This window comes from Labrys sp. E2SS-1L (genome assembly GCF_057073705.1).
In genome coordinates this window covers 55,569-112,142 of record NZ_CP172712.1, presented here as the reverse complement: position 1 = coordinate 112,142, position 56,574 = coordinate 55,569, and the positions used below count along the sequence as shown (strand labels likewise).

Sequence of the window (56,574 nt, the reverse complement as noted above, 5' to 3'; positions counted from 1 at the left end):
GACCAGGCGATGGCGCTCGACGCGGCTGCGTCCGCTGAAATGCGGCGAGACGATCTTCACCCGGAAATGGCTTTCGCCGCCCTCGCGATGACCGGCGTGGCCGGCATGGGCAGCCGATTCGTCCAGTACCACCAGACGTTCGGGCGCAAGCGCCGCTTCCAGGCTGGTTTCGATCAGATCTTGCATGGATGACGTCACGTTCGCAGGTTTCCTATTGCCCTGACTTTGGCCCAATTCTCCGCGATAGAGGGCCCTCGTCTCGAATCACGTTATTCCTGCGCTAAAACAAGGCTGATTCAAGAGGCCGAAATATCTATCCGCGACCTGGCCAATCCTAGAGCAAAACGCGTTCGTGACCGAACGCTTATTTTCTCTAACTCCCTGTTTCAACGCGTCTTTGCGATTCGTGGTGATCCCGTCAAATCGCAAGACGCTCTAGCGAGACCCTTTCGTGCCGACTGACCTGATCAATCCCGCGCCGCGCCGTTCTTCCCGCCGCATCTATCTGCCGACCATCCTGTTCGCCCTGATCGCAATCGCCTGGTCGGGCTTCTGGTGGTACGCCTCCACTCGGCTCGAGGCCGAATGGGCGCGCTTCCTGGCCAAGCAGGCCGAGCTCGGACGCCAGATCAAATGCGGCGAGCAGACCATCGGCGGCTATCCCTTCCGCCTGGAAATGCATTGCGGCCAGGCGACGGTGGAGAGCGTCAGAGCCAATAGGCCCTTCAGTGCCGCACTCGCCGAGGTGAATGCGGTGGCCCAGGTCTACCAGCCCAACAAGGTGCTGCTCCAGGCCAAGGGACCGGTAACGCTGGTCGACAAGAGCGATGCCGGAGCGACGCTGACCGCCGATTGGAAGAGCGCCGAGGCCAGCATGTCGATCTGGACTTCCGGGCCGCAGAATGCCGCGGTGGTGATCAAGGGCCTCAGCGGTACCGTCAAGCGCGGTGACCAGGCCGTCAATCTGGTCGAGGAGGGCAATGTCGAGGTCCATATCCGCCTGGCCGAGGGCACCAATGCCGCGCCGGGCGCCTATGATCTTGCCGCCGATGTCGACGCCAAGGCGATCGCGCCGCTCGACGATTTCCTCGGCGCTCCTTCCCCGATGAAAGGGACTTTCCGCGGGGTGATCACCAAGATCGACCTCAGGCCCATGCCGATGCCCGAGCGCCTGCGCGATTGGGCCGCCGCCGGTGGCACGCTGACCATCACGCAGGCCCAGGTCGAGCGTGGCCCGAGCGTCGTCAAGGCAACCGGCACAGTCGGGCTGGAAACCAGCGGCTTTCCCTCCGGCGACCTGACGGTGGCCCTCGCCGGCGTGCCGGAACTCGCCCAGACGCTCAAGCAATCGGGCCGGGTGCCAGATATGGTGGCGACGACCCTCACCGTCGGCCTGCCCGTGCTGGGCAAGCCCACCAACATCGATGGCAAGGCAGCGGTCGAAGTGCCCCTGACCATCGCCGACGGCAAGATCCGCGCCGGTGCCTTCCTGCCTGGCCTCAAGCTGCCGCGCCTGTTCGTGCCCGAATAGGGGCGAGGGCGCGCGCTGACAACGGATCCTCCTCATGGGTTGAACGAGGGGCTCGCAGCTTTATGCTGCCCGCAACAAACCATTTGGGGGAATCACATGCTTCGTTTGCTTGTCGTCTGTCTCGGCCTGCTTTGCCTTGCGCCCGCCGCGATCGCACGGGAGGCGCCGTCGGCACCGGGGCTCGACGCCGTGCTGGCATCCGGCGTGCTCAAGGTAGGATCCACCGGCGACTACCGCCCCTTCAGCTACAAGGATCCGGCGAGCGGCGAGTTCTCCGGTTTCGACATCGATCAGGCCAAGAGCCTCGCCGAGACACTCGGCGTGAAGCTCGAGATCGTGCCGACGACCTGGTCCAATCTGTCGGCGGATTTCGAAGCCGGCAAATTCGACGTCGCCATGGGCGGCGTGTCGGTGACCTTCGATCGCCAGAAGAAGGGCCTGTTCTCCACCCCCTATATGCGCGAGGGCAAGACGCCGATCGCCCGCTGCGCCGACAAGGGCAAGTTCGAGACACTTCAGGATATCGACAAGCCAGGGGTGACGGTCGTTGCCAATCCGGGCGGCACCAACGAGAAATTCGCCCGCGCCAGCCTGAAGCAGGCCAAGATCGTGATCTTTCCCGACAACACCAAGATCTTCGACGAGGTGGCGGCGGGGCGGGCCGACCTGATGATGACAGACGCCTCCGAGACCCTCTATCAGGAAAAGCTGCATCCGGGCGTGCTGTGCGCCGTGCATCCCGACAAGCCTTTCAATTTTGCCGAGAAAGCCTATTGGCTGCAGCGCGACATCGGCCTGAAGGGGTTCGTCGATCAATGGCTGCACCAGTCGATCGAGACGGGCGCCTACCAGAAGATCTACGACAAGTGGTTCAAGTGAGTCGGTAGACCGGATCGGGTTACTGCGCCAGGATCGGCGCCAGGGCATCGAGAAGCGGGTCGGGGGAGAAGGCTTCCCCTCCCGGTTCCCAGGCATATTGAAACTCGGCGATCTCGATGCCCACGAAGGCCTGCTCGGCGATCACCTCGCAGCAAGCGCGGAGATCGGCGAGCGACAGGCCGCCTTCGCAAGCATAGTCGGTCGGAACGACGCCCGGATTCAGCACGTCGCAATCCAGGTGCACATAGACCGGACGGCCGGCAATCGCCTTGCGCAATTCGGCGGCCAGGTCGCCGCGTGGCTCGACCAGCGGAATGCCGTGCCTGTCGATCAAATCCTGCTCGAATGGGTCGAGATCGCGCTGGCCCACGAGAACGAGCCGGTCGAGGCTCAAGCCTGCTCCCAGACTCGAGTCCCAAAGTCCGGCGGGACCGGAAATGGCGAGACCGCCAAGAAAGCCCGAAGCCGAGGCCTCCGGCGTATTGAGATCGCCATGGGCGTCGAACCAGACGATGCAGGCATCGGGACGATGCCTGGCAACGGCCGGCAGTGTCGCGAGCGAGACCGCGCAGCGGCTGGTGGCTGCAATGGAGACGTCTCCCTTCGCCAGCACGTCGTCGAAGCGGGCCTGCAACTGTTTGAGCGCCGGCAGCGCGACGTCCAGTTCCTCGCGCCAGCCGGTATTCAGCGCAGGTTCCGGCGTGCCGACCACGAAAGGCGCGATGCCCGTCCGCCGTGCCAAGGCGTCGCCGATCGCCCGGGCTCCCGGCATGGCCAGATCGTTGTGATCGCCAGCCCGCCCCTGAAATACCGTATATGCAAACTGCCTGGTCAATGCTGTCGCCTCAGATTTGGCCACGGTCACCCCGGGGGCGACAGACGGCTCGATAGCACCCCCTGATGGTATCGGCAGTACTCGCCCGGTTTCAAGGTTGATCGTCCTGCCGGCCGCTTCTCGCCTTGCCCGGCTTCAAACCTCCACGACAAGGCTCGGATCGTGGTTCGGGTTCTCCACTTCGATGATGGATTGCTTGCCCCTTCGATAGGCATAGATGTTGCCGCGCGGATTGCTGACGATGCGGGTGTCATGCACGCGATAGTCGCGGCTGGCATGAATGTGACCATGTATCCAAAGGTGCGGCCGGTATTCGGCAATCAGGGAGGTCAGATCGCTGGCATAGGCCGCATCGATCGGCTCGCTGACGGCATTCTGCCAGAGCGAATGGGGGTGCGGGGCGTGATGGCTGATCACCACGCTGGGGCCGTTGAACGGCCGGGCAAGGGTGTTTGCGATTGCCGACCGGTGCCGGCCATGGCTGAGCAGAGCGTCCCTGGTTTGCCAGCGCCGATAGTTGGGCCCGGTCCGGATCAGCTTGTGGTCGTTCATCTGCATGCCTGCGGCGACCTGCCCCTGAAAGGGGCTGCCCGCCACGGCGTAGTCGGTCCACAGCGTGGCGCCGATGAAGCGCACCCCGCTGGCGGTGAGAGTCTCTCCCTCGGCAAGCAGGTGAATACCTTCCAGCCGCGCCCGATCGCGGGCTTTGCGCAGTTCCGTTTCCACGTTCTCCCGATAGAAGTCGTGGTTGCCGGGAACATAGATCAGCGGCAGGCCGCGGGGCAGGACATGCTGCGCGAGCCAAGGCAAAGCCCGGTCATGGAGGCGGTTGCAGACATCGCCGGCAATGACGACGGCATCGGCCCCGGCAGGTGTTGGAGCAAGCGTATAGGGGCTGTTATCGACGTGGAGATCCGACAAGACCCAAAGACGCATGATCGACCTAGGTCTTGCTTTGCTCGGTAGCGTCAGGGCTGTCCGGCTTCACCTCGTATTTCATCAGGATCGGCACCTGGGTGGCGGCGAAGATCAGGGTGATCGGCATGGTGCCGAAGACCTTGAAATTGGTCCAGAAATCATCCGAGAAGTTGCGCCAGACGATTTCGTTGAGCACCGCCAGGAACAGGAAGAACAGGCCCCAGTTCAGGGTGAGCTTGCGCCAGCCCTCGGGCTTGAGGTCGAAGGCAGCATCGAGGACGATGCGGATCAGGGGCTTGCCGAAGGCGAGGCCTCCCAGCAGGATCAGGCCGAACAGCGTGTTGACGATGGTCGGCTTGAGCTTGATGAAGGTCTTGTCCTGCAGCCAGAGCGTCAGCACACCGAAGACCAGCACGAAGATGCCCGAGACCAGCGGCATCACCGGAATGTGCCGGGTGAGCACGAGGCCGGCGATGAGCGCGATCACTGTGGCCGGGATGAACACGGCGGTGGCCGTGAAGATGTTGCCGCTCGGCCCCTCGAACAGGGCCGGCGCCATGAAGCGCTCGACCAGGGGCTTGAACAATTCCGGCTTGTAATTGGCGAGGAAGAACAGGACCAGCGGCCCCATTTCCAGCACGAGCTTGAGGACGGGATTGACCTTCTGGCGCGGAGCGCCTGCGGTTTCAGCGGTCATGGCTCACTCCATCCCGGCAATGGCGCGGGAGAAGTCCCGGGCAGAGAAGGGTTCGAGGTCATCGATGCCCTCGCCGACGCCGATGTAATGCACGGGCAGGCCGAATTTGGCGGCCAAGGCCACCAAGATGCCGCCGCGCGCCGTGCCATCGAGCTTGGTCATCACCAGGCCGGTGACGCCAGCGGTCTTGCCGAAGATCTCGGTCTGCGAGATGGCGTTCTGGCCGACGGTAGCGTCGAGCACCAGCAGCACCGCGTGGGGCGCGCTCGCGTCGATCTTCCTGATCACGCGCACCACCTTGGCGAGCTCGTCCATCAACTGGGCCTTGTTCTGCAGCCGCCCGGCGGTGTCGATCAGCAGCACGTCGGAACCGTTTTCCTGCGCGGCCTTGAGGGCGTCGAAGGCGAGACCCGCGGAATCGGCACCCTGCTCGCGAGCCACGATGGGCGAGCGGGTGCGCTCGGCCCAGACCTTGAGCTGCTCGATGGCGGCGGCGCGGAAGGTGTCGCCGGCCGCTAGCGTCACCTTGAGGCCGTCGGCGCTGAACTTGGCGGCGAGCTTGCCGATGGTGGTGGTCTTGCCCGAGCCGTTGACGCCGACCATCAGGAGAACGAAGGGCTTGTGGGACCGGTCGATCTCCAGGGGCTTGGCCACCGGGGTGAGGATGGCCTCGACCTCGCTGGCCAGGACCTGGTGAACCTCCTCTGGCGAGATCTGGCGATCGAAGCGCCCCTTGCCGATCGCGGCGGCGATACGGGTGGAGACGTCGACGCCGAGATCGGCCTGGATCAGGACGTCCTCCAACTCCTCGAGCGTGGTGGCATCGAGCTTGCGCTTGAGCACGATGTCGGTGATGCCGCGGCTGATGGCGTTGGACGAACGCGACAGGCCGTCGCGCAGGCGGCGCCACCAGGATTTCTTCTCGGCGGGCGCGGGCGGCGAGGCCGGCTCGCTGGTGCGCGGAGCTGGAGACGGCTCCGGTGCGGGAGGCGGTGCCGGCGCAGGAGCTGGCGGCGCAGGAGTTGGTGGTGCAGGCGACCCGGGTTCCAGGGGAACGATCAATTCGGCCGCGGCCAGGGGCACGGGTTCGATCAGGGCCTCGAGCGGCGCCTGTGCTGGTTCTGGCGCCGTGCCGGATTCCTCGACGGGAGCCGGCGTCGCCTGCTCGGCGGCTGGCTCGGGCCTGGTCTCGGTTTCCGGCGTCGTGGCGCCTCGCCCGAACAGCCGTGAAAAGAAGCCGGGCTTTTGCTTGTCGCTCTCAGTCATCGAAACGGTCTGAATCCCAAAAGCGTTTTGCGATCAGGCGGAATCGCCTAGAATCGCAAAGACGCGTCAAAACAAGAAGTTAGAGCAAAATGCGCTCGGTCGTCGACGCGTTTTGCTCTTGGGTGGCCAACCTGCCACCGAAAAATGGTCTCATGTTGAAGGAACCTCTAGCCGACAATGCCCGATCACGATAGCGCTAAGCGATGATATCGCTCGATTTGACCACGCGGCTCATTCACCGCGACGCCCTGATCCTGATCCTCGACAAGCCTGCCGGCCTGCCCGTGCATGCGGGGCCGAAAGGCGGGCCCAATCTCACGGCCATGCTGGAGCAGCTGCGCTTCGGCCTGCCTCGCAATCCGGAGCTGGCGCATCGGCTCGACAAGGATACGTCCGGCTGCCTGGTGCTCGGGCGGCATGCCAGGCCCCTGCGCACTCTCAACGATCTCTTCGCCAAGGGCGGCGTCGAGAAGACCTATTGGGCGGTGGTCGAGAGCGGCCCGACCGAGGACAGTGGCCTGATCGACATGCCGATCGCCCGGCGGTCGCCCGAGCGCGGCTGGTGGATGAAGCCGGCCGAGGACGGCTTGCCGGCACAGACCGATTTCCGTGTGCTGGGTCGGGCGGGGGAACATACCTGGCTGGAGCTGAAGCCGCGCACCGGCCGTACCCATCAGCTGCGCCTGCATTGCGCCGCCTCCGGCTTTCCGATCGTCGGCGATCCGATCTATGGCAGCGCGCCGCGCGAGGGCGGCCCGGTGCTGCATCTGCATGCCCGAGGCGTGAGCGTGCCGATCCTGCCCAAGAAGCCGGCTGTCACGGCGGAAGCAGCGCCACCTGACCATATGGGCGAGCACCTTGCGGCCCTCGGCTATCGGGGACCTCTCAGCCCGACGCCGCCGGAACTGGTGCAGCCGGTGCCCGAGCCGGTCCGTCGCCGCGGGCTCAGGCCGAAATAGGCATGAGAACCTTCCGCCTTGCGGGCTGCCGGATTCACACATCTCGACGTGGCAAGAAAAGGCGCGGGTAATCCTTCCCCGAAGCCGGGGAAGGATTACCCGCGCTCAATACTGCCAATATTGAGATGTGTGCAGCCGATAGCCTGCAAGGGGGAAGGCCTAGCGTTCTACCCCGCTGTATCAGCCAGCTCCGCCAGGATCCAGTCGCGGAAAGTGCGGATCTTGGGCTGGTTGCGGCGCATTTCGGGATAGACCAGGTAGAAGGCCCGATCGCTCGGCAGTACCAGCTCGAAAGGCTGGATCAGCCGGCCCTCGGCGAGGTCGTCGTCGTAAAGGGCGGTCGAGAGGATGGCAGCTCCCTGTCCAGCCTTGGCCGCCGCGTTGATCACCGCCTGGCTGCTGAGATTGTAGACGAGCTTGGGCATTTCATAGCTGACGCCGGCTGCTTCGAACCATTCGCGCCACCAGTAATCGCCGGGATCGAGAAGGGGGATGCGCAAAAGATCGGCCGGCGTGTAATGCGGGCCGAGACGAGCGACGAGGTTGCGGCTGAGCATGGGCGTGTAGTCCCCCGGGAGCAGGCGGTGGGCCTGCAGGCCGGGCCAGTCCCCGGTGCCGAAGAAGATGGCGACATCGGTTTCTTCACGGGTGAAGTCGATAGCACGGTCGGTCGCTTCGATACGGACTGCCAAAGTGGGGTGGGCGAGCTGGAAGGCGCCGATATGGCGGGCAAGCCAGCTGGTGGCGAAACTCACCTTGGCGCAGACGGTCAGCACACCCTCGACGCCGCCGCGGGCCGCTGCATAGGCCTCCGCCATCAGGGCGAAGGCGTCGGTGATCGCCGGCGCCAGGCGCTGGCCGGCTGCGCTGAGCTCGATCTGGCGCGGCTTGCGCAGGAAGAGCGGCCCGCCGAAACGTTCCTCCAGGAGCTTGATCTGGTAGGAGACGGCAGCCTGGGTCATGCCGAGCTCGGCGGCCGCACGGGTGAAGCTCAGATGCCGCGCCACGGCCTCGAAGACTCGGATAGCGGCCAGCGGCGGCAGCAAAGTGCTCACGATGCATCAGCTCTCTTTATGGGTACTGCTTGAGCTTCAATTCGTCAGAACCCGAAATTCATGGAAAATCTCCGGATGAAACGGCCAAAAGCAGGGCCGATCTGGAGATTTGGCCATGATAGTGGCGCGGATAGAACGTATAGGGCAAGCTTATTCATATAGGGCCGATACGGGGCATGGCGAGACGCAGCCGGCCCGTCGGCCAGCCTTATTGAGGGAGGCGCTGCGTGAGCTCTCCGATCACCTGTTGTGCGACATCGGTGTTATCGATGGCCATGCGAAGAACGATCGGCCTGAGCCTGACGCCAGCGCCCGCGCTCTGATCGATCGCTATCGATAGAGAGGGGGGCGGAAGGAAAGCGGCTTCTTGATCGTCTTAAGACGCCATGGCCTCTTCACCCCGGTTGCCGAGGCTGGCGGTCCTGCCGACCTCCTCCAGGATCCAGTCGCGGAAGACGCGGATCTTCGGCAGGTTGCGGCGGGCTTCGGGATAGACCAGGTAGAAGGAATGTTCGCCGGCGACTTGATGAAAGGGCTGGATCAGCCGCCCTTCCGCCAGATCCTGGGCCCAGAGGGCGCAGGAGAGGATGGCGACGCCCTGGCCGTCGAGTGCGGCGGTTCCGACGAAGGCCTGTGAGCCGATGCAGGGAATCTCCACGGGCCCGCGATGGACACCGCCGAAGCGATCCTGCCCGCGCGTGATTGGCGGTGCGGACTGCACTTCGCTGCGCGAAGGGCCCCTGGGGCGGCGGGCGACTTTGACGAGGTCGAACCAATCGTCCCACCACGTGTCGCCGGGATCGAGCAGTGGCAGGCGCCGGAGATCGGCTGGCTGCTTCACGCCGCCGATGGTGGCGGCGAGCTTCGGGCTGAGCATGGGGGAGTATTCACCCGATAGCAGGCGATGGCTGCACAGGCCCGGCCAGTTGCCGTCGCCATGGCGGATGGCGAGATCGATGTCGCTGCGTGCAAAGTCGACTGCTTGGTTGATGGCGTCGATCCGCACGGCCAGGGAAGGGTAGCGGATCTGGAAGGCGCCGACATGGCGGGCCAGCCAGGTCGTGGCGAAGGTGATCGAGGCCGTGACCGTGAGCACGCCCTCCGCATCACCGCGCGCCGAGGCATAGGCCTGGGCGAGCAGGGAGAAGGCTTCGCTCACCGCCGGCGCCAGGCGCTGGCCGGCCTCGGTGAGCTCGACCTGCTTGGGGCGGCGCAGGAAGAGCGGGCCTCCGAAACGTTCCTCGAGCAATTTGATCTGGTAGGACACGGCGGCCTGGGTCATGCCGAGTTCGTTGGCGGCGCGCGTGAAGCTCTGGTGCCGTGCCACGGCCTCGAACACCCGGATGGCGGTGAGGGGAGGAAGCGGAAGGGTCATTTGCGATAAGCCTGTTTTATGGCTCCAAATCGAGCTTCAATTAGCCACATCCCGCGCGGAATGGGAATATCCCTGTCAGATATTGCTAATTGCCGCACAGGAGATTTGGCCATGACGGCCGTTCAATTCAATCGCATAGGGCAGTCTTATTGCGGTCATGCGGATAGCGAACGCGTGGCCAAGCCGAATGAGACATTCATCAGGCCCCGCTTCATCGGTCCCTATGATCTCTCGGATCATTTGCTGCGGGATATCGGCGTGCTCGACGGCAATACCGGGCGAGGCAAAGGAAACAACGGCGCTTTCTCGGCGCGGGACCTGATCGACCGATATCGGTAAGCCCGGGAACAGCTTCAGGGTGCACGGGCATCTTGCCCGTTATTCCTTACCGCAAGCGCAGTATTTCCAAGAACGGGCAAGATGCCCGTGCACCCGGAAATCACCGTTCCCAGGGGTTACTCCGCCGCCGGCCTGACGCCATAGCGGTTCTCGATATAATCGATCACCATCTGCTTGAATTCGTCGGCGATGCCGGGGCCGCGCAGGGTTGCGGCCTTCTGGCCGTCGATGAACACCGGTGCGGTCGGCGTCTCGCCGGTGCCGGGCAGGGAAATGCCGATATCGGCATGCTTGCTCTCGCCGGGGCCGTTGACGATGCAGCCCATCACCGCGACCTTCAGCGTCTCGACGCCCGGATAGCGTGTCTTCCAGTCCGGCATGGACTCGACGATGAAGCCCTGGATGCTCTGGGCGAGTTCCTGGAACACGGTCGAGGTGGTGCGGCCGCAGCCGGGGCAGGCGGCCACCAGCGGCACGAAGGTGCGGATGCCCATCACCTGCAGGATCTCCTGGGAGACCTTGACTTCCTGGGTGCGATCGCCGCCGGGCTCGGGCGTGAGCGAGACGCGGATGGTGTCGCCGATGCCGGCCTGCAGCAGCGGCGAGAGAGCGGCGGCCGAGGCGACGATGCCTTTCGAGCCCATGCCGGCCTCGGTGAGGCCGAGATGCAGGGCATAGTCGGAACGGCTGGCCATCTCGCTGTAGACCGCGATGAGATCCTGCACCGCCGAGACCTTGGCCGAGATGATGATGCGGGACTTGGGCAGGCCCATCTCCACCGCACGATCGGCCGAGAGCAGGGCCGACTGCACCAGCGCCTCCCAGGTCACTGTGCGGGCGTCGACCGGCGCCTCGCTCCTGGCGTTCTCGTCCATCAGATGGGTGAGCAGCTCCTGGTCGAGCGAGCCCCAGTTCGCGCCGATGCGCACCGGCTTGTCGTGGCGCATCGCCATCTCGATGATGGCGCCGAACTGGCGGTCGCGCTTGTCCTTGAAGCCGACATTGCCGGGATTGATGCGGTATTTGTCGAGCGCCTGCGCACAGGCGGGATGGTCGGCCAGGAGCTTGTGGCCGATATAGTGGAAATCCCCGATGATCGGCGTGGTCACGCCGATGCGCATCAGCCTTTCCTTGATGCGCGGCACCGCAGCGGCGGCTTCGTCGCGATCGACCGTGATGCGCACCATTTCAGAGCCGGCGCGGGCCAATGCCGCGACCTGCCGTACCGTGCCGTCGATATCGGCCGTGTCGGTGTTGGTCATCGATTGCACCACGATGGGCGCGCCGCCGCCGACCAGGACGCCGCCGACATCGACGGGAACGGTAGGGCGACGGGACATCAGGCCAAAGCGCGCATAGGACGGGATCATCGGGCACCGCTGGTTTCGTTTGGGGATGACATGGACCTCACCGGCTGGCACGTCAAGGTCTTGGGGGGCCGGTCTTCGGACCGGCCTGGAACCACGCCGCCAGCAGAGCCGAGACGGCGGGTCTGAAGACCCGCCCCCCACGATCAGAGAGCCGGCCCTTGCGCTCCGCTCGAACCTTTCTACCATCGCATCTTGCAAAGGATGTGATGGGTTGATGATGATCGGCGCTGGTGCCACGGCTCGCCTGTTCAAATGGTTCGCGGCCAAGCGCATGGAACTGGCCCTGGCCGTGCGCGTCACGGTGGCGGCAGGCCTGACTTTCGTTGCGGTCAAGCTGGTGGACCTTTCCCAGTCGAGCTGGGCGGTGATCACCTCCATCATCGTCATGCAGGCAAGCCTTGGCGGCTCGGTCAAGGCGGCGATGGACCGGATGGCCGGTACGCTGCTCGGGGCCCTGTGGGGCGCGGTGGTGTCGGTGGTGCTGCCGCACCATGAGGGCAATGTCGCGCTGGGCCTTGCGGTACTGACCGCTGTGGCGCCGATGGCGGTGGCCTCGGCGCTGCGGCCGAGCTTCCGGGTGGCACCCATCACCGCGCTGATCGTGTTGATCCCGGCGGGCGGCACGCTGCTGCCGCCCTATGCCTATGCCGCCGAGCGCGTGGCGGAGATCGCGCTCGGCATCGTCGTCGGCGTCGGCGTCGCCCTGTTCGTTTTACCGGCGCGGGCGCAGGGCGCGCTTGCCGCCGCGGCCGCACGCGTGGCCGATCTCAATGCCGAGCTCCTGCTTGCCCTGACCGGCAGCCTCCTCGACGGCAAGGGCCGGCCGGAGCTTGCCGGCATCAACAAGCGCATCCGTGCGAGCCTGCGCCAGATCGATGCCGCCGTCGAGGAGACGGTGCGCGAGCGCAGCGCCCATCTCAGTCATGCCATCGATCCCGAGCCGATGGCGCGCACGCTCTACCGTGTCCGGCACGATCTCGTCATCATCGCCCGCGTCTGCGTGCGCGCTTTGCCGGAGCGGGTGGCGCCGACCCTCACGGAGCCTCTGGAGGCGATGCGGGACGCGACCGTCGGCCTGCTGCGCGGCATCGCCGAAGCCCTGCGGCGCGGCTTTCTCGGGCCGGATGCCGCGGGCTTCGATGCCAGCCTTTCCGCCTATGTCGCCGCCATGGACAAGCTGCGCGGTGCCGGCGTGCTGCGGGACCTGCAAAGCGAGGAGGTCGGCCGCCTCTACGCCCTGCGCTTCGGCTTCGAGCAGCTCGGCCAAGACATCAAGGACCTGGTCGAGCGCAGCTCCGACCTTGCTCGGGAGTAATCGGAGCGCGGACATCTCAGCGACATGAAGACATGTCGCTGAGATGTCCGCGCTCCGAAGCGTGATTTCCGACGGATCGGGAGGCGCCGTCAGCTCTGTTGCTCGATCGCCGAGCGGGCGATGGCCGCGTCTTGCTCCGGGCTGCCGCCCGAAACCCCCAGGCCGCCGATCAGGGCTCCCTCAACGTCGAACAAGGGCTCGCCGCCTCCCACCAGCAGCAGGCCGCCATGGTGGATATGGTCGAAATGCAGGAGCGGTTCCCCGATTTTCAACGGCGCGCTCAGGGCAGCGGTGGGGGCCTGGAACATCACCGAGGTTCGAGCCTTGGCGATGGCAAGCTCATTCGATGCCAGCCAGGCGCCGTCCATGCGGGAGAAGGTCACCAGGTTGGCGCCCTTGTCGAGCACGGCGAAGACCGCCTTCATGCCAGTCTTCTCCGCGGCGGTGCGCGCCTTGGCGACGACGCCATGCGCTTCTTCGAGCGTGATCTCAGGCATTCTGGCTCCACTCGGTTTCCTGCCATTGCCTGGCGGCCTTGATGGTGTCGAGGGGGCGCATGGTGCGATAGAGATGGTCCTCGGCCGGAATGATCTCGACCATGGCATCGATCATCTCCTGCGGATCGTTCTGGTCCGCCAGGGCGCCGGCGAAGTCCGGCATGGGCACGACCACGCTGCCGGCGTCATACCACTGGGTATGGCTCTCCGCACCGGTGTCGTTGAAGCCGGTGCCGAACACGCCCGGGTTCACGGTCGCGACCTTGACGCCATAGGGCGCCAGCTCGGCCCTCATCGAGCCGGCGATGGCCTCGATGGCATGCTTGGTGGCGCAATAGACGCCGACGAAGGGGATGACGAGGATGCCGCCCATCGAGGAGGTCCACACCACCTTGCCGGCCTTGCGCGCCACCATCTTCGGGACGATGCCCTGAACCAGCCTGATATGGCCAAAGACGTTGATTTCGAACGATTCACGCATGCGTTGCATCGGGATGTCGATGACGGAGCCGCTTTCCATCACGCCGGCATTGAGCACGAGGATGTCGGGATCATAACCCGCGGCATGCGCGATATCGATGTCGTCGAGGAGGTTGAGCTTGATGATCTCGAGCTTGACGCCCGCGGCCGCGGCGTCGGCGCGCAGGCTGCGCACCAGGGGCCAGGATTCGGCGGTCGCGACGACTTGGTGCCCCTGGCGGGCCAGCTCGATCGCCGCGCCGCGGCCGAAACCGGAACTGGCGCCGGTGATCAGGATTTTCTTCGACATGGTCTTCCTCCGTTCTCGATGATCGAGATCCGGGAACCACCCTAAGGAAGCTTGACTGCTGCAACAATCTCGCCAATTCTTGATGTTGAGATGAGAGATATTCATCAATTGAAGAGCGGCGATCTCTTCGCACTCACCGTGTTCCTCTCGGTTGCCGCCCATCGCAATTTCCGAGCGGCGGCGATCGAGCTCGACGTCACGCCCTCGGCAGTCAGCCATTCGGTCAAGAGTCTCGAACAGCGCCTCGACGTTCGCCTGTTCAACCGCACGACCCGCAGCGTCTCCCTCACCGATGCGGGGGAACGTCTCGCCGCCAAGCTCAGGCCGGCGGTGTCCTCGATCGCCGAGGCGCTGCAGGTGGTCGACGATTTCCGCGAGGCGCCCAGCGGGACGGTGCGGATCAATTCCAGCGAGGGCGCGATCCGCCTCGTGCTGCTGCCGGTGCTGGCACGCTTTGCCAGGGACTATCCGCAGGTCCATCTCGATATCGTCAGCGACGGCCGGCTAAGCGACGTCGTCGCCGATGGCTTCGATGCCGGTATCAGGCTGGCCGAGGCGGTGCCGCAGGACATGATCGCGGTCCGCCTCACCGAGACGGCACGCTTTGCCGCGGTAGCGTCGCCGGGCTATTTCGCGGCCCATGGCCGGCCGGCGGTGCCGCAGGACCTGCATCGCCACGCCTGCATCCGCTTTCGCTTCGACAGTGGCGCGATCTATCGCTGGGAATTCGAGCATCACGGCACGACGGAGACGATCAACGTCACGGGGCCGCTCACGCTGACCGACCAACCCCTGATGGTCGAGGCGGCGATCCAAGGCATCGGCATCGCCTTCGTGCCCGATCATCTGGTGGTGGGCGCCCTGGCGGACGGGCGCCTCGAACGCATTCTCGAGGACTGGTGCCCGGCTTTTCCGGGGCTATGCCTCTATTATCCCGGGCACCGCCACGTCTCGGCCGGGCTGCGCGCCCTGATCGCCGCCATCCGCGCGGGATGACGGCGTGTCTAATACCCACCCCTTTCAAGGTGTTTGGAACGAACCGCGAAAAGGCTGGGATAGGGCACTACGACCCCTCATCCGCCTGCCGGCACCTTCTCCCGCAAGGGGAGAAGGGATCATTTCGTCAGCCGCAACGCCAGCCGATCGCCTTCTCCCCCTGCGGGAGAAGGTGCCCCGAAGGGGCGGATGAGGGGTTTCGCCGCTCGTCCGAACTTCACACATCAACACCCTGAAAGGGGGGGTGTCTAATACCAGGCCTCATAAAGCTTGACCTGTCATCCCCGGCCGAGCTTCGCGAGGGTATCGTCACAAGCCTTGCTTGTGACTGGGATCCAGGGGCAGTAAATCGCGCTCGCTGGCCACTGGATCCCCTTCCCGGGGTCTTCGACCCCGCCGGGGATGACAGGTCACGAATTTTGCACGCTGGTATAATTCACAACCGGCTCGACAGGGCCTCGACGATCCAGCCCCATTCGCTGGCCGCCAACTGGCCGGGCGGATCGCCGCGCAGGATCGCCATCAGCTCCAGATAGCGCTGCGAGCGGGCATGGTGCTTGCGATATTGCTCGAGCTGCCAGTCGAGAAAGGCCGCATCCGGCTCTTTCTTCATGGCCCGGGCCGAACTCTCCAGCCACGCCTCAGCAATGGCATGACCGGTGTCCGAATCCGGCGCGATGCCCTTGTCCATGGCCGCCCGGACCCGCGCAAAGGTCTGGTCCGAGGCCTGGCGGTAGGCGGCGGGGTCGAAGCCGTCATGCCATAATTCGCGCATGCTGGCCTGCATTTCGTCCATATAGCTCTTATCGGTGAGCATGCCCATCAGTTCGGTCCAGGCATCGAGCTGGGCTGCCGTGGGGTCGTCGGGCAGGTCGGGCGTGGCGGCGGCGATCATCTTGTCACGCCAGGCCGGATCCATGCGGGCATCGGAGCCGGCTTCGGCATAGAAAGCTTCGATGGCGGTGCGGAACTGGGTCTGGGAAAGGGCGGTCACGGTCCAAAGTCTCCTCAGATCTTGCGGCGTGGGATCGGCGAGCCTCAGCGTGGCGCGCAAGGCCGCGGCGATGCGGCGCTTGGCGGAGATCTCGGCCTCGATGGCGTCGAGGCGCAGGGCCAGGACGTCGGCGAGGCCGAGGCGGCGGGCGATGAGGCGCGCGATGTCGCCGAGCTTCACGCCGGCATCGCGCAGGGCGAGGATGAGATCGAGCCGGGCCCGGTCCGCTTCCGAATAGACGCGGTAGCCGCTCCCGGCGCGTGCGGTCGGCGGCAGGAGGCCCTTGTCGGAATAGAAGCGGATGCGCCGGACGGCGATGCCGCTCAGCCTGGAGAGTTCGCCGATAGTGTAGGTTTTCTCGCTCATGCGGCGGGTTCTACGGGCTCCACCAAGTGGAGAGTCAAGCGGCTATCCCGGCTGCGTTTTCGCCCGCTTCGGCAAGGCGATATCTCAGCCGCCCGTATTCCGCAGGGCCTTGCGAATTTCGGCATCCGTTGGGAAGCCGGGGGGAGACCATTCATTGAAGCCACCCCGATAGATCTCGATGGAGGGGCCAGTGCCATCGAGCTTATCGGCAAATTTGTATACTGCCCAGAAGGCAGCACTGCGGTGCAATGGCTCGGGGGGCTGGCAGACCGCGCGCAGCTTTCCTTCTTGTTTTTGCCAGATTGTCACGTCGGAGACGTCATAGACAATCTGTTTTGGGCGGCAATCCGTGCCCCAGGGAGAATGTTGCCTCAGAAAGGCGCTGAATCGCGCCACCTCGTCGGAAGAGAGACGAAAACGATAGCGCACATAGAGTGGATCGTTCCCCTGGGAAGTACCCGTGGCGCTCCTATGGGTTCCCAGCCGGTACTTTTGAATATAGCTGTCGCCATCCGCCGACAGCCAGAGGCCTGAGCTACCCCAGGCACTACCGCCAGTAATACCGAAGCTGCCGAACGACAGGTTCTTGTCCTTGGCAAGGGCCGGCATGGCGGCGCTACCAAGGACGAGTGAAGCCAGCAGTACTCTCAATGCGGCGGAGCGGGCCATGGCTGGACGCCTTTCATTCGCGCCAATTCTTGGGGTCGCTGACGGGATCGAGCGGTTGGGACCGGCGGCGAGCCGAGTGGGAAGATGTCACCCGCACCGGTTGCCACGGGCCGGGCGTGCCGACTTCACGGTACCGGCGCCAGCGCAACAGGGCGAACACGCCATCCGACAGCATCTGGAAAAGCAGGGCGAGTGCGACGACCACGGCAGCGGTCATGGCCCCCTCCAGGGACGCATCGGCCTTGGCAATCGCCGGATGGGGTACGGTCATGACGATGGAGGCTGCCGACGGAGCAGGCTCGATGGGCGGTTCGATCTCGACCGTCGTTTCACGCCAATCCCGATAGCTGCTCCTAAAAGCCCTGAGGCCCTTGAAAGGCGAGCAGCGCGTGATCGCGCGCAGAATTCCGGCATCAGCCATGATGTCCGATGACGCGTCCTTGGAACGGACAAGGACAGGCTTGGCTGCGAGGCTGCCATCCGCCTTCAAAGACAGTTTGATCCGCAGGGGTTTGTCGACCGTCTTCGCCTCGGGCCAGCAGGTTCGGATAGCCTCGACGAGAACCTCTCGCGGTCCCGCCGAAGGGGCGATCTGTGCCGCCAGAGCGTCAGCCTCCTGAAAACCGAGGATGAACAGTAAAAGCAAAAGGAGAGAGAAGTTGCGCGGTGCCGGGGGGCGAGTGGACACCCCTCTGCCGCCCCCGATCGGTGTGGCCAGGGAACATACAAGCCCGAACCCAATGCGCACTGGAGTGACACCTTTGTGCCGTAACCCTCACCAAGATGGACTTGGCGGCGCGGGTTTTGCAAGAGGTAATCGGAACCGCCGCAGTGATTCAGGGAGCGTTCAACGGGCCGCCTTTTCACGGCAGTGGCGGCAGATGCCGGCGAGCTCGATGACCTGGCCGCGGGGGGTGAACCCGATGGCACCGGCAGCGGTGGCCAGGGCCTTGCCGACGGTGTCCGACTCCGCCTCGCCCACCGTGCCACAGCTCTCGCAGATCAGGAACATCACCACGCTGCCGTCCTTGTGGTCGTGCGCACAGGCGATGAAGGCGTTGCGGCTCTCGATGCGATGGGCAAAGCCCTGTTCGAGCAGGAAGTCGAGGGCGCGATAGATGGTGATCGGCGCCGGGCGCTTGCCCTCGCCATCCTCCAGCTTTTCGATCAGCTCATAGGCACCGATCGGCTGGTGGGTGGCGGCGAGAGCCTCCAGCACCTGGCGGCGGATCTGGGTCAGCCGGACGCCACGCTCGGCCGAAAGGCTTTCCGCCCGCGCCAGCACGGAGGAGCTGCAATGGCTGTGATCATGGCCTGGTTCGGCGAAGACCGGTGCTGGCTCGTGATCGTGGGCGTGGCGGTGGGCCATGGAAACCTCTCGCCCCCTATGTAGCAATGGCGCGGCGCCATTGCCAGTTCTCTGGGATCGCCGGCTTCCAGCCGGCTCTTGGATACACAACGCTGGCGGGAAGGGCCGGCTGAAAGCCGGCGGTCCCGGCAAGATTACGGCCTGACCGTACCCTGGCCCTTCACGCGATATTTGAACGAGCAGAGCTGCTCGGCGCCGACAGGCCCACGCGCATGCATGCGGCCGGTGGCGATGCCGATCTCGCCGCCGAAGCCGAATTCGCCACCGTCCGCGAACTGGGTGGAAGCATTGTGCAGCACGATGGCCGAATCGACCTCGGCCAGGAAACGCGCTGCCGCGGCCTCGTCGTCGGTGACGATGGCATCGGTGTGGTGCGAGCCGTAGCGTTCGATATGGGCGAGCGCCGCGTCGAGGCCCGAGACCACCTTCACCGAGATGATGGCGTCGAGATATTCGGTGGCCCAGTCGGTGTCGTCGGCCGGCTTCACATGCGGATCGACCGAAAGGGTGCGCGAATCGCCGCGGACCTCGCAACCGGCCTCCAGCAGGGCCTTGACCAGCGGCTTGAGGAAGACCGGCGCCACGGCCTGGTCGACCAGCAGCGTCTCGGTGGCGCCGCACACGCCGGTGCGGCGCATCTTGGCGTTGAGCACGACGGCGACGGCCATGTCGAGCGCGGCGCCGGCATGGACATAGGTGTGGTTGACGCCTTCCAGATGGGCGAAGACCGGCACGCGAGCCTCCGCCTGCACCCGGGAGACGAGATTCTTGCCGCCGCGCGGCACCAAGACGTCGAGATTGCCGTCGAGCCCGGCCAGCATGGCACCGACGGCGGAGCGGTCGGGCGTGGGCACCATCTGGATGGCGGCCTCCGGCAGGCCGGCGGCCTGCAGGCCGGCGCGCAAGGCCTTGGCGATCTCGCTGCAGGTGCGGAAGCTCTCCGAGCCGCCGCGCAGGATCGCGGCATTGCCGGCCTTGAGGCAGAGGGCACCCGCATCGGCCAGCACATTGGGGCGACTTTCGAAGATCACGCCGACGACGCCGAGCGGGGTGGAGACGCGCTCGAATTCCAGGCCGTTCGGCCGCGTCCAGCTCGCCAGCACCCGGCCGACCGGATCGGGCTGGGCGGCGACTTCGCGGATGGCCTGGGCGATGCCGGCGACGCGCTTCTCGTCGAGAGTGAGGCGATCGACATAGGAGGCGATCTGGCCGCGAGCCAGAGCATCGGCGACATCCTGCGCATTGGCGGCGAGGATGGCGGCTTCACTGGCGAGGATGGCCTTGGCCATCGCCTCGAGCGCGGCATTCTTGGCTGGGGCCGGGGCGAGCGCCAGGATCCGCGCGGCCGAACGGGCCGCCTGTCCTACTTTGCGCATGACGGCAATGACATTGCCGTCTTCCATTCCCCGGTTTTCGTCGGGCATGGTTCACCCTGTCGGTTTTTCAAAAGATCAGGCTGACGTGGTTAGGCCGGATCGACAGTGGTTGCAAGGCTGTTTGGAGCGCGGACATCCTGGCCGTTCTTTGTTTTTAAGAGCGGACAGGATTGTCCGCTCTCCGGGCTTCAATGCCCGCCGCCACCGCCGCCGCCTGCCATCTGCGGCTTCTTCAGCATGAAGATGGAGAAGCTGAGCAGGCCGAACAGCAGTGTCAGCAGCAGGAACACGTCGGAGAACGCCATCACAAGTGCCTCGCGCCGCATCAGCCCGACCAGCCTGGAGACGGTCATCTGGTCGGCTGCCGCCCCGAAAGCCACGAAACCGGCCTTCATGTTCTCATAGGTCTGCATGACATTGTCGCGGCTCCAGTTCACCGCCTCGCCCAGGCGCGACAGATGCAGGTCCTGGCGCTTGTTGAGGGCGGTGTTGATGATGGCAAGGCCGACCGCGCCGCCGAGATTGCGCATCAAATTGAACAGGCCGGAAGCGTTCTTGATGCGGGCAGGGGGCAGGGTGCCCAGCGCGATGTTGGAGATCGGCACCATGCAGATCATCAAGGAGACGCCGCGCAGGATCTGCGGCAGCAGAATCTCGTAGAAATCCCAGTCATGCGTGATGCCGGTCATGATCCAGGTGCCGGCCGCAAAGCCGATGAAACCGCCGGCGATCATCAGGCGCGGATCGACGAAGCGGGTGAGGTTGCCTGCGATCGGCGCGGTGAAGAACATGCACAGGCCGGTGACGAACATGGTCTCGCCGATCATGCGGGAATCATAGCCGCGCACGCCAGCAAGATAGACCGGGAAAAGATAGGTCAGGCCGTAGAGGCCGACGCCCAGCACGAAGGAGAGCAGCGAGCCGGTGGCGAAGTTCCCGTCCTTGAAGGCATAGAGATCGACGATGGGCTGTTTGGCCAGCAGCACACGGGCGAAGAACACTACGGCACCGACGGCCGCGAGCACGGACATCACCAGGACGGGCGTTTCGGCGAACCAGTCATGCCCCGGCCCTTCCTCCAGCGCATATTCGAGGCCGCCGAGGAAAACCGCCATCGAGATCAGGCCGGTCCAGTCGAAATTGCTGAGCAGAGACAGATCCGGCTCGTCGAAATCGACCATGGAGAAGGTCATCAGCGTGACGATGACACCGGGCACCACATTGATGAAGAACAGCCAGTGCCAGGAGATCGCATCGGTGAGGATGCCGCCGACCGTCGGGCCGATGGTGGGGGCGAGCGTCGCCACCAGGCCGATCATCGGCGAGACGATGGCCTGCTTGGAGCGCGGGAAGATGGTGAAGGCGGCCGCGAACACGGTGGGGATCATACCGCCGCCGATGAAGCCCTGCAGCGCGCGGTAGATGATCATCTCGTTGATGTTCGTCGCGGTGCCGCACATGAAGCTCATGACGGTGAAGCCCGCGCAGGAGACCGCGAAGGTCCAGCGCGTCGAAAAGGCGCGGGAGAGGAAGCCCGAGAGCGGGATCATCACCACTTCGGCCACCAGATAGGCCGTCTGCACCCAGGGGATCTCGTCGCCGGAGGCGCCGAGGCCGGCCTGGATCTGGGGCAGGGAGGCGGAGACGACCTGAATGTCCAGGATCGCCATGAACATGCCGAACACCATCGCCAGGAAGGCGATCAGCTTGCGCTTGTCGATGGTTTCTTCGGCGGGCACCGGTATGGCGGTTGCTGTTGCGGTGGCCATGGCGGCCTCCTTGGAAGCAGATAGCCTTCTCCCCATGCGGGAGAAGGTGGCACGAAGTGCCGGATGAGGGGTCTCGCATCCTTGCCGGAGAGAGCGCGGCGCGACCCCTCATCCGGCCCGGCTTCGCCGGTCCACCTTCTCCCGCAAGGGGAGAAGGCCCTTGTCTTGCCTTACCCCTTCGGGCCGGTGCGGCTGTCGACCGTCACCACCACCGACAGGCCGGGACGCAGCTTGCCGCTGAGAGCGATGTCGGCGGGAACCTCGATACGCACCGGTACGCGCTGGGTGATCTTGGTGAAGTTGCCGGTGGCGTTCTCGGGCGGCAGCAGGCTGAAGACAGAGCCGGAGGCCGGCGAGAACTTGCCGACGACGCCTTCGAAGGTGTCGCCGTCCATGGAGTCGACCGAGACTTCCACCTTCTGGCCGGGAACCAGCGGGGCGAGCTGGGTTTCCTTGAAGTTGGCGGCGACATAGATGCTCTTGAGCGGCACCAGAGCGATCAGGCGCGAGCCGGGCGAGACATACTGGCCTGGCTGGGCGGCGCGGTTGCCGACCACGCCATCGGTGGGGGCGCGCACCACGGTGGCGTCGAGGTCGTTCTGCGCCTTGGTAATGGCGACGTCGAGTTCCTTGGCGCCCTGCTCGGCCTCGTCCTTCTGGGCCTGCGTCACGGCGAGATTGGCCTTGGCCGCGATCACATTGGCCTCGGCGCTGTTCAGGCTCGCCTGGGCATTGGTGAGGGTGGCATTGGCGCTGGCAAGGCCGGCATTGGCCTTGTCACGGTCAGCGGTGGCTTGGTCGAGCGTGGCCTTGGAACCGAAATCCCGGGCAGCCAGCGCGTCGGCGCGATCGAAGGCGGCATTGGCGCGCACGATTTCGGCCTTGGCGGAGGCGACGCCGGCCTGGGCCGACTCGATGCCCGCCTTGGCCGAGGCGACGCCGGCATTGGCGGTTTCGATCGCCGCCTGCTGGGCCACGACCTGCTGGTCGATGCGGGCAATGGTGGCGTTCTGCGTGGCGCGCTTGGCCTTGGCGGATTCGAGCGCGGTGCGATAGTCGGTGTCGTCGAGCTTGACGATGACGTCGCCAGCCTTGACGCTGTCGCCATTCTGCACCGGCACGGCGTCGACATAGCCCGAGACCTTCACGCCCAGGGTCGAGACGTCGGCCTGCACATAGGCGTCGTCGGTCTCGACCATGAAGCGGCCATTGGTCCACCAGTCATAGCCGTACCAGCCGCCGGCCGCGAGGGCGACGACCAGCAGGATCGGCAGGACGGTGCGGGCCTTGGATTTCTTCTTGCCGGCCGTCGCAGCCGGCTTGGATTGCACCGGAGCCGCGGGAGCCTCGGCCTTCTGGGCCTCTGCCTTCCCCGTCTCGGGCGCTGCCGGCGCGTCGGTACGCTGGCGCTCCAAGGTCACGACATTGTCGGTGGCATCGGCCGGGCCGGTGGCGCCCTGGCCACCCGGCACGGCATTGTGGTCGCGAGCTGCGTCCATCGTGGTCTCCCAACCGGAAGGTGAGACGCCCCTGGACAACTCGAAAAAGTTGCCTGCAAAACCAGACCGTGTTGATCTTGCCCCGGAGCATTCTACGATTTGGGTGGCTATGCCGAGGATCGCAAATATGCATTAGAACAAAGACTTGGAGTAAAATGCGCTTCCGTGGAAACGCGCTTTGCTCCGGTCGACAAGATCAATACCGTCTGGCTGGGACTGTCAGGATCGAACCGAACGGTTCAGTCAGTTTCCGTTGACTATCATGTTGCGCTGCGATACGCAATAAAAATCGAACCGAACGGTTCAGTCAATTTTTGGAGGGATTTCAGTCATGCTCGCCGAAAGCCCGGCACCTGCGAAAGAGCCGGCTACCGACCCACCGGCCGCCGACAATGCCAAATGCCGCCAGATCGTCGATGGCGCTCGTCGTGTCTTCCTGGCCCATGGTTTCGAAGGCGCCAGCATGAACGATATCGCCAAGGAGGCAGGCGTCTCCAAGGGCACTCTCTATGTCTATTTCGAGAACAAGGAGCGGTTGTTCGCGGCGATCGTCGACGAGGAACGCTCTTCCCATGTCGAGCGCATCTTCGAATTCGACTATAATTCGCCCGACGTCGAAGGCACGCTGCTGGAGCTTTCCGCCGCCATCACCGCTTTCATCTGCCAGCCGCGCATCATCTCGGCGATGCGGGCCGTGATGGGTATCACCGAGCGCATGCCCGATATCGGGGCGCATTTCTACAATGCCGGCCCCGGCCATTCCCGCAAGCAACTGGCGAAATATCTCGATCTGCGCGTGGCCGCCGGCCAGCTCGACATCGACGATACGGAGCTGGCCGCTGCCCAGTTCCTGGAAATGTCGCACGGCCCCTTGCTGAAGCCGATGTTCTTCATGGCCAACAACACGCCGCCGACCAAGGCGCGCATCCGCGAGGTGGCGCAGTCGGCCGTGCGGGTGTTCATGGCCGCCTATGGCGTGAAGAAATAGAGGCGCAACGAGATCCCTGATGTCGGGGAGGGGGACCGCTAACGCCGGCTCCGCGTGGGGGCGCCATCTGACCACGTCCCCGCCCTCCATCGGTGCTCATCCTCCGCCGATGCGTATCCGCAGAAAATCACCCTTGATGGTGATGGCCGGCTTGATGCCCGGCCTGTTCGGCAGGGCGCTGTCGACCAGCGAGGCATGGCCGCTCACCGCGTAGTTCACTGCCTCCGCGCCGGCGAAGCGCAATTCGGCGTCGATGGCGTTGCCGCCGAGGTCGATGCTCTCGTCCTTGTCGATGCGGGCATAGGAGAGGCGGGCACGGATGGCATTGCCCTCGATCGAGACGTTGCGTGCATGCCCGTCCAGCGCGATGTCGCCGGCCCGGCTGTTGACGTCGAGCGAGGCGAAGCTGCCCGACAGGCGGCTCGAAGTGGCGTCCTGCACGATGGAGACGGCGACGTTTTCGGGCAGGGTGGCGGTGAGTTCGAGCCGGCAATCGGAGGCGCCGAACCAGGCACCATTGCCGGTGTCGACCTGCAATTGCGTACCGACCAGCCGAATCGAGCCGGCATTGGTGCAGCCGGCGCCACTCCAGCTCGAGCTCCAGAAGCCGAACCAGCCGTCCGGGCGGCCGCGGAGTTCGGCGCGATAGGGACCGGTGCGGCTGGCCGTCAGCCGGACCAGGCTGGAAGGGCCGCTGACCGTCACCGAGGTCACCGAGGCGACGTCAAGTTCGCCGAGGCTCGTGTGCGCCCTGCCTGGGGCCATCCCGGCGACGGCGAACAGGACGATGAGGATCAAAGGCCTTCGCATGGCTGTCTTCCCTTTTTGAACCTTGGGAAAACGACGCCGGAATCCGGTGCATTCGGCGACCTCGATCGCGATCGGGGACGAATCCGAGCGTGATCGAGGACATGAATGGTGTAGATTCGTCCCGTTCCGGAAGCATCCCCATGATCTTCGTACCCCTGCCCTTCGTCAGCGCGCTGCTCTTTGCCATCCTGCTGGTGCAGATGGTGCGGCAGGGCGATCGTCCCTGGCGGGACAATGCTTTTTTCCTGCTGCTGCTCGGCTTCACCGCGCTCTCGGTGCTGCTTGGCCTGCGCTGGGGGTACGGGGTCAGGATTTTCATCCCGCTTCAGGCCACGCTGGCTGCCTTGACGCCGGCTCTGGCGTGGCTCGCCTTTCGCGGTCTCACTGCCGAAGGCCCGGCACTGCGCTGGGCCACGGTGTGGCCTCATCTCGTGCCCGCCGGCCTTGTCGGGCCACTTTTCGTGACTTCGTCGGTGGCGGTCGATCTTCTCGTCATCCTGTCGTTCCTCGGCTACGGCCTTGCTTTGACACGCCTGGCGCTGGCCGGCCCCGACATGCTGATCACGCCCCGGCTGGACGGCGTGCTGCGATCCTACCGCGCGCTGCAGATCACGGCCGGGGCCTGCCTGATCGGCGGGGTGACGGACGTCATCATCGGTTTCGACATGCGCTGGATGGGAGGCGTCATTTCCGAAGCCATGGTGTCCGGCGGCAATGTCGTGCTGCTGCTGGTGCTGGGCGTGGCGGCCGCCTCGGCGGGATCGGCGGCACCGACCGAGGAGGCCGAGCCATCGGCGGTCGAACCGCCAGCCCGGCCTGGCAGCGACGAGGACAAGGCGGTGGCGCTGGCCCTCGACGCCCTGATGGCGGATCGTTCGCTCTACAAGGATGTCGATCTCAATCTCGGACGGCTCGCCCGGCGGCTGAACCTGCCGGCGCGGCGCGTTTCCTCGGCCGTCAACCGCATCCACGGCATGAGCGTGTCGCACTATGTCAACAAATACCGGATCGAGGAGGCCTGCCGCCTGCTGGCGACCACCGATACGTCTGTCATCCAGGTGATGATGGAGGCCGGCTTTCTCAGCAAATCCAATTTCAACCGCGAGTTTCTGCGCCTTACCAGCGTCAGCCCCATCGCCTGGCGGCGGGGGCAGCGTTCTGCGCCGGCCGGGAGTGCGGAGAATGGCAAGCAAAAGGCCCCGCCGTGGCGGGGCCCCAAAACGCAACTCGACATTACGCAACTCGACATTACGCAACGCGACTTGACGCAACTCGAACGCAACGCAACTCAGTAGCAGACCCGCACGCGGGCCCAGTGGCCGCCATAGTAGTCTTCGACCCAGCGCTTCTGGATGTAGCAGCGGCGGTACTGGCGGTAATAGACGGGGCGGTATTCGTCGTAATAGCCGCCACCGTAATAGCTGTTGTTGTAGGCGGAGCCGGCGAGGAGGCCGCCCAGCAGGCCGATGCCGGCGCCGGCGGCGAAGGCGCCACCACGGCCATAGCGGGCTTCGGCGGTGCCGGTGGTGGCGATCGCGGTACCGGCCAGCGTGGCGGCAACCAGGGCTCCGGTCAGGATCTTCTTGAACATCGTCTCGTTCCCATCTCTCGTCTTGCGCGGGCTGCGCTTGCTCTGATGGGGTGAGGATGTCACCGCGGCCCCGTTATTTCCGTGCGATTCGACACCGGGAAACACGGCATGCCAGCGCTCCTGAACCAGGGTCACGCTGCTGTTTCCTTTCGTCGCCAGGATGACGTAACGTCTGGCGGTTGCGGAGGAATGGCATGCGGTCGGGGTGGCGAGTTGGCGTCTGGTTGGTTCTGGGCTCTTTCGGTCTGGGCCTGGCCTTCGTGTCGCCGCCGCCGGCCGTCGCTGCGCCCTGTCCAGGTGAGCCGACGGCCTGTGCGACGACGGACAGGACTCCACTGGGCCTGTCCTATCAGACGGCACTCGCCATCCTCCAGGATATGGACAAAAAGGATCGGCAGGCTCGTATCGAGCCCCTGCGCAAGACGCTCGAGGCCAATCCCGCGGATGACCTTGCCAGGCTCGAGCTGATCATGCTGGGCGGGGACGACCGCAAGCAGGCCGCGATCGCCGCCTCTCTGGCCGATCTCCTCGCCAAGGCCGGCAAGGTAGCCGATCCCGTGGTCGCGGCCCTGGCGCGCCTGCTCAGCATTCCCACCATCGATGCCGAGGGGGAGGAGGCCGATGCCAGGATCGCGGCACTCGTCGAGGCGGCGCTCGCCGATATCAAAGCTGTGCGCAGCGGTGCCGCGCGCGGCGGACAGGCCGGGCCGACCAGGGATGATGCCGATCTGCTGGCCGGCCTGATCGCCAGGCGGGCGGTTTTCGATCTCGACGAGGCGATCGAGGACTATGACCGTGATGTCGGCAAGGCTCAGGCCGCTTTGCTGCAGGCGTCGATCGAGGCTTTCTCGGCCCGGCTCGAGCGGGCACCGCGCGACCCGGCCCGTTTCCCGCTTCTGGTCGAGGTGTTGCGCGACAATTACTACGACGCAGGCAGGTATGACCGCCTCGTCGAGATCTGCCGCCGCTGGACCGGTGTCGCGCCTGCCGATCCGAAGGCGCGCAGATCCCTGGTGAGTGCGTTGGCGGCGCGGGCCGACGAACGCAATCTCGCCGACAAGACGGCCTCGGCCCTCGCCGACGCCGAGGCCCTGGCTGTCCTGGCCAGGCCGGCGGCAGGTTCGGCCCGCCTCGATGCGATTGAGAGCGAGGCGCTCGTCGCCAGCCATCGCGTCAGGGCGGTGGCGCAGGGCAAGACCGAGCCGGTCCGTGCCGCCGCCACCCTCGCCGAAGGGCTGCAACAGTTGCATGCGGGGACGCAGGGCGATCCTGCCCAGGGCAGCGGCGACGACCTGATCCTGGCTGCCGCGATGCTGGCGGGCGAGCGCATCGACAAGCAGGACGCCGCCACGGCCGAAGCCATCGAGACGAAGCTGCTCTCCGTTCTGGCTGAACCAGAGCGCCGGGCGCAACTGCGCGACATGATTGCCGCCCGCTACCAGACGAAAGGCGAGGTGGAGGCGGCGATGCGGCGCTATCGCCAGTCCATGGCGGAACTCGCGGGGGTGCCGCTTGACGGAGAGAAGAGCTGGCGCTTCTTCGCGGCGGCGCGAAACCTGTTCGAACTCGGCCGGCGGGATGCTCGCCGCTTCGATACCGACGCCCATGCGCGCGCGCTGATCGACTATGTCGCCGAGCCTCGCTTGCGCACGCTCGAGGGGCTGGACGGCAAGGAGAGGGCACGCCTGCTCCTGCAGATCGCCGCTGCTCTGCATACCCTGGCCAAACGCCTGGAGGAGGCTGGCATCGAGGCGCCGCGCATCGGGTTGCTGGAGCGCGAGGTCGCCCTGCGCGAGCCGCTGGCGCGCGATCCCGCCGAGCGGGCCGATCGGCTGGATGGCCTCGCAAACGCCTATCGCGACCTCTCCGACGCCTTCGATGCGGCGAACCGGGAGAAGGAGGCGCTGGATCAGGCCCGCAAGCGCGTGGCGATCCGGCGCGAGCTGAAGGAGAAGAATCCCTTGGGCTTCGACGAACTCAGCGACACTGTCTGGGCCCTGCGCGATCTCGGCGACGAGCAGCGCCATGTCGGCGACGACAAGGGCGCGCAGGCCAGCTACCAGGAAGGAGCGCAGGTCGGCGCGACCTTACTCGAGCGCTTCCCGGACAGGGGTGGCTCCTATGAAGCGATGTCGGCGATCCAGGTCGCGATGGGCCACGCGGCCCGCTCCACCATGATGAAGCTCATCCACTACAAGCGGGCGCAGGCGACCAATCTCGCCCATCTCGACAAGCTCGGCGACAAGAAGTTCGACCAGGACTTCCTGGCGGTATCGAGCATCAATATCGGCGATACCTATCTGGAAGCCGGCAAATACCAGGCGGCGCTGACCCATCTCGGCCAGGCGCTCGAGGCGAGCGACAAGAGTCTGGCCGAGGATCCGGAGAACAACAGTCTCCTGCGCCGCCGGGCCCGCATTCTCGACAAGATCGCCAGGGCCGAGCAAGGGCTGGACCGTACCGAACCGGCCATCGCCACGCGCCGCCGCCAGATCGAGCTTCTGGAAAAGCTGGCGCGCCTGCGCGGCGCCGCGGTCGAAAACCAGGCCGACGCCTATGAGGCGTTGATCGGCCTGCTCTCCCGCAGCGGCGACCATGCCGACGAGATTGCCGAGATCCGGCGCAAGGTGGCGGCGCTATGAGGCGGCACGGCCGCGTCATTGCGCTTCGCTCGCAATGACGGTCAAGCAACAGAATTACGGCTGTACTGCTAGCCGCCGATGGTCCCGATCTTGGCGAGGAGCTCGGCCACCAGCGCGTTGTCGAGGCCTTCGTCCGTCTGCCAGACGACCTCGCAACGCCGGCTGATCAGGAAAGTCTGCGGGATCGAACGCAAGGACAGCATGGTGATGAGCTCTCGCTTGTTGTCGATGCCGACGAGGCCGTAGGGATTGCCCGCCTTTTCCAGATAATGCAGCACCGCTTCGTCCTGGTCTTGGACGGCGACGCCGGCTATGCGGACACCCTTGCGCTGGAGGGCAACGAGGTAGCGATGCTCTTCCCGGCACGCCTGGCACCATGAGGCCCAGAAATTCAGGACGGTGACCTGGTCCTGCAGCGCTTCGAGCGTGGGGGCGGGAATATCGGCAAGGCCCGCGAGGGGCTCGACCTGGAAGGGCCCGAGCACGGTGCCGTTCGAATCAGGCGGACCCGCCTCCTTGGCATGGACCGATGTCGTCAGACTGGCGGCGAGACTCGCCAGGAACGCCCTGCGGCCCATCATGGCGCTTCTCCCTTGCGACACCTTGCTTACCATAGGTTGCGAGATGGCTTTCGCAACTGGGCGCAGGCGATTGCGAACAGGCTTGAAATATCGGCGCATCGGGCAGAGCCCATGCTCGTCGAGCAGATATAGCCATACTCGCGCCCTGTGATATAATGCTCGTGACGTCCCCCAGAACCGCTGCGGTGCTTCTTGTCGGATGCCGGTGAAGCCAGAACGACCTTGAAGTCCCCTCAAGCCGAGGGGCAGGCGGCTTTCACCCGGCTTTGGGCCCGGCTCGAAGCCTATGAGTTCGACAAGCCCGACGATCTCATCCCCTTCACGGCAAAGCTAGCGGCCGAATGCGGTTGGAGCCGCGACAAGGCCCGCCGGGTCGCTTTCGAATATAAGCGCTTCGTCGCCATTGCCCTCTCGAGCGGGCATGGCGCCTGTCCCTCGCGAGCGGTGGACGAAGCCTGGCATCTGCATCTGCTCGACACCAGGCGCTATTGGGGCGAGTTCTGTAGTGAGGTGTTGCAGCGCAAGTTTCACCATGAGCCGAGCCGCGGCGGCATCGCGGAGGATTTGCGCTTCGACCGCCTCTACCGGCAGACGCTCGCCAACTATCGCCAGTTCTTCGGCGAGGAACTGCCGGCCGAGATCTGGCCGGACCCGGATGCGCCGGGTCTCGCCGTTTCGGCATCGTCGGGCAGGCAAGCCTTGCTGGCGCGCCTGCGAGCGCTCTTGAAGCGTGCCGTCAAGCCCCTGGCTTTCCTGGCCCTGCTGCCGGCGTTGCCGGGCTGCGCCGCCATCTACAACTCGTCGAGCCCCGGTGCCCTGCAAGGGCCGGGCTTCCTAGCGCTCTATGTCGTGCTTCTGGCTGGCGCCTTCGTGCTCAGCCGCGCTTTGCAGGACAGGGTGAACGGGCCAGCCATGCCTGGGGATGCTGGCGTTCTGCTCGGCCCGTATCATTTCGCCTATCTGGCCGGCGGTGCCAATCGGGTGCTCGAGACGGCGCTGACGCAGCTCTATCTCGGCGGGACTATCGCCATGCATTCGGACGAGGCAGTGCTGCTTCGCCCGGTCCCACAGCGAGCTCCTGCCGTGGAGCGCCTGATCGGTGACAAGCTGGCCGAGGGGCCGCTGCGAATCGGGCACACCAGCATCGACATAGCTGTCGAACCGATCCGGCGGGACCTGCTTGCCGCCGGCCTGGTGCCCGGGCCGGACGAATTGGCCCGGACACAGGAGATCCCTTTCCTGCTGTTCGGCCCGCTGCTTCTGCTCGCCCTCCTTCGCTTTTTCTTTGGCATCGCCAATGAGCGCCCGATCGCCCTGCTGGCCTTCTGCCTGGTGGCGACGCCATTCCTGATTGCAATCGCAGCGATGAGGCAGCCGCCGCGCACACCGGCCGGCGGAACGCTGCTTCGGCAGGCCGAGGAGCGGCTCCAGGCGCGCGGCAAGCCGGCAGCCAATAGTCCGAGATTGACCGAATGGGTTGCCCTGCACGGCCATGCCGGGCTGGCCGGCCTCGGCCTCACGGCATTTTCGCTCTTCCTCGCCAACCAGCCGGCCTCGGCCGCTAAGGCTGGCGGAGGCGGCTCCTGCGGGGCCGGTTGCGGTGGCGGTGGAGGGGGCGGTTGCGGTGGTGGTGGAGGCTGCGGCGGCTGAAGCGTCTTGCGAGTTGCTGGCATCACTTCGAATTGCGAAGACGCGTCGAAGCCTGGAAGTAAAGAAAAAGTGCGGTTTCGGAGAAACCGCACTTTGCCGTGGGGGAACGAAAGCCGGGTCGGTGCGCTCGCATCCCTCTCCCGGCCGGGAGAGGGATGGAGCAGGCACACTCTCAGTAGTTCGCGTCGGGAACGGCAGCCTTCTTGCGCTCGATGAACTCGCGCAGGGCCTCGTCCTTGCCGGGATCGATGGCGGGTGCCTCGTAATCGGCCAGCGTCTTCTTCCAGATCTTGTTGGCGCGCTGGGCGGCGTCCTGCTTGCCCTCGGCTTCCCACTGCTCCACCGAATTGTTGTCGGAAATGTTGGAGCGGTAGAAGGCGGTCTCGAAATTGGCCTGGGTGTGGGCGCAGCCGAGGAAGTGGCCGCCCGGCTCGACCTGGCGGAAGGCGTCCATGGCCTGGCCGTTCTCGGACATGTCGACGCCCTTGGCCAACACATGCATGGCGCCGAGCTGGTCGAAATCCATCACGAACTTCTCGTAGGAAGCCGAGAGGCCACCTTCGAGCCAGCCGGCCGAGTGCAGCATGAAGTTCACGCCGCCGAACATCGCCGGGATCAGCGTGTTGGCGCTCTCATAGGCGGCCTGGGCATCCGGGATCTTGGAGGCGCAGAGCGAGCCGCCGGAGCGGAAGGGCAGCTTCATGCGGCGGGCGAGCTGGCCGGCGCCATAGATGGCGAGCGCCGCTTCCGGCGTGCCGAAGGTCGGCGCGCCCGACTGCATCGAGAGGGTGGAGACGAAGGTGCCGAAGATGGCCGGCGCGCCGGGGCGGACCAGCTGCAGGAAGGAGACGCCGGCCAGTACCTCGGCCAGCACCTGGGTCAGCGTGCCGGCCACCGTCACCGGGCTCATGGCGCCGGAGAGGATGAAGGGCGTGATGATGCAGGCCTGGTTGTTCTGGGCGTAGACGTCGGCCGCGCCCAGCATGGTGTTGTCCCACACCATCGGCGAATTGGCGTTGATCAGGCTCGTGCACACCGTGTTCTGCTGGATGAATTCCTCGCCGAACAGGATCTTGGCCATATCGACCGTGTCCTGGGCGCGCTCGGGCGCGGTGACCGAGCCCATGAACGGCTTGTCGGAGAGGCGCATATGCGCATAGATCATCTCGAGATGGCGCTTGTTCACCGGCAGGTCGACCGGCTCGCACACCGTGCCGCCCGAATGGTGCACATAGGGATTGGCATAGGCCAGCTTCACGAAATTGCGGAAGTCCTCGATCGTGCCGTAGCGCCGGCCCTTGTCGAGGTCATGCACGAAGGGCGAGCCGTAATTGGGGGCGAACACCGTGTTGTTGCCGCCGATGACGACGTTGCGCTCGGAATTCCGGGCATGCTGGGTGTATTGCGAAGGCGCCGTCTGGATCAGCTTGCGGGCGAGGCCGCGGGGAAAGCGCACCCGCTCGCCCTTGATGTCGCAACCGGCAGCCTTGAGCAGTTCGAGCGCGCGCGGATATTCGCGGAACTCGATGCCGACCTCTTCCAGCAGCGTCTCGGCATTGTGCTCGATGATCTGCATCGCTTCTTCCGAGAGCACCTCGGTGAGCGGGATGTTGCGGCTGATATAGGGCACCGAGGTGCCGCCGCGCTGCACGCGGGCGGCCCGGCGGGCGTCGCGCCCGCGGCGCGAGGCGGACGGAGCTTCGGTATGCGTGGCGTTGTCGGCTGCGTCCGTCATGGCGTTCTCCCGAGAATTCTGGACCTGAGACTTGAATAGGGGAATGCGCCGCCCGCCTGCGGCTCAAGCGCGCCGCGGAATTGCCGGAAAGCGACGTGTGCGGCGGAGGCAGGATATTGAAGATGGCTGTGCGAGGGCCGGCGACCGCCGAGGGCAGGCTGAAGCGACATCGAAACCATATTGTTGCTGAAAGCTCGAATCCGGCAGTGGCAATGCTATGTTGCTCATCGTTCTTCAACGGCAAAGGGGGAGACAACGATGGAAGTTCTGCAGCGGTCCTGGCCCTGGTTCGTCATTCTCGGCGTGATCGCGGTGATCGGCGGTATTCTTGCGCTGATCCATCCGGGCTTCGCTTCGCTGGTGGTGGTGGTCTGGGCAGCCTGGGCCTTCATCGTGCTGGGCGTGGGGCAATTGGTGCATGCCACGGTGATCCGGGCCTGGGGCGGCTTCCTGATGACGGCGCTCATGGGCATTCTGGCGCTGTTGCTCGGGGCGTCCCTGCTGCTCAATCCCCTGGCCGGTGTGGTCTCCCTGACGGCTCTGCTGGGCGCGATGTTCCTGGTCTACGGGATTGCCAAGGTGGTCGTCGCCTTCAACATCCGCTCCTCCACCAACTGGACCTGGTTACTGCTGTCGGGCCTGATTTCGATTCTGCTGGCGGTCCTGATCTTCTCGGATTTCCAGCAATCGGCCTCCTCGCTGCTCGGTATCCTCCTTGGCGTCGAGCTGCTGTTCTACGGCTTCGCCTCGTTGATGACCGGCATGGCGCTACGCAGCAGGGTGGGCGGAAACCGCTGAGATTGCCAGGCGTGTCGTGACGGATCAGGTAACCGACAGTCTGGTCATCCTGCTGCATGGCGTGGCCGCCTTCGGCTACGATCTCGACCCATTGGCAAGCGTGCTGCGGCGCTCGCTGGCCAAAACGGCCGTGGTCGCCCCCGATGCGCCCTTTGCCTATGAGCAGGGGCCGGGCCGGCAATGGTACAGCCTGGAGGGCGTCACGCCGGAAAACCGGCTGGCCCGCATCGCGGCGGCGCGGCCGGCCTTCGATGCGCTGATCGGCTCGCTCGTTGCCGCACACGGATTGGCTGGCCGGCTGGACCGCGTCGCCCTGGTCGGCTTCTCGCAGGGCGCGACCCTGGCCTTCGATGCCGTGGCCCGCGGACGCTGGCCTGTGGGGGCCTTGGTGCTGCTTTCAGGCCGCTTCGTCACGCCCGCTCCTTTTCTACCGGCCCATACCACGCCGGTGTTGCTGGTGCATGGCAGCGCGGACGGGGCCGTGCCGCCCGAGGAAACCCGGCGGGCGGCCGGGATGCTTCAGGGAGCAGGCATGATGGTGCAGAGTCACATCCTGCGCGGCGTCGGCCACACCATCTCGCCGACCGGGATGAAGCTGACCCGTCGCTTCCTGCGGGAAAGGCTGTATGAGGCAGCAATACAGTTCACTTGAGCGTCTTCGAGTTTGCTCGACCTTTGTCATTGCCGGGCTTGACCCGGCAATCCAGCCTCGATCTCTGCATTGCGCGGGCGGCTGCTGGATAGCCGGGTCAAGCCCGGCAATGACAATTCGGAATGCTTCCTTCTTAAATGAACCGCATTAGAACGGAGCGGTCACAAGAAGACTATCAACACATGCAAGCGCCGATAAAACTGGCCTGGATGTCACAAACTCGAATCCCGGATCGTCATGGCCTCGGTACCAACAAGGAGACCGACCATGACCGCCAAGCTCAATCCCCTCGCCGCCGCTCCCGCCCTGATGAAGGAGTGGCAGCGCGTTTCCTCCATCATTGCCGCCAATATCGATCCAGGCCTGTGCGAACTCGTCGAGATTCGCGCCTCCCAGATCAATGGCTGCGCCAATTGCCTCAACATGCACACCGTGTTCGCCCGCGAAAACGGGGAGACGGAGCAGCGCGTCTATTTGCTGCCAGCCTGGCGCGACGCGCCCTGCTACACCGATCGCGAGCGGGCCGCTCTCGGCTGGACCGAAGCCCTGACAAGGCTTTGCGAGGGGCATGCGCATGAAGCGGCCTATGAGGCCCTGAAGGTGCATTTCAGCGAGGAGGAGCGCGTCAAGCTCACCTTGCTGATCAATGTCATCAATGGCTGGAACCGCATCGCGGTCGGTTTCGGCGGCTGGGTCGATCCGGCCGTGGTGAAATCCGCCAGGGTGGCCGCCTAGCTGCGGAGGCAAAGAGATGGGCGCGGCGAGCGTTTCAGTTCGTTGCGTCCTAAACCGCAATCGACCTCCGCAGCATTTGAGAAGCCTGCCGCACCGGTCGTTCACGACATGCCTCTACAGCGTCAGACCCGATTTCGGATTCGGGTCTGACGCTGTAGGCTGTTGTTGCCGCATTGTTTTTATCTAGAGCATGTCCTGCGATCGATGAATCGATTGTGATGTGACAGGTGGCTTGTGAGCTGATTCAACATCTGCCTTGTGGGAGAGGTTGATGATGGGAAGAGCCCTGAGCGGAGATCTACGGTCACGGGTCCTGAAGGCCTCGGCAGAAGGCATGTCGGCGCGTCGGGCTGCAGCGCGGTTCGGTGTCGGCGTTTCGAGTGCGATCCGCTGGATAGCACGAGCGAAGGTAGGCGAGTTGGCGCCTCGGCGGCCTGGCCGTAACCGCTCCTCCAGCCTCGATGTGCATGAAGCCTTCATCGTCGGGCTGATCGAGGAACGTAAGGACATCACGCTCAACGAGATGGTGCGGCGGCTGGAGACCGAGCAATCGGTCGGGATCAGCCGCAGTGCCCTGAGCGCCTGGCTTCGTGGCCATGGCTGGACGTTCAAAAAAAGTCCGCACATGCACTGGAGCAGGATCGGCCCGACATCCTGAAACGCCGCCAGGCTTGGTTCGACGGTCAACTCGATCTCGATCCGGCAAGGCTCGTGTTCATCGATGAGACGGGGCTGTCGACGAAGATGGCGCGCTTGCGTGGAAGAGCGCCCCGTGGTGAGCGTTGCCGGGCGGGCGTTCCCCACGGTCATTGGAAAACGACCACTTTCACCGGCGCCCTGCGGTTGACCGGGATGACCGCGCCCTTCGTCTATGACGGCGCCATGAACGGCAACGCATTCCTTGCCTATGTCGAGCAGGTCCTGGTCCTGACCCTTGAGCCCGGCGACGTTGTCGTGATGGACAACCTGCCGGCCCACAAGACCGCCGGCGTGCGTAATGCGATCGAGACGGCAGGTGCGAGCCTGCTCTATCTGCCGCCCTACAGCCCCGACTTCAACCCAATTGAAAATGCGTTCTCCAAACTCAAGGCGCTGCTACGGGCAAAGGCCGAAAGGACCATCGATGCCCTATGGGAGGCAGTCGGCTCGATCATCCACCTCTTCAGCCCAGCCGAATGCGCGAACTACTTCCAGGCAGCGGGCTATGAACCAACTTAAACAAGATACGCTCTAAGATCGGCGCTCACTTTTCGCTGCGATGCCCCAGGATGTTGATGCAGGCGGCAAATCCCATGATGAAAGCGGCTATCCGGCGAGGTGCCTTCCTGCCTTCGGCAAAGCTGCGATATCCCGGCCTGGAGCGCTGGCGACCGCTCTTGGCGAAAACCACCCTGTTGGCGATCGTCGGAGCATGCTGGGTTCAATCGGTCTGCGCCGATCAGCCGCCGCAGAGGACCATGATCTGTCGCGAGGGTGACAATGCCATGGAGTTCGTCCTTGATGGCAAAGGCACCGCAAAGCTGAAAAAAACCACAGGCCTCGCCCTTCTGCTCTTTCCGGATCTGCGCGAAGAGGATTGGACGGTCAAGGTCGTGCTGGAGCAAGGTGTATATGGGCTGCAAGTCGCCAATTCCCGCGGTGCACTGCTTTCGATCCCCTCCATCGCAGCGAAGACGATTGGGCGGATGACGTGGAACCACCCCGAAAACTCGAAGGTGGACCTTCTCTGCGATATCAACGTCAGACGGTGATCGGCCCGATAGCGGTGCTGCCGGAAGCATATTCCGGGTATGGCTAGGTTCCATTCGCGGGAACTTGCCCCGAATCCGCTGTCTTTCTACAAGAAGGCCTCTCTCCCACGGTTTTGGACATGCCAGAGCTTTCTTTTTCGCGCGCAGGCGCCTTCCGTCACGGCGGTTTCGCGCGCTATTGGCTGGCGCGCTTCCTCGGTAGTTTTTCGGCCCAGATCATCGGCGTTTCCGTCGGCTGGCAGGTCTATGACCTCACGCGCGATCCCTTCGATCTCGGCATCGTCGGCCTGGTGCAGTTCCTGCCGGCCTTCCTCCTGGTGCTGGTCACCGGCGCAGTGGCCGATCGCTTCAACCGCGTCAGGATCATGGCGCTCTGCCTCGCAGGCGAAGCACTGTGCGCCCTGGCCTTGATGCTGTTCGGCCTGTGGGGCAGCCAGACGGCCGTGCCGATCTTCGTCACATTGGTGGTGTTCGGCACGCTCAGGGCCTTCTTCGGCCCGGCCCAGCAGTCGCTGATGCCCAATCTGGTGCCGGCGGAGGATTTGGCCAGCGCCATCGCCTGGAGCACCTCGTCCTGGCAGATCGCTACCGTGGTCGGCCCGGTCGCGGGTGGCCTGCTCTACGGCCTGTCGGCCAATATCGCCTATGGCACGGCGCTGGTGCTGCTCGGCTTCGCTGCCCTGCTCACCATCACCATCGCGCCACCGCCGCAATTGAAGGCAGCCAAGGAGAAGCCGAGCTTCGAGACGCTGGTGGCGGGCTTCCGCTATATCTGGCACGAGAAGATCGTGCTCGGCGCCATCTCCTTCGATCTGTTCGCCGTTCTGCTCGGTGGCGCTTCGGCGCTGCTACCGGTTTATGCCCGCGACATCCTCGATGTCGGGCCCTGGGGGCTCGGCATGCTCAGGGCGGCGCCCGGCGTCGGTGCCATCGTGGTGGCGGCCCTGCTGTTGCGCCACCCGATCAAGGACCACGCCGGCGTGGTGATGTTCGTCTGCGTAGCGCTGTTCGGGCTGTTTACCGCTGTGTTCGGCGCCTCCACCGTGGTCTGGCTTTCCATCCTCGCCATGGCGCTGATGGGGGGCTTTGACATGGTGAGCGTCTATGTGCGCGAGACCCTGATCCAGCTCTGGACCCCCGATGCGGTGCGCGGCCGGGTGAACGCTGTCAACCAGGTCTTTGTCGGTGCCTCCAACGAACTGGGCGAATTCCGCGCCGGCATCTCTGCCGGACTGATCGGTGCGGTGCCCGCCGTGATCTTCGGCGGCGTCGCCACCATCGCCGTGGCCGGCCTGTGGTGGCACTGGTTCCCAGAACTGCGCAAGGCGCGGCATCTGAGCGGGCGGGTGTGATCGGGGGGAGGTCCGAAGACCAGCCCCCTACAGCACTGCCTCGATCAATCTCGGTCCGCGCTGTCCCATCGCCGCCTTGAAGGCGGCGGCAAGGGCGGCATGGCTTTCCGCCCGTACCGCCTCCACGCCCATGCCCTCGGCAAGCTTCACCCAATCGAGATCGGGATTGCCGATGTCGAACATCGATTGACCCCTGGGACCGACACTGCCGAGGCCGACGCCCGCCACCTCGTCCATCAGCACCTTGTAGGCCCGGTTGGCGTAGATGACGGTGGTGACGTCGAGCTTTTCGCGCGCCTGCGTCCACAGCGACTGCAGCGTGTACATGGCGCTGCCGTCGGCCTGCAGCGACACAACCTTGCGGTCGGGGCAGGCGATGGCGGCGCCGGTGGCCACCGGCATGCCGTCGCCGATCGCCCCGCCGGAGAGCTGCAGGCTGTCATGGGGGGCGGCCGTCTCGTTGAGCGGGTAGAAGGGAAAGCCTGAGGAGATCGTCTCGTCGGAAATGATGGCGTTCTCGGGCAGGAAATGGCCGGCGATGCGCATGATGCCCTCCGCCGTGATAGGACCATCGGCAGGCAAGGCAGGCGGGGCGTGCGCGGAGGCCTTGCCGGGCGTGGCGGCGCCGATCGCCTCGGCGAGGGCCTCGAGGGCGCCAGTGCCGTCCTCGTGCGGAAAGGCGAGCACGAGAGGCCGGCAGCCGGTTGGCGTCAATTCGCTCGGCTGTCCCGGATAGGCGAAGAAGGCGATCGGCGCCTGTGCCCCGACCAGGATCAGGGTCTGGGTGCCCTCGAGGAATTCGAGGGCGGGGCCGGGGCGATAGGGCAGCCTTTCCACGCGAATGCGCCCCGCGCCGCGTTCGACGCGCGGCACGAAGGTGTCGCAGATCAGCCGCGCTCCGGTCTTGGCGGCGATACGGCCGGCGGCTGCGAGTGCACGGCCGCGCAGGGCCTCGCCGCGCAGCAGGAAGGCGACGGGGCCGCCAGCCTTGAGGGCCGCCACCGATTGCGCCACGGCGTTGTCGGAGACGGGTGCGGGACCGAGGACGGGCAGCGGCGCGGCCGGCCTGTCGGCGGCGAGCCAGGCGGTGTCGGCCGGCAGGATCAGGCTGGCGATCTGGCCGGGCGCGTTGCGGGCGGCCTGCACGGCACGGGCAGCATCGGCGGCGACGCTGCGGGCGTTGGGCGAGGAATGCACCCAATGCGAGACCGGGCGGGCAAAGGCGGCGACATCCGAGGTCAGCGGCGCATCGAACCCCTGATGCGCCGAGGCATGGTCGCCGATGATGTTGACCATCGGCACCGGCACCTTGCGGGCATTGTGGAGATTGGCCAGGCCATTGGCGAGGCCTGGTCCGAGATGCAGCAATGTCGCGGCCGGCTTGTCGGTCATGCGGGCATAGCCATCCGCCGCGCCGGTGACCACGCCCTCGAACAGGCCGAGCACCGGCCGCATGCCCTCGATACGGTCGAGCGCGCCGACGAAGTGCATTTCCGACGTGCCGGGATTGGCAAAGCAGACCTCGACGCCGCTATCGACCAGCGTGCGCACCAGGCTTTCGGCGCCGTTCATGCTGTTGGTGGCGGGGAGGGGCTGATGCATGATAGGCGTCCATGAGCTGAGAAATATGCGGTCCCCCACCCTTAGAGCAAAGCGCGTTTAGACGGAAACGCTGCATTGCTCTAACTCTTTGGTTCGACGCGTCTTTGCGATTCTTGGTGATCCCACCAAATCGCAAAACGCTCTGGGCGCAAAGGACCGGGCATCTCAAGCTTGATGGCGCAAGGCTCAGCCGCAATCCTTGGCGATCAGCGGCGAAAAGGCCCAGCCATGGACGCCCTTGCTGAAGCCATCCTGTTCCAGGCGCGAATCGCCGCGCCACCAGGTGACCTCGACCCATTTGCCTTGCCGGCCCTGGCCATATTGCACTTCGTCCTCGGGCTTCATGCGGGCGATTAGGCGATGCTGCGGGCCGGGGCCGGCCCGCAAGGCGACGAAGCCATCCGGCGTCTTGCGCAGATGGCACAGTTCCATGGCGGAGCCTGCGGCCGGCCAGAGACAAGCGAGGCAGACGGCGAGCAGCGGGGGACGAAGGGAGCGATTCATGGCGGAGTCCGGTGCGTGACTATGGCGTAAGAGCCACAGGCAGCGGGATACCGCCGTGACGGTGCGCACAAGGCGAGATCCTTCCTTCTCCCCTTGCGGGAGAAGGTGCCGGCAGGCGGATGAGGGGTTTCGCAACCTATCTAGGTCGTGCTTGCGAGTGAGCATCAGAAAAGCCAGGTCATAAGACCCCTCATCCGGCGCTTCGCGCCACCTTCTCCCGCAAGGGGAGAAGGGAATAGCTCGGCTGGCGATCAGCCTCGGCGACAGGATTTCCCTCGACGTCGTTTTCTGGCCATGTCCCGGCCCATATGCGACATCGTTCCGGCGCGTCTTCTATAGAGCTAGTCGGCAACGGGATGGCATCGGTGCCGCGTCCTGCGGTGATGGTCGCACGGGTTTGCGAGATGGTCGCACCCAGGCAGCAACCGCGGCGGCGAAGGCGCTAAGGTCGCCCGCAACGCATCCGGAGTCGCAGGCAAATGGCAGTGTTTCCAAAAAAGGCGAAGGTCGTCATCGTCGGGTTGGGCGGGATCGTCGGCGCATCGATCGCCCATCATTTGATCGAGCGGGGCTGGGACGACATCGTCGGCATCGACAAGTCGGGCATCCCGACCGATATCGGCTCGACCGCCCACGCCTCCGACTTCTGCTATGCCACCAGCCATGACTTCCTGTCCTGCTGGACCACACTCTATTCCATCGATTTCTACGAGAAGATGGGCCATTACGCCCGCGTCGGCGGCCTTGAAGTGGCGCGTGTGGGCGACGATGCCCGCATGGACGAGATCAAGCGCAAGGTCGCCTCCGGCAAGGCCTTCGGCACCCGTGCCCGCCTGATCGAGCCGGCCGAGATCAAGGAGAAGTTCCCGCTGATCGAGGAGCATCTGGTGCAGGGCGGCCTGTGGGATCCGGATGCCGGCCTGGTCATCCCGCGCTCGCAGACGGTGGCGGGCAAACTCGTCGACCAGGGCGAGGCCGCCGGCAAGCTCCAGGCCTTTGCCAACACGCCGGCCACCTCGCTCATCATCGAGAACGGCCGCATCAAGGGCGTGGTCACCAGCCGTGGCACCATCGAGGCCGATCATGTCGTGGTTTGTGCCGGCCTGTGGGGCCGCCTGATCGCCGAGATGGCGGGCGAGGACCTGCCGGTGATGCCGGTCGACCATCCGCTGACCTTCTTCGGGCCCTATAACGAGTTCGCCGGCACCGGCAAGGAGATCGGCTGGCCGCTGATGCGCGACCAGGGCAACTCCGCCTATATGCGCGACACCGGCGATCCGACCACCGCCGAAGGCGGCCAGATCGAGTGGGGCTATTACGAGGAGACCAATCCGCGCTTGTGCCATCCGCGTGACCTCTTGGAAAAGCACGAGGCGCGCCTGTCGCCCTCGCAGCGTGACCTCGACATGGAGCAGATCATCGGCCCGCTCGAACGCGCCATGGAGCTGACGCCGATCCTCGGCGAACTCGGCTACAATGAGGGCCATTCCTTCAACGGCCTCTTGCAGGTCACCACCGATGGCGGCCCCTCGATGGGCGAAAGCCAGAAGGTGCGGGGCCTGTGGTATGCCGTCGCCATCTGGGTCAAGGACGGCCCCGGCATGGGCAAGCTGATTGCCGATTGGATGACCGACGGTCGCACGCCGATCGACCACAACAAGATCGACTATGCCCGCTTCTCCCCGCATATGCTGGAGGAAGGCTTCATCGAGGGGCGTTGCGGCGAGGCGGCCCGCAAGATCTACAATCCGGCCGTGCATCCGCGCGAGCCCTATGACACCGGCCGCAACATCCGGCGCTCGCCCTTCTACGAGCGTGAGAAGGAGCTCGGCGGCTATTTCATGGAGCTCGGCGGCTGGGAACGAGCCCATGGCTACGCCGCCAACGAGCATCTGCTCGAAAAATACGGCAACCGCGTGCCGGTGCGCGAGAACGAGTGGGACAATCGCCATTTCTGGCGTGTCTCCAATGCCGAACAGCTCGCCATGAGCGAGGATTGCGGCATCATCAACCTCTCGCACTTCGCCATGATCGACGTCGAGGGCCCCGACCATGTCGCGTTGATGGAATGGGTCTGCGCCGCCAAGATCGGCGGTGACGCCAATGTCGGCAAGGGCATCTACACCCATTTCCTCGACGAGGACGGCATGGTGCGCGCCGACCTCACCGTGTTCCGCATGGCCGACCGTTGCCGCGTGGTCGACGGCGCCGATGCCGGCCCGCGCGATCTCAACTATCTGCGCCGCGTCGCCCAGGACAAGGGCTTCGACGTCACCGTCACCGATACATCCGAGAAATACGTCACCATCGGCATCTGGGGCCCGAATGCCCGCGTCAACCTCAAGAAGGTGGTGGAGAATCCGGCCGGGCTCGATCCCGAGAACTTCCCCTTCGCCGCCATCAAGCCGCTCCGCATCGGCGGCAAAGACGTTTCCGCCTTCCGCATTTCCTATGTCGGCGAGCAGGGCTGGGAACTGCATATGCGCTATGAGGACGGCCTCGCCGTCTGGGACGCGCTGCGCTCCACCGGCGTGATGGCGGTCGGCGTCGAGACCTACGCCAATTCCCGCCGCATGGAAAAGAGCCTGCGCCTGCAGAATGCCGAGCTCAACACCGAGTACAATCTGATCGAAACCGACCTCCAGCGCCCGAAGGTCAAGGAGGCCGATTTCTGCGGCAAGGCCAAGCATCTGGAGCACCGCGCCCGCGCCCACCAGCCGGCCATGCTCTGCACGCTGGTGATCACCGACAATGTCGATGCCAAGGGTGTCGCACGCTATCCCGTAGGCATCCTGCCGGTGATGGATCCGGAGACGGGCGAGACGCTGGTCGACGAACTCGGCCGGCGTTCCTACACCTATTCGATCGCCTATGGTCCGACCATCGGCAAGAACATCGCGCTTGCCTATCTGCCGCGTGCCTATGCGCAGGAAGGCCGCAAGTTCCAGGTCGAGTATTTTGGCGAGACCTATCCGGTCGAGGTGGTCGGCGTCGGCTACAAGCCGCTCTACGACCCCGAGAACACCAAGCCGCGGAGCTGAAGCAGATTTCCCCTTCCTCCTTCCAGGGGAGGGGGAGCCCCCGAGTTCTCCACGTCACAATTGCCCGCTCTTGTTGACGTTTGGGGCCGGCACGCGGAAGTAAGGGATCTCAATCCCCAGCCCTCTCCCGGTGTGGGAGAGGGAGCCCGCCATGCCCAAGAAACCGATAGCCAAACCCATCGCCAAGAAGAAGATCGAGCGCTTTCCCGAGCCGCCCAGCATGCCGCCCGAGACCTCCGTCATCGCCATCGGCGATATCCACGGGCGGCTCGATCTGCTGGAGCCGCTGCTCGTGCGCATCGAGAGGCGCGCCTCGCTGCTTCCGGGCCTCAGGCATATCGTGGTCAGCGTCGGCGATCTCATCGACCGCGGCCCCGATTCCGCCGGGGTGATCGAGCGTCTGATGAATGGCGTGCGGGGCTGCGAACTCATTGTGCTGCTCGGCAATCACGAGGACGCTCTGCTCGGCTTTCTGGACGATAAGCCGATCGGCGACGCCTGGCGCAGCTTCTTCGGGGCCGATGCCTTCCTGCAGAGCTACGGCATTGCCAGCCGGCAGAACTACAAGGTCGAGAAGACGCCGGACCGCCTGCGCCAGGACATGCTTGCGGCCATACCGCAGGCCCATCTCGATTTCCTGCGTGCCCTGCCCACCTCTTACGGCATCGGCGACTATTTCTTCGCCCATGCCGGCGTGCGCCCCGGCGTGCCGCTGGCCGAGCAGGATGACCGCGACCTCGTCTGGATCCGCGAGGAATTCCTGCATTCCAAGCAGCGTTTCGAGAAGAAGATCGTCCACGGCCACACCCCTGTGCGCAAGCCGGACTTCAACCGCAATCGCATCAATCTGGACACCAAGGCCTATGCCTCGGGCATCCTGACGGCCGTGCGGTTCGAGGGCATCGAGGCCGTGGTGTTCTGACCTCCTTGGAGCGCGGACTTCCAGTCCGCTTCTTCTTATTTGCTAGCGCTGTGTTTCCAAGAGCGGACAAGATGTCCGCGCTTCCGGCCCCTTGCAGCCCGGCCCGCGCCCCCCTTATTGTGTCGCATGGAGGGAGCGCATCATGGGGCCATTCCATCTGCCCGCTATCCCCGACGATGTCAGCGTCATCGCCTTCGGCGACGTGCATGGCTGTTACGACAAGCTGGAGATTCTGCTTGAGCAGATCGAGGAACGCCTGGCCTCCATGCCCGAGCGGCGGCACATCGTCGTCTCCGTCGGCGATCTCGTCGATCGCGGCCCGGATTCGGCCCGTGTGGTCGAACGGCTTGCGGCCGGCTTGCCGGGCTGCGAACTCGTGGTGCTCAAGGGCAACCACGAGGCCATGATGCTCGACTTCATCCGCGGCGGCGAGGACGCCGAGGCCTGGCTGCACAATGGCGGCCTGCGCACACTGGCGAGCTATGGCATCGATCTGGAGCGGACCCTGGCCGAGGGCCCGACGCTTCATGGCCTGCGCCGCGCCTTTCTCGACGCGATACCGGAACATCATCTCGCCTTCCTGGCAAAGATGCCGCTCAGCTATGGCTGCGGCGATTATTTCTTCGTGCATGCCGGCGTTCGCCCGGGCCGTCCGCCCGACCGTCAGGACGAGGAGGACCTCTTGTGGATCCGCAACGAGTTTCTCGACTGGGACGGTGATTTCGGCAAGCGCATCGTGCACGGCCATACGCCGGTCGATATCGCCACCTTTCGGCACAACCGCATCAATCTCGACACCGGTGCTTGTTTTGGCGGCCCGCTGACCGCGGTGCTGCTGGAAGGGACGGAGGCGACGATTTTCTGAGGCGCCTCCGTCGCTTCGCCTGTTGAAACCTCTGGTCAAAAGCTGCCGATTGCTTGCCCCAGCCGGGCGCAACTGCGAGTCTCCGCACCAGATAGCAGCTTTGCCACCAGGAGAAACCGATCGTGCCGCCAGAGACCGGCAACCTCGTCACCGCCGACCTGATCGCCGTGCTCGTGGCGGTCACCGCGGGGCGGCCGCGGGTGATGACGGTGCGCGAGGGCGGGGGGCTGCCTTCGGGGCCTTTCGAAGCCGGACATCGCTCGCTGCAAACGGGGCTGCGCGCCTGGGTCGAGGGGCAGACCGGCCATCCGCTGGGCTATGTCGAGCAGCTCTATACCTTCGCCGACAAGGACCGCGACGCCGAGGGCCTGCAGCGGGCGATCTCGATCTCCTATCTCGGCCTGACGCGGGAAAATGCCGCCGGAAGCGAAGAGACCGGTTGGCGCGACTGGTACGAGTTTTTCCCCTGGGAGGACCATCGTTCCGGCCTGCCGGCCTTCTTCCAGGCCGGGATCGTCGCTCCTCTCAACGCCTGGGCCGGGGGGGGTGAGACTGCGGGCCTGCGTGAGATCCGGTCACAGCGGGTCGCCATCACCTTCGGGCTGGCGGGCTTTGCCTGGAACGAGGAACTCGTGCTGCAGCGCTACGAGTTGCTCTACGAGGCCGGGCTGGTGCCGGAAGCGGCGACTGGTGATGCCCAGACGGTGCCGGGGCGCCCGATGCTCGCCGATCATCGCCGCATCCTCGCCACCGGCATTGCGCGACTGAGAGCCAAGATCAAATATCGTCCCGTGGTGTTCGAGTTGCTGCCGGCCACCTTCACCCTGCTGCAACTCCAGCGCAGTGTCGAGGCCCTGGCCGGGCGGCTGGTGCACAAGCAGAATTTTCGCCGCCTGATCGAGCAGCAGGAACTGGTGGAGGAAACCGGCGAAATCGCCGCCGAGACTCTCGGCCGTCCGGCCAAGCTGTTCCGCTTCCGCCAGGCCGTGCTCGCCGAACGTGTTGCCGCCGGCACCAAACTCCCACTGGCGCGGGGGTAGGGGCTCGCCTCCCCGAGTTTGGCACGGTTCCCTTCTCCCTTTGCGGGTGTCGTCAACTCCCTTGAGTTGACTAGAGGTGCCCCACAGGGGCGGATGAGAGGTCTCGCACTCCGTCCAGAAACGACGCTTCGAGCGAACGCCAAGGCTGGCAAGGTCGAGAGACCCCTCATCCGGCGTTTCACGCCACCTTCTTCCGCAAGGGGAGAAGGGGAGTCGCGGTTCGCTCTCTCGATTTTGCTTCGATCTCTTATGCTCTAAGTGAACATAATTAGCTTGACATCGCTTATGCTCAGGTTAAGCATATGCCCGATATATGCTCAATAGGAGTATAAATATGGGCCCCGATACTGCCGTCCTCACCCGCACCGCGCCGCTCTATGAGCGGGTCAGGCGTGTCATTCCCGCGATGGAATGGCCTGTCTTCGCCGATGACGTCGACGCCATCCTGGCGCTGAAGCGCGAGCGCAACGCCGTCATCCTGGCGCACAACTACCAGACGCCGGAGATCTTCCACTGTGTCGCCGACGTGGTGGGCGACAGCCTGGCGCTCGCCCGCAAGGCTGTCGATACCGACGCCGACATCATCGTGTTGGCGGGCGTGCATTTCATGGCCGAGACCGCCAAGCTGCTCAATCCCGACAAGACGGTGCTGATCCCCGATCTCGGCGCCGGCTGCTCGCTGGCCGATTCGATCACGCCGGAAGATGTGCGCCTGATGCGGGCGAGCTATCCGGGCGTGCCCATCGTCACCTATGTCAACACCTCGGCAGCCGTGAAGGCCGAATCCGACGTCTGCTGCACCTCGGGCAATGCCAGGCGCATCGTCGAGAAGCTCGGCGTGCCCCGGGTGATCATGCTTCCCGACGAATATCTTGCCCGCAACATCGCCGCCGAGACCGATGTCGAGATCATCGCCTGGAAGGGCCATTGCGAGGTGCATGAGCGCTTTTCGCCGGCCGAAGTGCGCCAGCTCCGGGAAGACCATCCGGGCGTTGTCGTGCTCGCCCATCCCGAATGCCCGCCGGAAGTGGTGGCAGAAGCCGATTTCTCCGGCTCGACCGCGCTGATGTCCGACTATGTCGCCGAGCACAAGCCCGCCCGCGTGGTGCTGCTGACCGAATGCTCGATGAGCGACAATGTGGCCGTGCAGCACCCCACCGTCGATTTCGTGCGCCCCTGCAATCTCTGCCCGCATATGAAGCGCATCACGCTCGCCAATATCCGCAAGGCGCTGGAGACCGGTCAGCACGAAGTCACCATCGATCCCGCCATAGCGGCTCCCGCGCGCCGGGCCGTCGAAAGGATGCTCGAGCTATGACCGATCATCCCCAGCTCTATCGCGACCGACCGGTGGTGGTCGGGGCCGGCCTCGCCGGACTGATGACGGCGCTTTCGCTTGCGCCCGAGCCGGTGGTGCTGTTCTCCCATGCACCGCTCGGTGCGGAGACTTCGACCGGCTGGGCGCAGGGCGGACTTGCCGCGAGCCTGGCCGATGACGACACGCCCAGCCTCCACCTCGACGACACGCTGGCCGCCGGCGCCGGCCTGGTGGATGCGGCCGCTGCCCGCGCCATCCTGGAGGCGGCCCCCGAGGCGGTGCGCCGGCTCGCCGCACTCGGTGTCGTTTTCGACAGGAACGGCGAAGGCTTCCAGCTTGGCCTCGAAGCCGCCCATGGCCGCCGCCGCATCGTGCATGCCCATGGCGACGCCACCGGGCGGGAGATCGTACGGGCCCTGGCTGCCGCCGTGCGCGCCACGCCCTCGATCGCCGTGCTGGAGGGCGTCGAGGCACGGCGCCTGATCGTCGAGGACGGCGCCGTTGCCGGCATCGTCTGCGTCGGCCCGAACGGCGAGGCGATGACGATTCCGACCGCCCGCGTGGTGCTGGCCACCGGGGGCATCGGTGGCCTCTTCTGCGACAGTACAAATCCTCGGGGCAGCCAGGGGCAGGGGCTCGCTTTGGCCGCTCGCGCCGGCGCCTTGCTCGCCAACCTCGAATTCGTGCAATTCCATCCGACGGCGCTCGATACCGCGGCGCGGCCGATGGCGCTGGTCAGCGAGGCCGTGCGGGGCGAGGGCGCCGTGCTGATCGACGAGACCGGCGAACGCTTCCTTCGCCACCTGCCGGGCGCCGAGCTCGCCCCGCGCGACGAAGTCGCCCGCGGCATCTGGCAGCATCTGGTTGCGGGCCACCGCGTCTATCTCGATGCCCGCCATCAACCCGGCGCGGGGTTCGCGCGCCGTTTCCCCGGTATCGATCGGCTCTGCCGGGACGCGGGCTTCGATCCCGCCTTGCAGCCGCTGCCAGTGCGCCCGGCCCAGCACTACCACATGGGCGGCATTGCGGTGGATGGACAGGGCCGAAGCTCCCTGCCGGGTCTATGGGCCTGCGGCGAAGTCGCCTGCACCGGGCTGCACGGCGCCAATCGACTGGCCAGCAACTCCCTGGCCGAGGCGGCGGTCTGCGCCGTCTGGGTCGCCGACAGCGTGGGGAATGCGCCGGCAACGAGCCGCCTTCTCGCAGGAGCGCCCGTCGCCGCGAAGGTCGCCGACCTGCGCACCGGGGACGCCGAGCCAACGCGCACGATCCTGTCGCGCGCGCTCGGCTTGGTCCGGGATCGTGCCGCGCTGGAGGTGGCGGTCGCGCAGCTCCTGCCGCTGGCCACCAGCGCGCGGCCTGCTGCGGGACCGGCTTTGGTCGGCCTGATGCTGGCCGTCTCCGCCCTCAACCGGCAGGAAAGCCGGGGCGCGCATTGGCGGGCGGATTTCCCGTCCAGCCGTTCCGAGGCGGTGCCCTCGCTGCTCTCGCTCGACCAGACCCTCGCCATCGCCCGCGAGGTCGCCCTCTCCCTTTGTTTCGCGGAAAGTGCCTGACATGTCCCTTTCTCCTCTCTCTCCCCTGTTGTTCGAGCCCATCATCCGCGCGGCCCTGGTCGAGGATCTCGGCCGGGCCGGCGATCTCACCACCGATGCCATCGTGCCCGCCGATCTCAAGGCGACCACCGTGCTCGCGGCGCGCCAGGACGGCGTGGTCGCCGGCCTCGACATCGCCGCGGGCACCTTCCGCCTGCTCGATCCCCAGGCCGTGATCGCGGTGGAATGCGGCGATGGCGCCAGGGTCTCGCCGGGAGCCGTCATCGCTACCGTGACCGGCTCGGCGCGGGCCCTGCTGACGGGCGAGCGCACGGCTCTCAACATCCTCTGCCGCCTCAGCGGCATTGCCAGCGCGACGGCCTCGGTGGTGGAGGCGGTGAAGGGGCACAGGGCCACCATCGTGTGCACCCGCAAGACCACACCGGGGCTGCGGGCCCTGGAGAAATATGCGGTCAGGGCCGGCGGCGGCGGCAATCACCGCTTCGGGCTCGACGATGCCATCCTGATCAAGGACAACCATGTCGCCATCGCCGGCGGCATCCGCCCGGCGCTCGAGCGGGCCAAGGCCGCGGCAGGGCACATGGTCAAGATCGAGCTGGAGGTCGATACGCTTGCCCAGCTCGAGGAGGCGCTGGCCGTCGGCGTGGATGCCGTGCTGCTCGACAATATGAGCCCGGACCAGCTGCGCGAGGCGGTGGCCATGGTCGGCGGGCGGGCGCTTACCGAGGCCTCTGGTCGGGTCACGGCAGCAACGGCGCCGGCGATCGCGGCCTCCGGCGTCGATCTCATCTCCGTGGGCTGGCTCACCCACAGCGCGCCGATCCTCGACATCGGCCTGGACTATCGGGCCTGAGCGGCCTGGCCGCATTGCCGCATCCCCTTGCTGCCGGATGCGCGGCTGTTATGCTGCCGCCATGCAGAATCGTACGGTACCCTTTCCCATCCCGCCGCGCGCGCTGGCGGGGACGACCATCATTGCCTTCGGCGACGTCCACGGCCATCTCACCCTGATGGAAGAGATCCTGGCCAAGGCGCAGGCCCGGGCCCGGACCAAGCCGGACCGGCGCCACATCGTCATCAGCCTCGGCGATCTCGTCGATCGCGGCCCCGACTCCCGCGGTGTCGTGGCCCGGCTGATGGGCAGCCTGCCGGGCTGTGAGCTCCATGTGCTCAGGGGCAATCATGAAACCTTGCTGATGTCCTTCCTGGCCGGCGACCCGGATGCCGATGTCTGGCTCAAATGGGGCGGCATGGCCACCGTCGGCAGCTATGGCGTCGACATCGAGGGAGCCGACCCGCATTCGAAGCGGGATGTCGAGCGTATCAGGGCCGAGTTCCGCGCCAGGATGCTGCCCGACCATTTCGACTTCATGCGTACGCGACCTTTGAGTCTCACCTTCGGTGACTATTTTTTCGTGCATGCCGGCGTGCGGCCGGACGTGCCGCTGGCCAAGCAGAAGGAATATGACCTGATCTGGATCCGCGACGAGTTCCTGCCGTCGGGCCAGCTCTTCGAGAAGAAGATCGTGCATGGCCACACCTCGGTGGAGGAGCCGGATTTCCGCACCAACCGCATCAATCTCGACACCGGCGCCTGCTATGGCGGCAAGCTGACGGCGGCGATCTTCGAGGATGACGTAGCCGAGGTGTTCGCCTCCATCCCCGCGCCGCCCGGTACGCATTTTCCCTGAGCGGGTCGGGGAGCTGACGGGCAGCGCGACTTCGACGATCAGACCTGACGCGACAGCGTCAAACACCCTGAAAGGTGCGCCATGCAGAGCCTTCCGCCCTCAATGCGTGACCAGCCACTCCATCGGGTGGTCTTCGTTGCGGGGGGCGTAGAGTGGCGGCACCGGGTTAGGGATCTCTTCGAAGCGCGGCTTGACGCCGAGCAGCGGCCCGACACGTTCCAGGATCTTGCCGGTGGTGACGCCGGCATTCCAGGCGGCCGATGAATAGCCATAGGTCTCGGGCAGGCCCTTGGGCTCGTCATAGAGCACGAGCACCAGATATTTCGGCTTGTCGAAGGGAAACACCGCCATGAAGGTGGTGAAGTTGAGCTTCTTCGAATAACGACCGTTGATGACCTTTTCGGCCGTACCGGTCTTGGCGCCGACGCCGAGGCCGGGAACATTGGCCTTTTTGCCGGAGCCGTCGGTGGCGTTGAGGCGCATGATGTAGCGCATCACGTCCGAGGTGTGTTTCTTCAGGACCAGCTTGGATCCCGCCAGGGCATCGCTTTCGCTGCGCGCCAGGAATGTCGGCCTCATCAGATGGCCGCCATTCATCATCGCTCCCACCGCCATCATCGCCTGCAGCGGCGCCACGGCCATGCCGTGGCCGAAGGCGATGGTGATGGTGTTGATCTCGCTCCAGCGCCTGGGCAGGATCGGCATGGCATTCTCGGGCAATTCCGTGATCAGCCGCGTGGTCTGGCCCATCATCTTGAGAAAGGCCTTGTGGGCATCGACGCCGAGGGCGAGGGCCATTTTGGCCGAGCCGATATTGGACGAATAGGTGAACACCTCCGGCAGGCTCAGCATGCGCCGGCGGGCATGGTCGTCGTGGATGGTGAAACGGCCATATTTGAGCGTGGTACGGGCATCGAGCATGGAGGCGGTGGTGAACTTGCCCGATTCGATGGCCATGGCGGAGGTCAGGGCCTTGAAGGTCGAACCCATCTCGAACACGCCGACATTGATGCGGTTGATCCGGTTGGGATCGAGCGCTTCGGCGGGGTTGTTGGGATCGAAATCGGGCAGGGACACCAGCGAGATCATCTCGCCGGTATTGACGTCCATGATGGCGCCGGCCGCCGCCTTGGCCTGGTAGTGCTCCATCCCGGCGACGAGTTCATCGCGCATCACCGCCTGGGCCCTCAGATCGATCGACAGGCGGACCGGCTTGAGGTCATGCGGGTCCGAGGCATAGCCGAGCGCCTGCAATTCGGAGAGGCCACGCTTTCTGTCGATATAGCGCTCGATGCCGGCGATGCCCTGATTGTCGATGTTCACAGCGCCGAGCACATGGCTCACCGTCGGCCCGTTGGGGTAGATGCGCTTGGCCTCGTTGAGGAAGCCGATGCCCGGCAGGCCGAGCGCGTAGATGCGGTTGCGTTGCTCGGGCGTGATCTCTCGCTTGAGCCAGATGAAGCCCTTGCCCGAGGAGAGTTTCGCTCTCAGGTCGCGCGCGTCGAATTCGGGCATCTGGGCGGTGAGCAGTTCGGTCGCCTCGTCGACATCGATGATCTTCCTGGGCTCGGCATAGAGCGAGGGCACCTGCACGTCGGTCGCCAGGATCTTTCCGTTGCGGTCGAGAATGTCAGGGCGGGATGCCGCCAACTGGTCGGCCGCCGAGCGGCGCGCGTCATATTGCTCGTCCGGCGCGATGCCGAACTGCACCAGCCGGGCCAGGATCGCCACATAGATGCAGACGAACCCCACCACGATGAGCGTGATGCGCCCGGCGCTCTTCTGCAGCTTGGTGGGGGCTATCGGTCGCCGCCTGCGCCTTTCGGCCGGCATGGTGGGCTCGCTCGCCCGGGTGTCACGAGGCGGACTATCGATCGCAAGGGACGGATGGCCCGCTATTGCCTCCTGGTCCTGATCTGCCTCGTCGACGGTGGGCGTCTGCATCGCCGCTTTCCCCCAATGCCTTGCAGGCAGCCGCGATCCGTCCGGGCCAGGACCCGACGGTTCGTGCTGCATCTCGATCTGACGTTGACGACACGGGGCGCCCGTGGATTTCGCCCGCTATCCAAAATGGAGTTGGTGTCTAAAAATGGTTCGCTCTATTCATGGAATAGCAATAAAGCCGCTGAAAATGCGGGTAAAGAGTATCAATTCATTAACAATTCGTACGGTTATCGAGGTCTTAACGTAGAGGTAAAAGCTGGCGCCAGCCTGTGTTTAGTGGGGGTAAGTATCAGACATCGGCCAAGCGGGTCTCGTATTGCCGTGCCTGGGCTTGACCTGCTCATTCCCCGTTCAGGTATTTTCCGCTCGCGAAGGGCCGGCGGGCCCGGCAATGACTAGGTCGCGCCGGCTCAGGCGGCCTGGCCTGGATGGCTTTCCACGGGGTGCAACAGGTCGCGGATCATGCCGCGGGCGATTTCTTCTTCGCCCATCAGGATCACGTCAGCCCCGAGCCCCTTGAGATAGTCGACGGCCTCTTCGCTGTGAGCCCGGGCGAGAATGCGGATGGACGGATTGAGCTTGCGGGCCTGTTCCACCAGATGGCCGGCTTCGAAGGCGTCGGGAATGGCGACGACCAGCCATTTCGCGCCGGCCAGATTCTGCAGTTCCAGCGTCTCGTAGTCGCCGGCCGGCCCGGAATAAACCTCGATGCCCGCGGCTTTGAGCTTTTCGACCTCGTTCTGCGATTCTTCGATCACCACCAACGGTATACCGGACTCATGCAGGGCCTTGGCCACCCGGCTGCCGACGCGGCCATGGCCGACCAGGATGGCGTGCTCGCTGAGCTTGGTCGGCTGGACGACCTCGATGTCGTCCTCCTCAGGCAAAGGTGCGGGAGCGGCTTCCGCTACGGGCGCGCCAGGCTGGGCCTCGGGCTGAGCCGGCGCCTCAGGCTCGGCCTCCGGTCTGGTCTCAGCTTTAGGTGCCGCAGCCGGCTGGCGTTCGGGGCGCAAGACGAAACGGTCGAGCGCCATGAACAGGATCGGGTTGATCACGATGGAGATGAGCGCGCCCGCCACCACCAGATCGCGTGCCGTACCCGGGATGATCTGCAGCTTGACGCCGAGCACCGCCAGGATGAACGAGAACTCGCCGATCTGGGCCAGGCTCGCGGAGATGGTCAGGGCCACGCCCTTGGAATAGCCGAAGCCGCGCACGATCAGGAAGGCGGCGATCGACTTGCCGACCACGATGATCAGGAAGGTGGCGAGCACGGCAAGCGGATGCTGGAGCAGGATCGCCGGGTTGAACAGCATGCCCACCGAGACGAAGAACAGCACCGCGAAGGCGTCGCGCAGCGGCAGCGTCTCATTGGCGGCCTGCTTGCTGAGCGGCGATTCGGCCAGCACCATGCCGGCGAAGAAGGCGCCCAGCGCGAAGGAGACGCCGAAGAGCACGGCGGCGCCATAGGCGACCCCCAGCGAAATCGCCAGCACGGCCAGGCGGAAGAGCTCACGCGAGCCGGTATGGGCGACGAAATGCAGGACCCAGGGGATGACCTTGCGCCCGACTACCAGCATCAGCGCCACGAAGGCGGCGACCTTGACGGCGGTGACCATCAGGGTGGCTGCGATCGAATTGAGGCCGAGATTGGCGGCAAGGCCGGAGGGGGCGACCTCACCCGGTGCATGGCCGCCGAGTAGGCCGGCCAGAGGGGGAATCAGCACCAGGGTGATCACCATCACCAGATCTTCGACGATCAGCCAGCCGACGGCGATGCGCCCGCGTTCGGTCTCGATCAGCTTGCGTTCCTGCATGGCGCGCAGCAGCACCACGGTACTGGCGACCGAGAGGGCGAGGCCGAAGACCAGGCCCGTGCCGAGCCCCCAGCCCATGATCCAGGCAAAGCCCATGCCGAGCAGTGTCGCCACCGCGATCTGGCCCAGCGCCCCGGGAATGGCGATGGCGCGGACGGAAAGCAGGTCCTTCAGCGAAAAATGCAGGCCGACGCCGAACATCAGCAGGATGACGCCGAGTTCGGCCAGTTCGTTGGCGAGATTCTGGTCGGCCACGAAACCGGGCGTGAAGGGGCCGATCACCACACCGCCGAGCAGATAGGCCACGATCGGCGACAGCCGCAATCGCTGCGCGGCGAGCGCGAAGATGAATGCCAGTCCCAAACCCGCCACGATCGTTGCAATCAACGGTGTCTCGTGCGGCATGGAACCTCCCTTCGCGGTCGTAACGAGCCTTCGACGTGCTTACAGCACCCCAGATCTGTTTGATGATTGCCTTGCGGCCGCTTCACCATAGGAGAGTTCCGTAGTGAGCGCTCGTTAACAATCGGAAAGGTCGCCATCAAACCACGCCGAAAGCGCGGAATGAAGCTGTCGCGACGCGTAAAGCATGCCCCGGTGGATGAAGCCGATCAAGGCTCCAGTTCGGTATCCCAATAGAGATAGTCGAGCCAGCTTTCATGCAGATAGTTCGGCGGGAAATGCCGGCCGTTCTGGTGCAGGTCGCTGAGGGAAGGGGCGTAGGGCTTCTGGTTGGGATGCATGCCGGCCTCGGCGGGCATGGCGCCGCCCTTTTTCAGATTGCAGGGCGAGCAGGCGGCGACGACGTTTTCCCAGGTGGTCTGTCCGCCCCGGGAACGGGGGATGACGTGGTCGAAGGTCAGATCCGAGCGCGTGCCGCAATATTGGCAGGTGAAACAGTCGCGCAGGAAGACGTTGAAGCGGGTGAAGGCTGGGTTCCGGCTGGGTTTGACGTAGGTCTTGAGACACACCACCGAGGGTAATCGGAACTCGAAGGTGGGACTTCGCACCACCTTGTCATATTCGGAGATGATGTTGACCCTGTCGAGGAAGACCGCCTTCACCGTATCCTGCCAGGACCATAGCGACAGCGGATAATAGGACAGCGGCCGGTAATCGGCGTTCAGCACGAGGGCGGGGCACGCCTCGGGCGAGACCGGCGGATGAAACACAGCAGGCGAAACATGCGCTGTCACGAAGCGCTCCCGTCACCATCAGTCCAGCCGAAAAGGCCGATTCGGCTGTTCGTCCAACACAATGTAGGATTAACGTGTCGGTCTTGTGAAGGGGGTAGGTCCACCGGCCGGCCTCCCATGCCGCCGCATCATCCCCGCAACTGGTGCGAGAGCCAGGCCAGCGTACGGTCGGGGATGCCGAGTTCGTCGAGGTGGTCGTGGGTGGCCAGCACGTAGTCGGGATTGGCGCCTGAAAGTCCGACGCCGCCGCGCACCACCTCCAGAAGCTGGCGATCTGGCAGCTTGCCGCAATATTGATGATGCGCCCGGTCGGCCCGGTAGGCCAGTGCCCGGACATGGCGCCCGTCCTCGAGCCGGGCCTCGTGCAAAATCTCGATATAGACGCTGGTGGCCTGCTCGCGACGACGCAGATAATCCACCGTCGTATCCCAATTTTCGGAGGCAACGCGGAAGGCAACGCCCCGGCAGGAACCGCCCCGGTCGAGGCCGAGCACCAGGCCGGGCTTTTCGGGTGTGCCGCGATGAACATGCGACCAGATGCACAAGGCCCGGTGCAGGCCGCGAATCAACGCGTTCTGCCGTTCCTCATAGGCAAAACCGGGATTCCACATCAGGGATCCGTAACCGAAAACCCAATTGGCTTCAGGGGCGGGCAGAACGGGCTGGTTCACTCGGCGGCCAGATGGAATGCATCGAGATAGTGGAAGGGCAGGCCAGCGAGCGTGTCGCGCAGCACGGTGAGGTCCTGCTTCAGGCGATCGAAGGCCGGCAGCAGGGAGAAGGTCTGCTCGTTCATATAGATCGAGCGATTGATCTCGATCTGGATGACATGGAAGCCAGCGCCGGGATTGCCATAGTGCTCGGTGATGTAGCCGCCAGCATAGGGTTTGTTGCGTGCGACCGAATAGCCGAGATTGCGCAGCGCCTCATCGGCGCAATCCATGATCAGA

The 56,574-nt window shown here is 65.1% G+C and carries 52 protein-coding genes (2 of these 52 running past the window's edge); 24 read left to right on the top strand and 28 right to left on the bottom strand.

The features are described from left to right. Positions 1–186 carry the 5' portion of a BolA family protein gene (locus ACIGJE_RS00525; protein WP_415086083.1) on the bottom strand. 87 nt of this gene lie to the left of the window's left edge, so the window shows 186 of its 273 coding nt (coding positions 1–186); its start codon is at positions 184–186; the stop codon falls past the left edge of the window. 265 nt (positions 187–451) lie between these two features. Here ACIGJE_RS00525 and ACIGJE_RS00520 point away from each other — a divergent pair, with 265 nt between their 5' ends. Further along, on the top strand, positions 452–1,531 hold the full coding sequence (locus ACIGJE_RS00520; RefSeq protein WP_415086081.1) for a DUF2125 domain-containing protein: 1,080 nt from the start codon (positions 452–454) through the stop codon (positions 1,529–1,531). A 96-nt stretch (positions 1,532–1,627) separates the two neighbouring features. Continuing rightward, on the top strand, positions 1,628–2,410 hold the full coding sequence (locus ACIGJE_RS00515) for a transporter substrate-binding domain-containing protein (RefSeq protein WP_311935825.1): 783 nt from the start codon (positions 1,628–1,630) through the stop codon (positions 2,408–2,410). A gap of 19 nt (positions 2,411–2,429) precedes the next feature. Here ACIGJE_RS00515 and ACIGJE_RS00510 read toward each other — a convergent pair whose 3' ends face one another. The 4 genes from ACIGJE_RS00510 to ftsY all read right to left on the bottom strand — a co-directional run bounded on the left by ACIGJE_RS00510 (position 2,430) and on the right by ftsY (position 6,126). Further along, on the bottom strand, positions 2,430–3,182 hold the full coding sequence (locus ACIGJE_RS00510) for an arginase family protein (RefSeq protein ID WP_415086079.1): 753 nt from the start codon (positions 3,180–3,182) through the stop codon (positions 2,430–2,432). A gap of 198 nt (positions 3,183–3,380) precedes the next feature. Continuing rightward, positions 3,381–4,181, bottom strand: a complete 801-nt coding sequence (locus tag ACIGJE_RS00505; protein WP_415086077.1) for a metallophosphoesterase — start codon at positions 4,179–4,181, stop codon at positions 3,381–3,383. Between the two features lie 7 nt (positions 4,182–4,188). Then, positions 4,189–4,860, bottom strand: a complete 672-nt coding sequence (locus ACIGJE_RS00500; RefSeq protein WP_367625946.1) for a septation protein A — start codon at positions 4,858–4,860, stop codon at positions 4,189–4,191. A gap of 3 nt (positions 4,861–4,863) precedes the next feature. Beyond that, a complete protein-coding gene (ftsY, locus tag ACIGJE_RS00495) occupies positions 4,864–6,126 on the bottom strand; it encodes a signal recognition particle-docking protein FtsY (protein ID WP_415086074.1) in 1,263 nt (420 codons plus the stop codon). 203 nt (positions 6,127–6,329) lie between these two features. Here ftsY and ACIGJE_RS00490 point away from each other — a divergent pair, with 203 nt between their 5' ends. Further along, positions 6,330–7,085 carry an RluA family pseudouridine synthase gene (locus ACIGJE_RS00490; RefSeq protein WP_415086072.1) on the top strand — a complete coding sequence of 252 codons (756 nt, stop codon included), beginning with the start codon at positions 6,330–6,332 and terminating at the stop codon, positions 7,083–7,085. A 167-nt stretch (positions 7,086–7,252) separates the two neighbouring features. On the opposite strand, the gene ACIGJE_RS00485 is transcribed toward ACIGJE_RS00490, so the two are convergent. Next, positions 7,253–8,140 carry a LysR substrate-binding domain-containing protein gene (locus ACIGJE_RS00485; protein WP_311935841.1) on the bottom strand — a complete coding sequence of 296 codons (888 nt, stop codon included), beginning with the start codon at positions 8,138–8,140 and terminating at the stop codon, positions 7,253–7,255. Between the two features lie 376 nt (positions 8,141–8,516). Then, positions 8,517–9,515 (bottom strand): LysR substrate-binding domain-containing protein, encoded by a 999-nt coding sequence (locus ACIGJE_RS00480; RefSeq protein ID WP_483679083.1) that lies wholly within the window; start codon positions 9,513–9,515, stop codon positions 8,517–8,519. A gap of 111 nt (positions 9,516–9,626) precedes the next feature. Here ACIGJE_RS00480 and ACIGJE_RS00475 point away from each other — a divergent pair, with 111 nt between their 5' ends. After that, complete coding sequence (locus tag ACIGJE_RS00475) at positions 9,627–9,854, top strand: hypothetical protein (RefSeq protein ID WP_483679082.1); 228 nt, start codon at positions 9,627–9,629, stop codon at positions 9,852–9,854. A gap of 116 nt (positions 9,855–9,970) precedes the next feature. On the opposite strand, the gene ispG is transcribed toward ACIGJE_RS00475, so the two are convergent. Further along, positions 9,971–11,224, bottom strand: a complete 1,254-nt coding sequence (ispG, locus tag ACIGJE_RS00470) for a flavodoxin-dependent (E)-4-hydroxy-3-methylbut-2-enyl-diphosphate synthase (RefSeq protein ID WP_415086069.1) — start codon at positions 11,222–11,224, stop codon at positions 9,971–9,973. A 214-nt stretch (positions 11,225–11,438) separates the two neighbouring features. On the opposite strand from ispG, the gene ACIGJE_RS00465 reads away from it, so the two are divergent. Then, entirely contained in the window at positions 11,439–12,539 is a 1,101-nt protein-coding gene (locus ACIGJE_RS00465) for an FUSC family protein (protein ID WP_415086067.1), read from the top strand. 89 nt (positions 12,540–12,628) lie between these two features. On the opposite strand, the gene ACIGJE_RS00460 is transcribed toward ACIGJE_RS00465, so the two are convergent. Continuing rightward, the gene (locus ACIGJE_RS00460; RefSeq protein WP_415087248.1) at positions 12,629–13,036 is read right to left on the bottom strand and encodes a GlcG/HbpS family heme-binding protein; all 408 of its coding nucleotides are present in this window, start codon (positions 13,034–13,036) and stop codon (positions 12,629–12,631) included. After that, a complete protein-coding gene (locus tag ACIGJE_RS00455) occupies positions 13,029–13,805 on the bottom strand; it encodes an SDR family oxidoreductase (protein ID WP_415087247.1) in 777 nt (258 codons plus the stop codon). Before ACIGJE_RS00455 ends, ACIGJE_RS00460 begins: the two co-directional genes overlap by 8 nt. A gap of 90 nt (positions 13,806–13,895) precedes the next feature. On the opposite strand from ACIGJE_RS00455, the gene ACIGJE_RS00450 reads away from it, so the two are divergent. Continuing rightward, positions 13,896–14,801, top strand: a complete 906-nt coding sequence (locus ACIGJE_RS00450; RefSeq protein WP_415087246.1) for a LysR family transcriptional regulator — start codon at positions 13,896–13,898, stop codon at positions 14,799–14,801. A gap of 436 nt (positions 14,802–15,237) precedes the next feature. On the opposite strand, the gene ACIGJE_RS00445 is transcribed toward ACIGJE_RS00450, so the two are convergent. From ACIGJE_RS00445 to ACIGJE_RS00415, 7 genes are all read right to left on the bottom strand, one after another. After that, positions 15,238–16,161 (bottom strand): MerR family transcriptional regulator, encoded by a 924-nt coding sequence (locus tag ACIGJE_RS00445; protein WP_415087245.1) that lies wholly within the window; start codon positions 16,159–16,161, stop codon positions 15,238–15,240. Positions 16,162–16,245: 84 nt separating this feature from the next. Next, positions 16,246–16,830, bottom strand: a complete 585-nt coding sequence (locus tag ACIGJE_RS00440; protein ID WP_415087244.1) for a hypothetical protein — start codon at positions 16,828–16,830, stop codon at positions 16,246–16,248. A gap of 13 nt (positions 16,831–16,843) precedes the next feature. Then, a complete protein-coding gene (locus ACIGJE_RS00435) occupies positions 16,844–17,251 on the bottom strand; it encodes a hypothetical protein (protein ID WP_415087243.1) in 408 nt (135 codons plus the stop codon). A 426-nt stretch (positions 17,252–17,677) separates the two neighbouring features. Next, positions 17,678–18,199, bottom strand: coding sequence for a transcriptional repressor (locus ACIGJE_RS00430; protein ID WP_311935871.1), 522 nt, complete (start codon positions 18,197–18,199; stop codon positions 17,678–17,680). Positions 18,200–18,333: 134 nt separating this feature from the next. Beyond that, complete coding sequence (locus tag ACIGJE_RS00425) at positions 18,334–19,623, bottom strand: glutamate-5-semialdehyde dehydrogenase (protein WP_415087242.1); 1,290 nt, start codon at positions 19,621–19,623, stop codon at positions 18,334–18,336. 140 nt (positions 19,624–19,763) lie between these two features. Then, positions 19,764–21,344, bottom strand: coding sequence for a DHA2 family efflux MFS transporter permease subunit (locus ACIGJE_RS00420; RefSeq protein ID WP_311935877.1), 1,581 nt, complete (start codon positions 21,342–21,344; stop codon positions 19,764–19,766). Positions 21,345–21,514: 170 nt separating this feature from the next. Then, the gene (locus tag ACIGJE_RS00415; protein ID WP_311935879.1) at positions 21,515–22,843 is read right to left on the bottom strand and encodes an HlyD family secretion protein; all 1,329 of its coding nucleotides are present in this window, start codon (positions 22,841–22,843) and stop codon (positions 21,515–21,517) included. A gap of 331 nt (positions 22,844–23,174) precedes the next feature. Between ACIGJE_RS00415 and ACIGJE_RS00410 the strand changes: the two genes are divergently transcribed. Then, positions 23,175–23,831: a TetR/AcrR family transcriptional regulator gene (locus ACIGJE_RS00410; protein ID WP_311935882.1), complete on the top strand. Its 657-nt coding sequence runs from the start codon at positions 23,175–23,177 to the stop codon at positions 23,829–23,831. Positions 23,832–23,927: 96 nt separating this feature from the next. Here ACIGJE_RS00410 and ACIGJE_RS00405 read toward each other — a convergent pair whose 3' ends face one another. Further along, positions 23,928–24,641 carry a hypothetical protein gene (locus ACIGJE_RS00405; RefSeq protein ID WP_367625933.1) on the bottom strand — a complete coding sequence of 238 codons (714 nt, stop codon included), beginning with the start codon at positions 24,639–24,641 and terminating at the stop codon, positions 23,928–23,930. 140 nt (positions 24,642–24,781) lie between these two features. Between ACIGJE_RS00405 and ACIGJE_RS00400 the strand changes: the two genes are divergently transcribed. Beyond that, the gene (locus ACIGJE_RS00400; RefSeq protein ID WP_415087240.1) at positions 24,782–25,936 is read left to right on the top strand and encodes a helix-turn-helix domain-containing protein; all 1,155 of its coding nucleotides are present in this window, start codon (positions 24,782–24,784) and stop codon (positions 25,934–25,936) included. Here ACIGJE_RS00400 and ACIGJE_RS00395 read toward each other — a convergent pair. After that, on the bottom strand, positions 25,930–26,232 hold the full coding sequence (locus ACIGJE_RS00395) for a hypothetical protein (protein WP_483679081.1): 303 nt from the start codon (positions 26,230–26,232) through the stop codon (positions 25,930–25,932). The two genes, ACIGJE_RS00400 and ACIGJE_RS00395, sit on opposite strands and share 7 nt — an antisense overlap. A 194-nt stretch (positions 26,233–26,426) precedes the next feature. Between ACIGJE_RS00395 and ACIGJE_RS00390 the strand changes: the two genes are divergently transcribed. Continuing rightward, positions 26,427–28,874 carry a hypothetical protein gene (locus ACIGJE_RS00390; RefSeq protein ID WP_415087238.1) on the top strand — a complete coding sequence of 816 codons (2,448 nt, stop codon included), beginning with the start codon at positions 26,427–26,429 and terminating at the stop codon, positions 28,872–28,874. 68 nt (positions 28,875–28,942) lie between these two features. Here ACIGJE_RS00390 and ACIGJE_RS00385 read toward each other — a convergent pair whose 3' ends face one another. Then, positions 28,943–29,455, bottom strand: a complete 513-nt coding sequence (locus ACIGJE_RS00385) for a TlpA family protein disulfide reductase (protein ID WP_367625929.1) — start codon at positions 29,453–29,455, stop codon at positions 28,943–28,945. 222 nt (positions 29,456–29,677) lie between these two features. On the opposite strand from ACIGJE_RS00385, the gene ACIGJE_RS00380 reads away from it, so the two are divergent. Continuing rightward, a complete protein-coding gene (locus ACIGJE_RS00380) occupies positions 29,678–31,105 on the top strand; it encodes a TIGR04222 domain-containing membrane protein (protein WP_483679080.1) in 1,428 nt (475 codons plus the stop codon). A 172-nt stretch (positions 31,106–31,277) separates the two neighbouring features. On the opposite strand, the gene ACIGJE_RS00375 is transcribed toward ACIGJE_RS00380, so the two are convergent. Next, the gene (locus ACIGJE_RS00375; protein WP_311935904.1) at positions 31,278–32,840 is read right to left on the bottom strand and encodes a trimethylamine methyltransferase family protein; all 1,563 of its coding nucleotides are present in this window, start codon (positions 32,838–32,840) and stop codon (positions 31,278–31,280) included. Positions 32,841–33,098: 258 nt separating this feature from the next. Here ACIGJE_RS00375 and ACIGJE_RS00370 point away from each other — a divergent pair, with 258 nt between their 5' ends. From ACIGJE_RS00370 to ACIGJE_RS00345, 6 genes are all read left to right on the top strand, one after another. Continuing rightward, complete coding sequence (locus ACIGJE_RS00370; RefSeq protein ID WP_367625927.1) at positions 33,099–33,638, top strand: HdeD family acid-resistance protein; 540 nt, start codon at positions 33,099–33,101, stop codon at positions 33,636–33,638. Positions 33,639–33,654: 16 nt separating this feature from the next. After that, on the top strand, positions 33,655–34,290 hold the full coding sequence (locus ACIGJE_RS00365) for an alpha/beta hydrolase (protein ID WP_415087234.1): 636 nt from the start codon (positions 33,655–33,657) through the stop codon (positions 34,288–34,290). Between the two features lie 267 nt (positions 34,291–34,557). Then, the gene (locus ACIGJE_RS00360; protein ID WP_311935912.1) at positions 34,558–35,025 is read left to right on the top strand and encodes a carboxymuconolactone decarboxylase family protein; all 468 of its coding nucleotides are present in this window, start codon (positions 34,558–34,560) and stop codon (positions 35,023–35,025) included. A 274-nt stretch (positions 35,026–35,299) separates the two neighbouring features. Next, a protein-coding gene (locus tag ACIGJE_RS00355; RefSeq protein ID WP_483680307.1) for an IS630 family transposase occupies positions 35,300–36,243 on the top strand; the annotation gives its coding sequence in 2 pieces (ribosomal slippage) (positions 35,300–35,633 and positions 35,633–36,243; 945 coding nt in all). A gap of 50 nt (positions 36,244–36,293) precedes the next feature. Beyond that, positions 36,294–36,776, top strand: coding sequence for a hypothetical protein (locus ACIGJE_RS00350; RefSeq protein ID WP_367625924.1), 483 nt, complete (start codon positions 36,294–36,296; stop codon positions 36,774–36,776). A 119-nt stretch (positions 36,777–36,895) separates the two neighbouring features. Further along, positions 36,896–38,128, top strand: a complete 1,233-nt coding sequence (locus tag ACIGJE_RS00345; protein ID WP_415085837.1) for an MFS transporter — start codon at positions 36,896–36,898, stop codon at positions 38,126–38,128. A gap of 27 nt (positions 38,129–38,155) precedes the next feature. Here the strand turns inward: ACIGJE_RS00345 and ACIGJE_RS00340 are convergent, their stop codons facing one another. Together ACIGJE_RS00340 and ACIGJE_RS00335 are read right to left on the bottom strand one after the other, a co-directional pair. Next, on the bottom strand, positions 38,156–39,730 hold the full coding sequence (locus tag ACIGJE_RS00340; protein WP_415085839.1) for an acetolactate synthase large subunit: 1,575 nt from the start codon (positions 39,728–39,730) through the stop codon (positions 38,156–38,158). A 186-nt stretch (positions 39,731–39,916) separates the two neighbouring features. After that, on the bottom strand, positions 39,917–40,234 hold the full coding sequence (locus ACIGJE_RS00335; RefSeq protein ID WP_394312345.1) for an SH3 domain-containing protein: 318 nt from the start codon (positions 40,232–40,234) through the stop codon (positions 39,917–39,919). A 479-nt stretch (positions 40,235–40,713) separates the two neighbouring features. On the opposite strand from ACIGJE_RS00335, the gene ACIGJE_RS00330 reads away from it, so the two are divergent. The 8 genes from ACIGJE_RS00330 (at position 40,714) to ACIGJE_RS00295 (ending at position 50,667) form a co-directional block, all read left to right on the top strand. Next, positions 40,714–43,275 (top strand): GcvT family protein, encoded by a 2,562-nt coding sequence (locus ACIGJE_RS00330; protein ID WP_415085841.1) that lies wholly within the window; start codon positions 40,714–40,716, stop codon positions 43,273–43,275. 151 nt (positions 43,276–43,426) lie between these two features. Next, entirely contained in the window at positions 43,427–44,197 is a 771-nt protein-coding gene (locus tag ACIGJE_RS00325; RefSeq protein ID WP_415085843.1) for a metallophosphoesterase family protein, read from the top strand. A 142-nt stretch (positions 44,198–44,339) separates the two neighbouring features. Then, positions 44,340–45,062, top strand: coding sequence for a metallophosphoesterase (locus ACIGJE_RS00320; RefSeq protein ID WP_415085845.1), 723 nt, complete (start codon positions 44,340–44,342; stop codon positions 45,060–45,062). A gap of 122 nt (positions 45,063–45,184) precedes the next feature. Further along, positions 45,185–46,102 carry an NUDIX hydrolase gene (locus ACIGJE_RS00315; protein ID WP_311935927.1) on the top strand — a complete coding sequence of 306 codons (918 nt, stop codon included), beginning with the start codon at positions 45,185–45,187 and terminating at the stop codon, positions 46,100–46,102. Between the two features lie 334 nt (positions 46,103–46,436). Then, positions 46,437–47,420: a quinolinate synthase NadA gene (nadA, locus tag ACIGJE_RS00310; RefSeq protein ID WP_483679079.1), complete on the top strand. Its 984-nt coding sequence runs from the start codon at positions 46,437–46,439 to the stop codon at positions 47,418–47,420. Continuing rightward, on the top strand, positions 47,417–48,976 hold the full coding sequence (locus ACIGJE_RS00305) for an L-aspartate oxidase (protein ID WP_483679078.1): 1,560 nt from the start codon (positions 47,417–47,419) through the stop codon (positions 48,974–48,976). The genes nadA and ACIGJE_RS00305 overlap by 4 nt, the downstream gene beginning before the upstream one ends. 1 nt (position 48,977) lies before the next feature. Then, positions 48,978–49,829 (top strand): carboxylating nicotinate-nucleotide diphosphorylase, encoded by an 852-nt coding sequence (gene nadC, locus ACIGJE_RS00300; RefSeq protein WP_483679076.1) that lies wholly within the window; start codon positions 48,978–48,980, stop codon positions 49,827–49,829. A 61-nt stretch (positions 49,830–49,890) separates the two neighbouring features. Further along, positions 49,891–50,667 carry a metallophosphoesterase family protein gene (locus tag ACIGJE_RS00295; protein ID WP_483679074.1) on the top strand — a complete coding sequence of 259 codons (777 nt, stop codon included), beginning with the start codon at positions 49,891–49,893 and terminating at the stop codon, positions 50,665–50,667. A 99-nt stretch (positions 50,668–50,766) separates the two neighbouring features. On the opposite strand, the gene ACIGJE_RS00290 is transcribed toward ACIGJE_RS00295, so the two are convergent. The 5 genes from ACIGJE_RS00290 to ACIGJE_RS00270 all read right to left on the bottom strand — a co-directional run. Next, positions 50,767–52,611 (bottom strand): peptidoglycan D,D-transpeptidase FtsI family protein, encoded by a 1,845-nt coding sequence (locus ACIGJE_RS00290; protein ID WP_376717639.1) that lies wholly within the window; start codon positions 52,609–52,611, stop codon positions 50,767–50,769. A gap of 410 nt (positions 52,612–53,021) precedes the next feature. Next, positions 53,022–54,833, bottom strand: coding sequence for a cation:proton antiporter domain-containing protein (locus ACIGJE_RS00285; RefSeq protein WP_415085855.1), 1,812 nt, complete (start codon positions 54,831–54,833; stop codon positions 53,022–53,024). 206 nt (positions 54,834–55,039) lie between these two features. After that, a complete protein-coding gene (locus ACIGJE_RS00280) occupies positions 55,040–55,600 on the bottom strand; it encodes an HNH endonuclease (RefSeq protein ID WP_068290559.1) in 561 nt (186 codons plus the stop codon). Between the two features lie 152 nt (positions 55,601–55,752). Next, complete coding sequence (locus tag ACIGJE_RS00275) at positions 55,753–56,280, bottom strand: gamma-glutamylcyclotransferase (protein ID WP_311934362.1); 528 nt, start codon at positions 56,278–56,280, stop codon at positions 55,753–55,755. Between the two features lie 11 nt (positions 56,281–56,291). Continuing rightward, a protein-coding gene (locus ACIGJE_RS00270) for an N-formylglutamate amidohydrolase (protein WP_311934349.1) crosses the window boundary here: on the bottom strand, positions 56,292–56,574 show its 3' portion. It continues 596 nt past the right edge of the window; 283 of the gene's 879 nt are visible here — the last part of the coding sequence; the start codon falls outside the window, past its right edge; it ends in the stop codon at positions 56,292–56,294.

Coding starts and splice junctions, on each gene's coding strand:
- ACIGJE_RS00480 (WP_483679083.1), bottom strand. CDS start 9,515: ATGACCCTTCCGCTTCCTCCCCTCACCGCCATCCGGGTGTTCGAGGCC.
- ACIGJE_RS00390 (WP_415087238.1), top strand. CDS start 26,427: ATGCGGTCGGGGTGGCGAGTTGGCGTCTGGTTGGTTCTGGGCTCTTTC.
- ACIGJE_RS00405 (WP_367625933.1), bottom strand. CDS start 24,641: ATGCGAAGGCCTTTGATCCTCATCGTCCTGTTCGCCGTCGCCGGGATG.
- ACIGJE_RS00490 (WP_415086072.1), top strand. CDS start 6,330: ATGATATCGCTCGATTTGACCACGCGGCTCATTCACCGCGACGCCCTG.
- ACIGJE_RS00420 (WP_311935877.1), bottom strand. CDS start 21,344: ATGGCCACCGCAACAGCAACCGCCATACCGGTGCCCGCCGAAGAAACC.
- ACIGJE_RS00295 (WP_483679074.1), top strand. CDS start 49,891: ATGCAGAATCGTACGGTACCCTTTCCCATCCCGCCGCGCGCGCTGGCG.
- ACIGJE_RS00510 (WP_415086079.1), bottom strand. CDS start 3,182: ATGCCGGGAGCCCGGGCGATCGGCGACGCCTTGGCACGGCGGACGGGC.
- ftsY (WP_415086074.1), bottom strand. CDS start 6,126: ATGACTGAGAGCGACAAGCAAAAGCCCGGCTTCTTTTCACGGCTGTTC.
- ACIGJE_RS00465 (WP_415086067.1), top strand. CDS start 11,439: ATGATGATCGGCGCTGGTGCCACGGCTCGCCTGTTCAAATGGTTCGCG.
- ACIGJE_RS00340 (WP_415085839.1), bottom strand. CDS start 39,730: ATGCATCAGCCCCTCCCCGCCACCAACAGCATGAACGGCGCCGAAAGC.
- ACIGJE_RS00515 (WP_311935825.1), top strand. CDS start 1,628: ATGCTTCGTTTGCTTGTCGTCTGTCTCGGCCTGCTTTGCCTTGCGCCC.
- ACIGJE_RS00435 (WP_415087243.1), bottom strand. CDS start 17,251: ATGGCTGATGCCGGAATTCTGCGCGCGATCACGCGCTGCTCGCCTTTC.
- ACIGJE_RS00290 (WP_376717639.1), bottom strand. CDS start 52,611: ATGCAGACGCCCACCGTCGACGAGGCAGATCAGGACCAGGAGGCAATA.
- ACIGJE_RS00385 (WP_367625929.1), bottom strand. CDS start 29,455: ATGATGGGCCGCAGGGCGTTCCTGGCGAGTCTCGCCGCCAGTCTGACG.
- ACIGJE_RS00460 (WP_415087248.1), bottom strand. CDS start 13,036: ATGCCTGAGATCACGCTCGAAGAAGCGCATGGCGTCGTCGCCAAGGCG.
- ACIGJE_RS00400 (WP_415087240.1), top strand. CDS start 24,782: ATGATCTTCGTACCCCTGCCCTTCGTCAGCGCGCTGCTCTTTGCCATC.
- ispG (WP_415086069.1), bottom strand. CDS start 11,224: ATGATCCCGTCCTATGCGCGCTTTGGCCTGATGTCCCGTCGCCCTACC.
- ACIGJE_RS00445 (WP_415087245.1), bottom strand. CDS start 16,161: ATGAGCGAGAAAACCTACACTATCGGCGAACTCTCCAGGCTGAGCGGC.
- ACIGJE_RS00320 (WP_415085845.1), top strand. CDS start 44,340: ATGGGGCCATTCCATCTGCCCGCTATCCCCGACGATGTCAGCGTCATC.
- nadA (WP_483679079.1), top strand. CDS start 46,437: ATGGGCCCCGATACTGCCGTCCTCACCCGCACCGCGCCGCTCTATGAG.
- ACIGJE_RS00285 (WP_415085855.1), bottom strand. CDS start 54,833: ATGCCGCACGAGACACCGTTGATTGCAACGATCGTGGCGGGTTTGGGA.
- ACIGJE_RS00305 (WP_483679078.1), top strand. CDS start 47,417: ATGACCGATCATCCCCAGCTCTATCGCGACCGACCGGTGGTGGTCGGG.
- ACIGJE_RS00335 (WP_394312345.1), bottom strand. CDS start 40,234: ATGAATCGCTCCCTTCGTCCCCCGCTGCTCGCCGTCTGCCTCGCTTGT.
- ACIGJE_RS00450 (WP_415087246.1), top strand. CDS start 13,896: ATGAGAGATATTCATCAATTGAAGAGCGGCGATCTCTTCGCACTCACC.
- ACIGJE_RS00455 (WP_415087247.1), bottom strand. CDS start 13,805: ATGTCGAAGAAAATCCTGATCACCGGCGCCAGTTCCGGTTTCGGCCGC.
- ACIGJE_RS00345 (WP_415085837.1), top strand. CDS start 36,896: ATGCCAGAGCTTTCTTTTTCGCGCGCAGGCGCCTTCCGTCACGGCGGT.
- ACIGJE_RS00410 (WP_311935882.1), top strand. CDS start 23,175: ATGCTCGCCGAAAGCCCGGCACCTGCGAAAGAGCCGGCTACCGACCCA.
- ACIGJE_RS00500 (WP_367625946.1), bottom strand. CDS start 4,860: ATGACCGCTGAAACCGCAGGCGCTCCGCGCCAGAAGGTCAATCCCGTC.
- nadC (WP_483679076.1), top strand. CDS start 48,978: ATGTCCCTTTCTCCTCTCTCTCCCCTGTTGTTCGAGCCCATCATCCGC.
- ACIGJE_RS00350 (WP_367625924.1), top strand. CDS start 36,294: ATGTTGATGCAGGCGGCAAATCCCATGATGAAAGCGGCTATCCGGCGA.
- ACIGJE_RS00325 (WP_415085843.1), top strand. CDS start 43,427: ATGCCCAAGAAACCGATAGCCAAACCCATCGCCAAGAAGAAGATCGAG.
- ACIGJE_RS00475 (WP_483679082.1), top strand. CDS start 9,627: ATGACGGCCGTTCAATTCAATCGCATAGGGCAGTCTTATTGCGGTCAT.
- ACIGJE_RS00430 (WP_311935871.1), bottom strand. CDS start 18,199: ATGGCCCACCGCCACGCCCACGATCACGAGCCAGCACCGGTCTTCGCC.
- ACIGJE_RS00375 (WP_311935904.1), bottom strand. CDS start 32,840: ATGACGGACGCAGCCGACAACGCCACGCATACCGAAGCTCCGTCCGCC.
- ACIGJE_RS00440 (WP_415087244.1), bottom strand. CDS start 16,830: ATGGCCCGCTCCGCCGCATTGAGAGTACTGCTGGCTTCACTCGTCCTT.
- ACIGJE_RS00425 (WP_415087242.1), bottom strand. CDS start 19,623: ATGCCCGACGAAAACCGGGGAATGGAAGACGGCAATGTCATTGCCGTC.
- ACIGJE_RS00415 (WP_311935879.1), bottom strand. CDS start 22,843: ATGGACGCAGCTCGCGACCACAATGCCGTGCCGGGTGGCCAGGGCGCC.
- ACIGJE_RS00505 (WP_415086077.1), bottom strand. CDS start 4,181: ATGCGTCTTTGGGTCTTGTCGGATCTCCACGTCGATAACAGCCCCTAT.
- ACIGJE_RS00395 (WP_483679081.1), bottom strand. CDS start 26,232: ATGTTCAAGAAGATCCTGACCGGAGCCCTGGTTGCCGCCACGCTGGCC.
- ACIGJE_RS00330 (WP_415085841.1), top strand. CDS start 40,714: ATGGCAGTGTTTCCAAAAAAGGCGAAGGTCGTCATCGTCGGGTTGGGC.
- ACIGJE_RS00360 (WP_311935912.1), top strand. CDS start 34,558: ATGACCGCCAAGCTCAATCCCCTCGCCGCCGCTCCCGCCCTGATGAAG.
- ACIGJE_RS00370 (WP_367625927.1), top strand. CDS start 33,099: ATGGAAGTTCTGCAGCGGTCCTGGCCCTGGTTCGTCATTCTCGGCGTG.